General features: G+C 71.4%; 45 protein-coding genes, 1 tRNA gene and 1 pseudogene (1 of these 47 running past the window's edge). 36 read left to right on the top strand and 11 right to left on the bottom strand.

Features of this window, described 5'->3' with window-relative positions; translation table 11 throughout:
• Positions 1-2,057, bottom strand: the 5' portion of a protein-coding gene (locus AB0H82_RS30635) for a polysaccharide lyase 8 family protein (RefSeq protein ID WP_362998454.1). The gene continues 421 nt to the left of window position 1, outside the view; only the first 2,057 of its 2,478 coding nucleotides appear in the window; the start codon lies at positions 2,055-2,057; its stop codon lies off the left edge, out of view.
• 443 nt (positions 2,058-2,500) lie between these two features.
• Between AB0H82_RS30635 and tdh the strand changes: the two genes are divergently transcribed.
• The 3 genes from tdh (at position 2,501) to AB0H82_RS30620 (ending at position 6,068) form a co-directional block, all read left to right on the top strand.
• Positions 2,501-3,529: an L-threonine 3-dehydrogenase gene (gene tdh, locus AB0H82_RS30630; protein ID WP_362998490.1), complete on the top strand. Its 1,029-nt coding sequence runs from the start codon at positions 2,501-2,503 to the stop codon at positions 3,527-3,529.
• 68 nt (positions 3,530-3,597) lie between these two features.
• On the top strand, positions 3,598-4,797 hold the full coding sequence (locus AB0H82_RS30625; protein WP_362998452.1) for a glycine C-acetyltransferase: 1,200 nt from the start codon (positions 3,598-3,600) through the stop codon (positions 4,795-4,797).
• Positions 4,798-5,168: 371 nt separating this feature from the next.
• A complete protein-coding gene (locus AB0H82_RS30620; RefSeq protein WP_362998450.1) occupies positions 5,169-6,068 on the top strand; it encodes a LysR family transcriptional regulator in 900 nt (299 codons plus the stop codon).
• A gap of 82 nt (positions 6,069-6,150) precedes the next feature.
• On the opposite strand, the gene AB0H82_RS30615 is transcribed toward AB0H82_RS30620, so the two are convergent.
• Positions 6,151-6,942 (bottom strand): oxidoreductase, encoded by a 792-nt coding sequence (locus AB0H82_RS30615; protein ID WP_362998448.1) that lies wholly within the window; start codon positions 6,940-6,942, stop codon positions 6,151-6,153.
• 208 nt (positions 6,943-7,150) lie between these two features.
• On the opposite strand from AB0H82_RS30615, the gene AB0H82_RS30610 reads away from it, so the two are divergent.
• From AB0H82_RS30610 to AB0H82_RS30490, 25 genes and pseudogenes are all read left to right on the top strand, one after another.
• Positions 7,151-7,714: an XRE family transcriptional regulator gene (locus AB0H82_RS30610; protein ID WP_362998446.1), complete on the top strand. Its 564-nt coding sequence runs from the start codon at positions 7,151-7,153 to the stop codon at positions 7,712-7,714.
• Positions 7,711-8,343 (top strand): GNAT family N-acetyltransferase, encoded by a 633-nt coding sequence (locus tag AB0H82_RS30605; protein ID WP_362998443.1) that lies wholly within the window; start codon positions 7,711-7,713, stop codon positions 8,341-8,343. Before AB0H82_RS30610 ends, AB0H82_RS30605 begins: the two co-directional genes overlap by 4 nt.
• A gap of 193 nt (positions 8,344-8,536) precedes the next feature.
• The gene (locus AB0H82_RS30600; RefSeq protein ID WP_362998441.1) at positions 8,537-9,562 is read left to right on the top strand and encodes an alpha/beta hydrolase; all 1,026 of its coding nucleotides are present in this window, start codon (positions 8,537-8,539) and stop codon (positions 9,560-9,562) included.
• Between the two features lie 49 nt (positions 9,563-9,611).
• Positions 9,612-9,992, top strand: coding sequence for an MmcQ/YjbR family DNA-binding protein (locus tag AB0H82_RS30595; protein ID WP_362998439.1), 381 nt, complete (start codon positions 9,612-9,614; stop codon positions 9,990-9,992).
• 18 nt (positions 9,993-10,010) lie between these two features.
• Positions 10,011-10,196, top strand: a pseudogene (locus tag AB0H82_RS30590) (MFS transporter); the annotation flags it as partial.
• 315 nt (positions 10,197-10,511) lie between these two features.
• Positions 10,512-10,585, top strand: a tRNA-Pro gene (locus AB0H82_RS30585).
• Positions 10,586-10,703: 118 nt separating this feature from the next.
• Positions 10,704-11,021, top strand: coding sequence for a hypothetical protein (locus tag AB0H82_RS30580; protein ID WP_362998437.1), 318 nt, complete (start codon positions 10,704-10,706; stop codon positions 11,019-11,021).
• A 506-nt stretch (positions 11,022-11,527) separates the two neighbouring features.
• The gene (locus AB0H82_RS30575) at positions 11,528-15,973 is read left to right on the top strand and encodes an ATP-binding protein (RefSeq protein WP_362998435.1); all 4,446 of its coding nucleotides are present in this window, start codon (positions 11,528-11,530) and stop codon (positions 15,971-15,973) included.
• Between the two features lie 127 nt (positions 15,974-16,100).
• Entirely contained in the window at positions 16,101-16,802 is a 702-nt protein-coding gene (locus AB0H82_RS30570; protein ID WP_362998433.1) for a Crp/Fnr family transcriptional regulator, read from the top strand.
• 114 nt (positions 16,803-16,916) lie between these two features.
• Entirely contained in the window at positions 16,917-17,705 is a 789-nt protein-coding gene (locus tag AB0H82_RS30565; protein WP_362998431.1) for a hypothetical protein, read from the top strand.
• Entirely contained in the window at positions 17,705-17,989 is a 285-nt protein-coding gene (locus AB0H82_RS30560) for a hypothetical protein (RefSeq protein WP_362998429.1), read from the top strand. Before AB0H82_RS30565 ends, AB0H82_RS30560 begins: the two co-directional genes overlap by 1 nt.
• Positions 17,986-18,738 (top strand): hypothetical protein, encoded by a 753-nt coding sequence (locus AB0H82_RS30555; RefSeq protein ID WP_362998427.1) that lies wholly within the window; start codon positions 17,986-17,988, stop codon positions 18,736-18,738. The genes AB0H82_RS30560 and AB0H82_RS30555 overlap by 4 nt, the downstream gene beginning before the upstream one ends.
• Entirely contained in the window at positions 18,735-19,043 is a 309-nt protein-coding gene (locus AB0H82_RS30550; protein ID WP_362998425.1) for a helix-turn-helix domain-containing protein, read from the top strand. The genes AB0H82_RS30555 and AB0H82_RS30550 overlap by 4 nt, the downstream gene beginning before the upstream one ends.
• The gene (locus AB0H82_RS30545; protein ID WP_362998423.1) at positions 19,040-20,173 is read left to right on the top strand and encodes a hypothetical protein; all 1,134 of its coding nucleotides are present in this window, start codon (positions 19,040-19,042) and stop codon (positions 20,171-20,173) included. Before AB0H82_RS30550 ends, AB0H82_RS30545 begins: the two co-directional genes overlap by 4 nt.
• Positions 20,174-20,734: 561 nt before the next feature.
• Positions 20,735-21,154 carry a hypothetical protein gene (locus AB0H82_RS30540; protein WP_362998421.1) on the top strand — a complete coding sequence of 140 codons (420 nt, stop codon included), beginning with the start codon at positions 20,735-20,737 and terminating at the stop codon, positions 21,152-21,154.
• Between the two features lie 57 nt (positions 21,155-21,211).
• Positions 21,212-21,784 (top strand): phage tail protein, encoded by a 573-nt coding sequence (locus AB0H82_RS30535; protein WP_362998419.1) that lies wholly within the window; start codon positions 21,212-21,214, stop codon positions 21,782-21,784.
• A gap of 80 nt (positions 21,785-21,864) precedes the next feature.
• On the top strand, positions 21,865-22,158 hold the full coding sequence (locus tag AB0H82_RS30530; RefSeq protein ID WP_362998417.1) for a hypothetical protein: 294 nt from the start codon (positions 21,865-21,867) through the stop codon (positions 22,156-22,158).
• Positions 22,159-22,172: 14 nt separating this feature from the next.
• Complete coding sequence (locus AB0H82_RS30525) at positions 22,173-22,550, top strand: hypothetical protein (protein WP_362998415.1); 378 nt, start codon at positions 22,173-22,175, stop codon at positions 22,548-22,550.
• 44 nt (positions 22,551-22,594) lie between these two features.
• Positions 22,595-23,131, top strand: a complete 537-nt coding sequence (locus tag AB0H82_RS30520) for a hypothetical protein (protein ID WP_362998413.1) — start codon at positions 22,595-22,597, stop codon at positions 23,129-23,131.
• 20 nt (positions 23,132-23,151) lie between these two features.
• Positions 23,152-24,318, top strand: coding sequence for a hypothetical protein (locus AB0H82_RS30515; RefSeq protein ID WP_362998411.1), 1,167 nt, complete (start codon positions 23,152-23,154; stop codon positions 24,316-24,318).
• A 39-nt stretch (positions 24,319-24,357) separates the two neighbouring features.
• Entirely contained in the window at positions 24,358-25,293 is a 936-nt protein-coding gene (locus tag AB0H82_RS30510; RefSeq protein WP_362998409.1) for a phage tail protein, read from the top strand.
• Positions 25,294-25,381: 88 nt separating this feature from the next.
• Positions 25,382-26,416, top strand: coding sequence for a hypothetical protein (locus AB0H82_RS30505; RefSeq protein ID WP_362998407.1), 1,035 nt, complete (start codon positions 25,382-25,384; stop codon positions 26,414-26,416).
• Positions 26,417-26,419: 3 nt separating this feature from the next.
• The gene (locus AB0H82_RS30500) at positions 26,420-27,529 is read left to right on the top strand and encodes a hypothetical protein (protein ID WP_362998405.1); all 1,110 of its coding nucleotides are present in this window, start codon (positions 26,420-26,422) and stop codon (positions 27,527-27,529) included.
• Positions 27,529-27,696, top strand: coding sequence for a hypothetical protein (locus AB0H82_RS30495; RefSeq protein ID WP_362998403.1), 168 nt, complete (start codon positions 27,529-27,531; stop codon positions 27,694-27,696). The genes AB0H82_RS30500 and AB0H82_RS30495 overlap by 1 nt, the downstream gene beginning before the upstream one ends.
• A 207-nt stretch (positions 27,697-27,903) precedes the next feature.
• The gene (locus AB0H82_RS30490; protein ID WP_362998401.1) at positions 27,904-29,070 is read left to right on the top strand and encodes an alkaline phosphatase PhoX; all 1,167 of its coding nucleotides are present in this window, start codon (positions 27,904-27,906) and stop codon (positions 29,068-29,070) included.
• A gap of 20 nt (positions 29,071-29,090) precedes the next feature.
• Here AB0H82_RS30490 and AB0H82_RS30485 read toward each other — a convergent pair whose 3' ends face one another.
• The 3 genes from AB0H82_RS30485 to AB0H82_RS30475 form a co-directional block, all read right to left on the bottom strand.
• The gene (locus tag AB0H82_RS30485; protein ID WP_362998399.1) at positions 29,091-29,363 is read right to left on the bottom strand and encodes a DUF3253 domain-containing protein; all 273 of its coding nucleotides are present in this window, start codon (positions 29,361-29,363) and stop codon (positions 29,091-29,093) included.
• Between the two features lie 22 nt (positions 29,364-29,385).
• The gene (gdhA, locus tag AB0H82_RS30480) at positions 29,386-30,762 is read right to left on the bottom strand and encodes an NADP-specific glutamate dehydrogenase (protein ID WP_362998397.1); all 1,377 of its coding nucleotides are present in this window, start codon (positions 30,760-30,762) and stop codon (positions 29,386-29,388) included.
• A 161-nt stretch (positions 30,763-30,923) separates the two neighbouring features.
• The gene (locus tag AB0H82_RS30475) at positions 30,924-31,874 is read right to left on the bottom strand and encodes a dihydrodipicolinate synthase family protein (protein WP_362998395.1); all 951 of its coding nucleotides are present in this window, start codon (positions 31,872-31,874) and stop codon (positions 30,924-30,926) included.
• Positions 31,875-31,944: 70 nt separating this feature from the next.
• Here AB0H82_RS30475 and AB0H82_RS30470 point away from each other — a divergent pair, with 70 nt between their 5' ends.
• Positions 31,945-32,910, top strand: coding sequence for a LysR family transcriptional regulator (locus AB0H82_RS30470; protein ID WP_362998393.1), 966 nt, complete (start codon positions 31,945-31,947; stop codon positions 32,908-32,910).
• A gap of 91 nt (positions 32,911-33,001) precedes the next feature.
• Positions 33,002-33,424 (top strand): DUF6003 family protein, encoded by a 423-nt coding sequence (locus AB0H82_RS30465; RefSeq protein ID WP_362998391.1) that lies wholly within the window; start codon positions 33,002-33,004, stop codon positions 33,422-33,424.
• Between the two features lie 29 nt (positions 33,425-33,453).
• Here the strand turns inward: AB0H82_RS30465 and AB0H82_RS30460 are convergent, their stop codons facing one another.
• Positions 33,454-34,119 carry a DUF1345 domain-containing protein gene (locus AB0H82_RS30460; protein ID WP_362998389.1) on the bottom strand — a complete coding sequence of 222 codons (666 nt, stop codon included), beginning with the start codon at positions 34,117-34,119 and terminating at the stop codon, positions 33,454-33,456.
• A 186-nt stretch (positions 34,120-34,305) separates the two neighbouring features.
• Here AB0H82_RS30460 and AB0H82_RS30455 point away from each other — a divergent pair, with 186 nt between their 5' ends.
• Both AB0H82_RS30455 and AB0H82_RS30450 read left to right on the top strand, forming a co-directional pair.
• Entirely contained in the window at positions 34,306-34,494 is a 189-nt protein-coding gene (locus tag AB0H82_RS30455) for an antitoxin (protein ID WP_362998387.1), read from the top strand.
• 274 nt (positions 34,495-34,768) lie between these two features.
• Entirely contained in the window at positions 34,769-35,296 is a 528-nt protein-coding gene (locus AB0H82_RS30450; RefSeq protein ID WP_362998385.1) for a GtrA family protein, read from the top strand.
• 80 nt (positions 35,297-35,376) lie between these two features.
• Here the strand turns inward: AB0H82_RS30450 and AB0H82_RS30445 are convergent, their stop codons facing one another.
• The 4 genes from AB0H82_RS30445 to AB0H82_RS30430 form a co-directional block, all read right to left on the bottom strand.
• Entirely contained in the window at positions 35,377-35,694 is a 318-nt protein-coding gene (locus AB0H82_RS30445) for an acyl carrier protein (protein WP_362998383.1), read from the bottom strand.
• A 34-nt stretch (positions 35,695-35,728) separates the two neighbouring features.
• A complete protein-coding gene (locus AB0H82_RS30440) occupies positions 35,729-38,200 on the bottom strand; it encodes a type I polyketide synthase (protein WP_362998381.1) in 2,472 nt (823 codons plus the stop codon).
• Between the two features lie 112 nt (positions 38,201-38,312).
• Positions 38,313-39,191 carry an alpha/beta fold hydrolase gene (locus AB0H82_RS30435; RefSeq protein WP_362998379.1) on the bottom strand — a complete coding sequence of 293 codons (879 nt, stop codon included), beginning with the start codon at positions 39,189-39,191 and terminating at the stop codon, positions 38,313-38,315.
• A gap of 29 nt (positions 39,192-39,220) precedes the next feature.
• Positions 39,221-40,087: a methyltransferase domain-containing protein gene (locus AB0H82_RS30430; RefSeq protein ID WP_362998377.1), complete on the bottom strand. Its 867-nt coding sequence runs from the start codon at positions 40,085-40,087 to the stop codon at positions 39,221-39,223.
• A gap of 215 nt (positions 40,088-40,302) precedes the next feature.
• Between AB0H82_RS30430 and AB0H82_RS30425 the strand changes: the two genes are divergently transcribed.
• Together AB0H82_RS30425 and AB0H82_RS30420 are read left to right on the top strand one after the other, a co-directional pair.
• On the top strand, positions 40,303-41,838 hold the full coding sequence (locus AB0H82_RS30425) for a DHA2 family efflux MFS transporter permease subunit (RefSeq protein WP_362998375.1): 1,536 nt from the start codon (positions 40,303-40,305) through the stop codon (positions 41,836-41,838).
• Positions 41,839-41,851: 13 nt separating this feature from the next.
• On the top strand, positions 41,852-42,427 hold the full coding sequence (locus AB0H82_RS30420) for a TetR family transcriptional regulator (RefSeq protein WP_362998373.1): 576 nt from the start codon (positions 41,852-41,854) through the stop codon (positions 42,425-42,427).
• A gap of 245 nt (positions 42,428-42,672) precedes the next feature.
• Here AB0H82_RS30420 and AB0H82_RS30415 read toward each other — a convergent pair whose 3' ends face one another.
• On the bottom strand, positions 42,673-43,470 hold the full coding sequence (locus tag AB0H82_RS30415; RefSeq protein ID WP_362998371.1) for an alpha/beta fold hydrolase: 798 nt from the start codon (positions 43,468-43,470) through the stop codon (positions 42,673-42,675).
• 243 nt (positions 43,471-43,713) lie between these two features.
• On the opposite strand from AB0H82_RS30415, the gene AB0H82_RS30410 reads away from it, so the two are divergent.
• Together AB0H82_RS30410 and AB0H82_RS30405 are read left to right on the top strand one after the other, a co-directional pair.
• A complete protein-coding gene (locus tag AB0H82_RS30410; protein ID WP_362998488.1) occupies positions 43,714-52,734 on the top strand; it encodes a beta-ketoacyl synthase N-terminal-like domain-containing protein in 9,021 nt (3,006 codons plus the stop codon).
• A 6-nt stretch (positions 52,735-52,740) separates the two neighbouring features.
• On the top strand, positions 52,741-57,671 hold a 4,931-nt coding region (locus AB0H82_RS30405; protein ID WP_362998369.1), incomplete at its 3' end, for an acyltransferase domain-containing protein.

Below are 57,671 nucleotides of genomic sequence, written 5' to 3'. Positions count from 1 at the left end.
CCGTGGTCGAACCAGAGCGTCAGCCAGTGGCGCCGCACCGGTGAGGCGCTGCCGCCCGTGTCGGCGCCGGTGTTGATGTCCCGCCACGCCCCGACGCGCTCCTCGCGCAGCGCGCGCAGGCCCGGGTCGTCGGCGCGGCCGGGGAAGTCGGGGAAGACATAGCCGCCGGTGCCGTCCAGGTGCGCCCACTGGGCAGCGCCCAGCCGGGCGGACCAGCCGTCGTGGTCCGGCTGCCGGCGGCCGTCGACGGTCAGCCGCCGCACGGGCCCGTCGGCGTGCAGATTGCGGTTCTCGACGACCGTCTCGATCGTGCGCCCGTCGCTCGCGCCGATGCCGGCGCCGAGCGCGACGACGGCGTTGTCGAGGAAGAACCACGCCTTGCGGGCCCGCAGGCTGCTGCCGTCGGCGATCAGTTCCATGGCGGCGGCGCCGTGCCGGGCGTCCAGGACCGCGCCGCCCGCCACGGCGTTCTTCGGGCGGTACGTGCTCGTGCCGCCGCCCGAGCCGATGTCGGCGCGGGCCCGTGTGTCCACGGTCGTGCCCGGCAGACGGTACGGATCGACGGTCGCCCAGAAGGAGTCGCCGAACTGCCCGAGGTCGTCGCCGTCGTACAGATAGGTCATGCCGTCGCCGGTGTACCAGCCGTGCAGGTTCTCGCCGTTGCCCGCCTCGTACGCGGCGACGCGCTTCGAGGAGAGCGACAGGGTGAGCGCCCAGCCGGGCCGCCGCTGCACCACCCGGTCCATGCCGGCGAAGACGAAGTGCCCGGTGAGCCGGTCCGCGGCCGGGACCGACGCGTCGTCGAGGACGGCCTTGGCACGGGCCAGCGCGGGGATTCCGACGAGGCCGGGATAGGGCGTGGTTCTGTTGCGGTGGATCCAGCCCTTGGCGAGGGCCCGCCAGCGCCGCGCGTACGTGGCCGGGGCGCCGGACGCCAGCTGCAGGATGTGCGAGAGCGCCGCCGCCCCGTCGTTGTGATCCCGCGCCTTTTCCCTGGATATCGCCCGCCCACGGACCGCGTCCATCATCAGCCCGTCGAACACGACCGGCGCGAACGTCCGGTCCACCGCCTCGTACAGCACGGACGTCTTCGGATCGGTGACCGCCCACGGGGAGTCCGCGAGGAGCGCGATCAGCTGGCCCGCGGCGCCGAGCAGGACACTGCCGTACGTTCCCGTGTACGCGACGGAGCCGTGCTGCACGAACGACCCGTCCTCGTAGAAGCCGTCCCCCGAAGTGACGTACTGGAAAAGGCTGTTCCTGCCGCCGTCCCTGCGGTCGGAGAGGCCGTCGCGGGCCAGCGCCACCGTGGCGGCGTCCCGGGTGAGCAGGCCGCGCAGGGCGACGATGACGGCCTTGTCGGCGCGGTTGGCGCCGGTCTCGGCGAGCGAGGGGGAGTTGGTGCGGCGGTCCGGGTCCGGGCAGAACTTCGCGACCGTCGCCGTGTACGCGGCCAGGTCCTCGGCGGGCATGCGGGTCCGCAGCAGCACGCACGTGTCCATCAGCGCGCGGGGCGCGCCGATCTCCCAGAACCACCAGTTGCCGGACTCCGGGCGGTCGGGGCGGTAGCCGGTGGAGCGCAGGAAGCGCAGCGCGTCGAGCAGGGTGTCCACGGCCTCCGCGCTGCCGCTGAGCGAGGTGCCGGGGGTGGCCCAGGCCGTCGCGACGGTACGCAGACGGGTGTAGCTCTGGCCGAAGTTGCCGGGATCCGAGGCGGGGGAGAGGTCGGGCCACAGCGCGGTCCGGCCCGCCGACCGGTCCACCTGCCGCCACCAGCCGGACGCCTGGGTGTCCAGGGTTCTCAGGGCCGCGGCGAAGTCGGGGTCCGCGGCGTCGAAGTCACCGCCGGTGAGCTGCGCGGCGGCACGGGCGAGCAGCGCGTCGTACGCCTCTTCGGACGCGTCCGCGGCTTCGGCTGTGGCTCCGGGCATGCTCTCGGCCGCTGCGGCCCATGCCGGGCCGCCCGCGACCGGCGGTACGAGGGCGGACGCGGCGCCCGCGATTAGAAGTGTGCGACGGCGGGGCGCGGAGGAGGAGCGCGAGTCGGACGTGGGCATGCGAACTCCCAGAGGTGGTCGGGGCGTTCCGGTCGAGCCGATTCCGCGACAGCATGTAAGCGGTTGCTGTGACGCGCAAGAGGTGGGGAGGATTTCCGTTCCCCTTCTTCCCTGTGATCGCAAGGCACCTGGCGAAAGTCCAAAAGTGAGGTGCCGCGCAGCATGGACCCGAGGAGTAACCGATTACTACGTTCACGTCGCCGCCCGTGGCTGGGCGGGCACGACGCGGTCACTGCGGGACGGCGGAACGCCACGGCAGGTCCCGGGCCTCGACTCGACCCGGAGCTGATCGCCTACTTCGAGCGCGGCCGGACCCCCTGACCCACAGGTTTGAAGGAAAGCTGCGGCGGCGCTTAAGAAATCCTCGATGGACCAGGGCGCCGCCGTAAGGAAGATTCCTGTGCCGTCGGGGGAAGAAGCGACGTATGACGGGAGCCGTGGCCGTGAAGGCGCTGGTCAAGGAGAAGGCAGAGCCGGGTCTCAGCCTGAAGGACGTGCCGGAGCCGGTCATCGGCCACGGCGACGTCCTCATCAAGGTGCTGCGCACCGGGATCTGCGGTACCGACCTGCACATCCGGTCCTGGGACGGCTGGGCGCAGCAGACGATCACCGCGCCGCTGGTGGTCGGGCACGAGTTCGTCGGCGAGGTCGTGGAGACCGGCCGCGATGTCGCCGACATCAAGGCCGGCGACCTGGTCAGCGGCGAGGGTCACCTGGTGTGCGGCAAGTGCCGCAACTGTCTGGCCGGGCGGCGCCACCTGTGCCGCGCCACGGTCGGCCTCGGGGTCGGGCGGGACGGCGCCTTCGCGGAGTACGTCGCGCTGCCCGCGTCGAACGTGTGGGTGCACCGCGTCCCCGTCGACCTGGACGTGGCCGCGATCTTCGACCCGTTCGGCAACGCCGTGCACACGGCCCTGTCGTTCCCGCTGGTCGGCGAGGACGTGCTGATCACCGGGGCCGGTCCGATCGGCCTGATGGCGGCGGCCGTCGCCCGGCACGCGGGCGCCCGCAACGTCGTGATCACCGACGTCAGCGAGGAGCGCCTGGAACTGGCCCGCAAGATCGGCGCGAGCCTCGCGCTGAACGTGGCGGAGTCGACGATCGCCGACGGCCAGCGCTCGCTCGGCCTCCGCGAGGGCTTCGACGTCGGCCTTGAGATGTCCGGCAACCCGCGCGCGATGCGCGACATGGTCGCCAACATGACGCACGGCGGCAGGATCGCCATGCTCGGCCTGCCCGCCGAGGAGTTCGCCGTCGACTGGTCGCGGATCGTCACCTCGATGATCACCATCAAGGGCATCTACGGCCGCGAGATGTTCGAGACCTGGTACGCGATGTCGGTGCTGCTCGAAGGCGGCCTCGACCTGGCCCCCGTCATCACGGGACGGTACGGCCACCGTGACTTCGAGGCGGCCTTCGACGACGCGGCGAGCGGCCGCGGCGGCAAGGTCATCCTCGACTGGACCGCCTGACCGCCCCGACCGCCCCCACCCTTCGCACGGCCCCCGCCCTCCCCCCTGAACTCCCGAAGGAATCACGCATGTTCGACTCCGTACGCGAAGACCTCCAGGCCACCCTCGACGAGATCGTCGCCGCGGGGCTGCACAAGCCCGAGCGCGTCATCGGCACCCCGCAGTCCGCGACGGTCGCGGTCACCGCGGGGGGACGCCCCGGCGAGGTCCTGAACTTCTGCGCGAACAACTACCTCGGCCTCGCCGACCACCCCGACGTCGTCGCCGCCGCGCACGAGGCGCTCGACCGCTGGGGCTACGGCATGGCCTCCGTCCGCTTCATCTGCGGCACGCAGGAGGTCCACAAGGAGCTGGAAGCGCGCCTCTCCGCCTTCCTCGGCCAGGAGGACACGATCCTCTACTCCTCCTGCTTCGACGCCAACGGAGGCGTCTTCGAGACGCTGCTCGGCGCGGAGGACGCGGTCATCTCCGACGCGCTCAACCACGCGTCGATCATCGACGGCATCCGCCTGTCCAAGGCGCGCCGTTTCCGTTACGCCAACCGCGACATGGCGGACCTGGAGCAGCAGCTGAAGGAGGCGTCCGAGGGCGGCGCCCGCCGGAAGCTGATCGTCACCGACGGCGTCTTCTCCATGGACGGCTACGTCGCCCCGCTCCAGGAGATCTGCGACCTCGCCGACCGGTACGACGCGATGGTCATGGTCGACGACTCGCACGCCGTCGGCTTCGTGGGCCCCGGCGGCCGCGGCACCCCCGAGCTGCACGGCGTCATGGACCGCGTCGACATCATCACGGGCACCCTGGGCAAGGCGCTCGGCGGTGCGTCGGGCGGCTATGTCGCGGCCCGCGCCGAGATCGTCGCCCTGCTGCGCCAGCGCTCGCGCCCGTACCTCTTCTCGAACACCCTCGCCCCGGTGATCGCCGCGGCCTCCCTCAAGGTCCTCGACCTCCTGGAGTCGGCGGACGACCTGCGCGAACGCCTCGCCGCGAACACGGCGCTCTTCCGCTCCCGCATGACCGAGGAGGGCTTCGACGTCCTCCCCGGCGACCACGCGATCGCCCCCGTCATGATCGGCGACGCAGCCGTGGCGGCCCGCATGGCCGAACTCCTCCTGGACCGAGGCGTCTACGTAATCGGCTTCTCCTACCCCGTGGTCCCCCAGGGCGCGGCCCGCATCCGCGTCCAACTGTCCGCAGCACACTCCACGGAGGACGTGCACCGCGCGGTGCACGCGTTCGTCGCTGCGCGGGCTGAGCTGGAGGGATAGGGTCCCGGCCCCTGTCGGGGCCCACTGCGGGGGCCGGCTGAGATGCCCGGGCGGGGGGCGAAGCCCCCGCTCAAGGGGCGCGGGGAACTGCGCGCTCAGCCCTCACCGGCGGGTGGATGCCCCTGTGCCTTCGCCCCAGCGGCGAGGAGACCCCCCCGCGCCGGGCAGGCGAGACTCCGGGCGGCGCGGAGCCGCCGCTCAGGGGCGCAGGGAACTGCGCGCCAAGCCCCCACCGGCCGGTGGATGCCCCACGCCTCCGCCCCACCGGCGAGGGGGGACGCCCACCCACCCCGGCCCGGAAACGAGCCACCCGCCCGGCGAGGGGCCGCCCCCCAAGAACGGATGAGCCCCCCGTAGGGGAGAATCAGTGCATGATCGAAGCCCGGCGCCTGCACATCCTCCGTGCCGTCGCCGACCACCGCACGGTCACGGCCGCCGCCGCCGCGCTCTACCTCACCCCCTCCGCCGTCTCCCAGCAGCTCACCGCCCTGGAGCAGGAGACGGGCCACCGCCTGGTCGAGCGTTCCGCGCGCGGCGTACGGCTGACGGCGGCGGGTGAGATCCTGCTCACGCACACCAACGCGGTCCTGGCCCAGCTGGAGCGCGCCGAGGCGGAGCTCGCCGCGTACAGCTCCGGCGAGGCCGGGACCGTGACCGTCGCGGCCTTCGCCACCGGCATCGGCCTGGTCGTCGCCCCCGCCCTGGCCCGCCTCGCCGGCTCCGCGCCCGGCATCCGGGTCCGCGTACAGGACGCGGAGGGCGACGCGAGCCTGCCGATGGTCCTCGACCGGCAGGTGGACGTCGCCGTCGCCGTCGAATACCGGGGCGCGCCGGGCGCGGACGACCCGCGGCTCACCCGCGTCCCGCTCTACGCCGAACCCTTCGACGCGGTGCTCCCGCTGGGCCACCGCCTCGCGGACGCGGAACGGGTGGCCCTGGCCGAGCTCGCGAAGGACGCGTGGATCGGCCCCTTCGTGGGCAACCCCTGCCACGACGTGGTGGTCCTCGCCTGCGAACAGGCCGGCTTCCAGCCCTTGCTGGAGCACTGGTCGGACGACTTCCGTGCGGTGGTGGCCCTCGCGTCGGCGGGCGCGGGGGTCGCCCTCGTGCCCCGCTCGGCCCTGCGGGGCATGGACGTGTCGGGGGCGGTGGTGCGCCCGGTGGAGGGCGCGGCCCCCACGCGCCGCGTCTTCGCGGCGGTCCGTTGCGGCGCCGAGGACCACCCGCTGATCCGCCCCGTGCTTGACGCCCTGGGTGACGCGGCGTCCTGAGCACCGCCACGGCTCACGTCACACGGCCTGGACGTGACGCGGCCTTGCCCTCACACCGCCTTGCCCTCACACCACCCTGCCCTCACACCGTCTTGACGGAGTTCCCGTCGATGACGTAATCCGCCCCCGTGATGCCGGCGGCGACCGGCGACCCCAAGTAGGCGATGAGCGCGGCGACTTCGCGCGCCTCCGCGAGCCTGCCGGTGACCATTCCCGCGAGGTCCGGGAGGCCGTCGAGCAACTGCTCGTGGGCCACGCCCAGGGACGCGGCGAGTTGGGCGCCGTATCCGTCGGAGCTCTCCCACATGTCCGTCCGCACGGGGCCGGGCGAGACGGTGTTGACCCGTACGCCTAGCGGCCCGAACTCCTCGGCCAGCGCCTTGCCGAACGCGGTCAGCGCGGCCTTGGCGGTGCTGTACGCGATCGGACCGGCGTGCGGTGTCCGGGCGCTGGTGGAGGAGACGTTGACGATGGCGCCGCCGCCGTCGGCGGTGAGGCGGGGCAGCGCGGCCCGTGTGGTGCGTACCGAGGCGAAGAAGTTCAGGTCGAACGCGTTGCGCCACTGCTGCTCGGTGCAGGCGAGAAAGCCGCCCGACCAGGCCGCGTCCGCGTCGCCGCCGCCGACGTTGTTGACGAGGAGGTCGAGCCCGCCGAGTTCGGCCTCGGCGCGGGCCACGAGGCGGGCGGGGCCTTCGACCGTGGACAGGTCCACGGCGACGCCGACGGCGCCGGTGGCCCTGAGCTCCGGCGTGAGCGTGCGGGCCGCCGCCACGACGCGCATGCCCTCGCCGAGCAGCGCAGACACCGTGGCCAGTCCGATGCCCCGACTCGCCCCGGTCACGAGCGCGGATTTGCCGTTCAGCCGCAGATCCATGAATGCAAGTTCCCCTTCCTCTCCATGAGTTCCCCTTCCATCCGCTCCGTGAGCCGAGGATGCCTAGGTGTCCACAAGTGGCCCATGGTGCGCCAGTAACTCAGCTTCCATCTAGGTGGTGCGTGAGGCGCGTGATGTGCGTGATGTGCGTGTCCGAGATGTGGTCCACAGTTGTCCACCGTCCCAGATTCGGGATAACGTGCCAGATATGGAACACGATGGAGTCGACGCGCGCCTCGCCGCCCGACTGGCCGAGCTGCGTGCGGAACGCGGCTGGTCCCTGGGCGAGTTGGCGGAGCTGAGCGGGATCAGCCGCTCCACCCTGTCCCGCGCCGAGCGCGCGGAGATCAGCCCCACGGCGGCCCTCCTGAACCGCCTGTGTGCCGTCTACGAACGGACCATGTCGCAGCTCCTCAGCGAGGTCGAGGCGGAGCCCGCCCAGCTGGTCCGCGCCGTCGACCAGGCGGTCTGGGCCGACGACGAGGCGGGCTTCATGCGCTGGTCCGTCTCGCCGCCCAGCACCGGCATGCGCGCCGAACTGGTCGAGGGCCGACTGCAGCCGGGCGCCGACATCGCCTACGACCGGCCGCCCGTGCCCGGCCTGGAGCAGCACATCTGGGTGCTGGAAGGCTCCTTGGAAGTCACCTTGCAGGGCGAGGCGCACACCCTGCGCGTGGGGGACTGTCTGCGCTTCCGGCTGTGGGGCGCGTCGCGGTTCCGCTGCCGGGGCGAGGAGGCCGTGCGGTACGCCCTCGTGGTGGTGAAGCCATGACCGGAGCCCCTGCGACGACGATCACGGCCACGGCCACGGCCACGACCACGACCACGGAAACGCATCTTGTACGCCTCGACGCTGCCGCGCTCCTCGACGCCTCCGACGATCTGGCGGAGCTGCTGGTCGAGACGGTACGGGGCGGTTCCTCGGTCGGCTTCCTCGCGGACCTGGACCGGGCCACCGCGGCAGCCTGGTGGCGCGGGCTCGCGCCGTCGGTAGCGGACGGAACCCTGGCCGTCTGGGCGGTCCGCGCCGAGGAGCAGGGCGCCCGGCGTGTCGCGGGCACGGTCGGCGTCGCCTTCACCGACAAGCCCAACGGCCGCCACCGCGCCGAGATCACCAAACTGATGGTGCACCCCTCCGCGCGCGGCCAGGGCCTCGCCCGCGCCCTCCTGAACGCCGCGGAGACCGCGGCGGCGGAGGCGGGTGTGACCCTCCTCGTCCTGGACACCGAGACCGGCAGCCCCGCCGAGACCGTCTACGGGAAGGCCGGCTGGACCGTGGCCGGGACGATCCCCGACTACGCGGCGGACCCGACAGGAACCCTCCACCCGACGACCCTCTTCTACAAGCGGCTAGGCGCCGACCGCGTCGACACCGAGCCGGACCACGCGGCACGTCAGTAGCTAGCGCAACGCCGCCGGATACGCGTAACTGTTCCGCGTCGCGTTCCGTAGGGAGTCAATGGGTCTGGCGGTGCCGCGGGTCTGTACGGGGTACGGAGTCACATCGGGTCGCATGACGTGTCGCGCGCGGGGGAGGCTGCCCCGAAGAGAACAAGCGACGAGAACCAGCCGCACTCCCAGGGAGCCCGCCGCAATGCCCGACCGAGCCGAAGAAGCCACAGCCACAGCCCCCGCCGCGACGCCCGACCGGGCCGAGGGCGCCACCGCCCCCGCCGCGTACACCGCGGGACTGCTCAACGCGGCGGACGGCGTGCCCGTCGCCACGTACACCTGGCTGCCCGCCGACGGCAGGCCGCGCGCGTACGTGCAGATCGCGCACGGCGCCGCCGAACACGCCCTGCGCTACGACCGCTTCGCCCGCCATCTGACCGCGCACGGCTACGGCGTGGTCGCCTCCGACCACCGCGGCCACGGTGCCACCGCGCAGGCCACGGGCGGCTACGGAGTGACGTCCGCCGGAACGGCGGGCCCGGAGGGCGCCGACAGCTGGCGCGCGATCGTCGACGACCTCAAGGCCATCGGAGACCAGGTGCGCACGCTGCACCCCGGCACCCCGTTCTTCCTTCTGGGGCACAGCCTCGGCTCGCTCCTCGCGCGGGACTACGCCCAGGAGTACGCCGACGGGCTCGCAGGGGTGATCCTCTCGGGTACGTTCCGCTCGCTGCCCGGCGCGGATATCGAGGGCTCGATCACCCGCCTGGAACGGGAGATCGCCGAGCACGGCCGCGAGGCCACCTCGTCGTACGTCCCCGACCTCTTCGCCTCGTTCAACGATCCGTACACCCACCGCACCGGCTTCGAGTGGCTCTCACGGGACGAGGCCGAGGTCGACGCCTACGTGGCCGACGAGCGCTGCGGTTTCGCCTTCTCGGCGGGGCTCTCGCTGGACTGGGTGCGCGCCGTACGGAAGATCAACGATCCGCGCAACATCGCGCGCGTGCCCACCGATCTGCCGATCCACATCGCGGTCGGCGAACAGGACCCCTGCAACCAGCGGATGACGCTGGTCCACGAACTCCTGGAGGACTACCGCTACGCAGGCATCGAGGACCTGACGTGGAAGGGCTACCCCGACGCACGCCACGAGATCCTCAACGAGACCAATCGGGACGAGGTCCAGGAGGACCTGACGGCTTGGCTGGACAAGCGGGTCCTCTGAAGGTCACGGCCGAGAGGTGACTGTCAGTGGTGTTGGCTACGGTTCTGGCATGCCGAAGTCCAGATCCCGTGCCCGCGTCACCTCCGAGGACGTGCGCCGTATCGCTCTCGCCCTGCCGGAGACGGTGGAGAAGGTCGCGTGGAGCATGCCCACGTTCCGAGTGGCGGGAAAGATGTTCGTGACGGTTCCCGACGACGAGACGTCCTTCGCCGTGCGCTGCCCGAAGGTCGAGCGCGACGAACTGGTCCTCGCCGAGCCGGACAAGTTCTGGGTCGCCGCCCACGAGGCGAGCTCGGCCTGGGTCCGCGTGCGCCTCGCGGCCCTGGACGCCGACGAACTCAAAGACATCCTGGCCGACTCCTGGCGCCAGGCCGCCCCGCCCCGACTCCTGGAAGAGCACCCGGAGTTGGGGGTGGTGTCCACGGGGTGAGCGCGTGGAGAGCGGTGTCTGCGCGCTGTGGCCAAGCTCGGGGACACCATGTTGCCGGCCGCTCTCGCCGCCGGGCTGCTGCGGCACGGGCACGGCGCGGGGGCGGTCCGGCTCGCGACGGCCGTCTGCTTCGCGAGTCTGGTGATCTTCGGTGGGTTCTTCGCCGACCGGTTCAGCACCCGCCTGCTGATGATCGCTGCGGATTGCGACCATCCACGCCTACGGCCGCCCTCTTCTCCGCCGGCAATCCGAGGCCTGGCGTGCGCCGCCGGGCCCGCACTGAGACGGCCGCACCTGATCAATCGAACAAGCGAGCGAAAGCCGCCGCCCCACCCGGCCGCCCCCGTCAGGCCGTAGGGCGTGATCCGGGTCACGCCGCAGCCGCTCCAGCAGCGACGTCAAGCGTCGCCCACCTCCCAGGGAGGCCCACGCTCGGAAAGAGGTGAGCGATCACCGGTCGGAGTGCGGTATTGTTTCGTTGCACGTTCGGCCGGGGGAAACCCCAGGTCACACGGGCAACGGGACGTGGCGCAGCTTGGTAGCGCACTTGACTGGGGGTCAAGGGGTCGCAGGTTCAAATCCTGTCGTCCCGACTGTTCGATCGATCGAACGTCGCAGGTGAGAGGCCGCTCATTGAGCGGCCTCTTTCTGTCTCCCGCGCTCCGAGCTGGGGGCTCGGGAGGAGGAGGCACGTCGACGCCGGAGCGTTCCGTGGTGGACGAAGAGCTCGACCCGGGAGGCCTTGCGTCGGTTCAGGGCATCGGCCGCCGCATCGGTCTCGCGCTGGAGAGTGCGCGGCTTTACCGGCATCAGCGACAGGTGGCCGAGACAAGAGAGTGCTGTCCGCTGCCGCAGTTGGCGGACGCCCCGCACGTCTGCGGCGACTGGTACATCGCCTTTGCCATTCCCGGAGGCGAAACGGCCCTAGGCATCGGCGACGTCGTGGGCACGATTTCCAAGCCACGGTGGGATGGCGCAGCTCCGCATGGCGACCCTGCTCCTGGCCTATCGGGCGGCCGTGGTGGGTAGGAGCCTGGACCGACACCGACCACCCCTTCTCGTACAGCACAACGGTCCGACGCGCGGCGGCCTGCTGTTGGCCCTGCTGCCCGAGCTGGCGCGCACCGACGCCCCTACACCACTGCCCCCCTTTACGCCGCTGGCCTGAATTGAGGCGAACGGGCAGTCCATAAACGCCGGCATGAAGTGCATGCGCCGCCACGCGGCCTCCCTCGCCCACCGGTCCCCTGGGCTCCTTCACCGTCCTCCTAGAGCGAGCCCGTCCGCCCGGCAACGGCGGCAACGCCCCGCTCCTCACCGTCTGTCTGCCCGATTGAGCCACCGGGGAGTGCCTCATGAGGCGTGTGACAGCTCACCAAGTGAGAGAACTCCGACGCGAGCGAGCAGCGAGCAGCTACAGCAGACAAGTTGTATGGAGTCGGGATGTCGACGCCCCTAGGTGGGGTCGGCTGTGTGCGATAGCGTCGCGCACGCGCGCGACTGACGAGGTCACCTAGGGAACGGTGAGGCGCACTGTGGCACCGCGGCCGGGAGGCGAGACGGACAAGTTCGGCAACCGCTACGAGGGGGCCTGGGCGATCAGGCATGCGCTGTACGTACTCCTGGGCACAGGAACATCGATCACCCTGGAGCCGGCCGGCCCCTTGGGCGACGGCGTCGAGTTCGTCTACCGCCATGCCGGTGGAACCGAGGTGCACCAGGTCAAGCGGCAGAACCGCAACGCGAACAGCTGGAACGTGGCCTCCCTCCGCGACAAGGGGATCTGGAGGTGCATGCGGCCCCACGTCGACGCGGGCCGCGCATTCCACTTCGTTTCCCTGGTCCCCGCCCGCTCGCTCGACGAACTCGCCGACCGAGCCCGTCGCTCCGACGACTTCGCGGGCTTCGAAGCCCAGTGGCTGACAGACGAACTCCGAGGCCCCTTCGACGCTCTCGCCGCGGCGGACGTCTACGGCTCAGCCGCGATTGCCTGGCGCATGCTGAGGGGGCTTTGGATGGAGTGGCACAACGAGCGGGACATTGTGAATGTCAACGCGGTCCTGGCCGAACAAGTCCTTACCGGTGCTTCGGGCCGTCTCGCGGCTGTCGGACTCGGGGACCTCCTGCTCGATAGTCTGGGGACCACCCTCGACGCCTCGGCCATCGCTGACCGACTGGGCCGGTACGGGTTGCGGCGAGTCAGCCGGGTGGACAGTGACGAGGCAGCCGACGCCGTAGGCAAAGCGACGGGGCGGTGGGCGACGAGCGTCGAACGCGAGCTGTTGCGGCCCGTTATCCCCCGGGAAGAAGCCGACCACCTCGTGGAGCGGGCCATGGGAGAGGCCCGGCAGCTCATCCTGCTGACCGGTGCCGCAGGCAGCGGGAAGAGCGCGGTGCTGCACCAGGCTCACACCGCCCTCGCCGAGAGGGGCACTCCGGTGCTTGCTTTCCGTCTCGACCGGCTGCTGGACCGCTTCTCGTCGACCCAGGAGCTGGGTCGGCACATAGGTCTGCCCGTGTCTCCGGTCGGTGCCCTCGGAGCAGTGGCAGCCGGGCGGCCTTGTGCGCTGATCGTGGACCAGCTCGACGCGGTCAGTATGGCATCGGGCCGTATCCCGGAAGCCTTCGACGCGGTGGCGGAGTTGCTGGGCGAGGCGGCGGCGCACCCGGCCATGCGCATGGTGTTGGTATGCCGCACGTTCGACGCTCGGAATGATGCCCGCATCCGCCAGCTCACCTCTTCGGAAAACTGCATACGCGTCGAGGTCGGGCCACTGAAGGACGCCCAGGTTGACGCAGCGATCACGAGCATGGGCCTCGATACCTCGCAAGTGGCGCCGACGCAGCGGGAGCTACTGCGGTCACCGCTGCATCTGGCCCTCCTCGCTCAGATCTCTGACCAGGAGGAAGCTCTCTCCTTCCGTACCACCCGGCAGTTCTTCGACGCCTTCTGGGAGACCAAGCGGCAAGAGTGCGTACGTGGCAGGCACTCCGTGCGCTTTCACGAGGCGGTGTCCGCTGTCGTGACGGCCATGAGCGCGCGGCAACGGCTGTCCGTGCCACTCAGTGTGTTGGACGCGGATGCCCTCGCTGAGAGTGGGAATGTGCTGGTGTCGGAGCACGTGTGTGTACGCGATGGTCGGCAGCTGGCCTTCTTTCACGAAAGCTTCTTCGACTACGCTTTCGCGCGCGACTGGCTCCGGCGCGGCGAGACGTTGGTCGCCTTCCTCACGGCCGGGGAGCAGGAACTCTTCCGCCGCGGACAGGTGCGACAGGTTCTCGACCACCTGCGGGATCAGGACCCTGAGCGATTCGTCGAAGAGGTCCAGGCGTTGCTGACCAGCCCGGAGATTCGCTATCACCTCAAGGAGGTGGTCTTGGCCGTGCTGCGTGATCTGGAGGCTCCCACCGCCGGGGAGTGGGGCGCCGTCGCGTGTGTGCTGGCCACCCGCCCCGCATATCAGTCGCAGCTCGTGAACGCAGTCAGCAACGCCGAATGGTTCCGTTGCGCGGATGACGCGGCAGTCATTGATGACTGGCTGGTCAGCGCCGATGAAAGGGAACACGACTGGGCGGTGCGCATGATGGCCGCGGCTGCCAACGACTGTGCCGACCGGGTGGCCCGCCTCCTTGAACCGCACACCGCGGATCCCCGGTACGGGTCCTGGTTGGCTTGGATCGTTCGTTTCGCCCGTCTCGCCGGCAGCCGGGACCTCTTCGACCTCCTGCTCGATGGCGTGAGAGCTGGCCATTTCACGGACCGTATGCACAGCCTCTGGACCTCAGCGAGGGACTTGCCGGCTGAGAAGCCCGCATGGGGTGTCGAGTTGATCGGTGCGATGGTGGGAGAACCCCCGGACGCTCTCCGACTCGCTGACGACGGCAGGGTCGCCGTCCTGTTGGACCGGGATCACTCGGCACTCCAGGTCGTCGCGGCTGCCGCACAGGGAGCTCCTGAGGAGTTCTGCGCCCGGGTCCTGCCCATCCTGCTGGACGTCATGAACGCGACCGCTCACCCGCCGCGGGCAGGTTGTCCGGTCTATGACAAGCACTTCACCTTCCGGTATCCCGACGACGAACCCAGTGACCTGGGCGACGCCTTGTTCCAGGGAGCGGCTCGTGCACTGAGGACTGTGGCGGCCCGAGACGCCACTCGTGTGCGAGAGCTCGTGGAAGGACTCGCGAGCGTGCCGTACGAGGCGGCGCAGTGGCTTCTGTATCAAGCGCTGACCGAGGCGGGGCCCGCCCTCGCACCATGGTCCGCCGAGATCCTGCTGCAAGGCAGACACCGTCTCCTGTCCGGCTATGGGTGCGATGTGAGCTGGGGCGCGCGTGAACTCCTTCGCGCCGTTGGGGACGCCCTGCCTGACGACAGCTTTGCGCGGCTGGAGGAAGCGCTCCTCTACCTGCGCCTCCCACCGGACGAGGAATTCTCACCCTGGCACGAATTCGCGCTGCTGACAGCGCTTCCCGAAGAGCGACTCTCCGAACAGGCGACGCGTCGGATAGGTGAGCTCCGCAGACGTCACAACGGCATGCGGGAGCCGGATGAGCCACGCGGGATGACGAGCGGGTTCATCGGATCGCCCATCCCACCGGAAGCGACCCAGCACATGAACGACGATCAGTGGCTGGGTGCCATGAGGAAGCACCACCAGGACCGTACTGACTGGACGACCTTCACAGGCGGAGCCAGAGAGCTGTCCCACCTGCTGCAGAGCATGACGGCGACGGACCCCGGCCGGTTCGCGCGCCTCGCTTTGCGCATGGAGCGCAATACACATCCCGCCTACGGGGCCGCGCTGCTCCTCGGCCTCGGGGACGCGGAGCCGTACGACGATCCGGACACCGTCTTCAAGGCGGTTCGCCATGTCGCGGGACACAGCAGAACCGAGACCGACCGCTGGGTGGGGTGGGCGGTGCGAAAGTACCTCACTACTGTGCCTCTCGATCTGGTGGAGACATTGCTGAGCCTCGCTCTCGGCTCTGACGAAGCCGGTGATACGGCGTGCGAGGACGAAGGAGACGTGCAGCGTGATCTGCTCGCTGCAGGGATCAACACCGTGCGCGGCAGCGCGGCCGAGGTCCTGGGTGACCTGCTGATCCACGATGCGGACGGTTCCCGGGCCGCGCTGGTCACACCTCGCCTAAGCCGGCTGGCTGCCGATCCCTCCCTCGCTGTCCGGGCGTGTGTGGCGCACAAGCTGCACGCCGCGATGCGCCACGACCGACCTGCGGTGGGCCATGCCTTCACCGTGCTCATCGAGGCCCACGACCAACTTCTGGCCACGCCGTCCGTTCGCCGCCTGTTCGTGGCCCTGTGCCATGGGAACCCACAGGCCGGCAGACCGCTGATGGAAAGGATGCTGTACTCCCCGGTGGCAGCAGCACGTCGGGTCGGTGGGCAGGTCGCCGCACTGGCAGCCATGGAGTGGGAGATGACGGACCTGCTGGCCGAGGTGCTTGCCGGACATGATGGAGCACAGCGGCAGGGTGCTGCCGACGTGTGTGCGCAGCGCCTCACAAACACTGGCGACGCGGCCCTGGCCCATCACGCACTCGTCCGGTTCTTCCACGACCCGGAGGAGGGTGTGCGGGAAGCTGCCGCCGCTGTTGCCGTCGCGCTTAGAGGCCAGCGCCTAGGGCACGTCCGCGGAACGATTACCGCGCTGGTGGAGTCACGGGCCTTCGAGCCCGCCCTGCCCCAATTGCTGATCACTCTGGAACATGCCCCTGACCGGGTCGACGACCTAGTACTGACATGTGTACGGCGATTTCTCACGATATTCGGTGCAGCCTCCGCCGACGTGACGACCGGCGCGGCGGCCGATGCCTACCACATCGGGAACCTACTGGTCCGTGCCAATGCCCAAGCCGCATCGGCCGCGCGTCGCTCCGAGATCCTTGACGTGGTGGATCAGTTGCTGCTCGTGGGGGCCTACGGAGTGGCGGAGGCGATTAGAGGCGCCGACCGGCGCTGAGTTCTCCGCGACGAGAACAGTGTGTGCTCCGGCTGTGCGCCGTGGCGCGCCCTGGCGTGCGTTCGACGCACTGGTGGGCCGAACGGAAACGCGTACCGGCAGGGTTGCGAAGTGCTCTGCTGTGTACATGATGCACAGCTCGAGCAACGGTGATCGCTCACCGTTCGGCGACTCCCTCTCGGATGAGGCACGCACGGCCTTCGCACGCCTCGGCAGTCGGCGCCGGTATGCCGTGGGGGACGTACTGATCAATGAAGGCGATTACGCACAGGAGTTGCTGGTGCTCCACGAGGGGCTAGTGAAGGTGACGGCCCAGTTGGACAACGACTGTGAGTCGCTCATGGACATCAGAGTCGCCGGGGAGGTCGTGGGAGAGGTGGCGGCGATGGATCTCGGGCCGAGATCGGCCACGGTCACTGCCTGCGGCGACGTGGTCGCCACCGTCATCCCGAGGCACGAACTGATGCCCTTCCTCACCGCCAACCCCGAGACGGTATTGGCTCTCAACCGGATGCTATGCCGTCGACTGCGTCGGTCCGACCGCTGGCGCCTGGAGTTTGGCAGCTATCCGGTTCTGATCCGACTGGCCCGCGTACTCGTCGAACTGGCGGTGTCGTACGGGCAGCCAGACCGGAACGCAGTGCGCATCGGCGTGAACTTGTCCCAGTCCGAGTATGCGGCCCTAACAGGCTCCAGAACGAACACCGTACACAAGATGTTCACGCGACTCCGAAAGGACGAAATCGTCAGGACCGGCGAACGGTACACCTGCATACGGGACTTGGACCGTCTACGCCAGGTGGCCAAGTTGCACGCGCCGGACACCTAGGACCACGACTGTCAAGAAAGCCGCCTTAATGCGGAAAGTTGGACAGCTTCTTTCCCATCCGCGCAGAGTTGGCGTGCACCGCACCTAACAAGTCCCGGAAGGTGATGAGTTGTCGTGAACAAACCCACCTCTCCCCGTCCGCCAGAGGCCATTCCACAGCGTCGGCTGTGCCTCGCGGCAGACCTGGAGCAGTACAGCCGCCTCGACACCCGAACGCAGTCGATGGTTCAGTCCGACCTGGTGCGGCTTCTGGACGAGGCGGCGACACTGACCGGCCTCGACCGGACCGCCTGGGCCCGCCAACCGCAGGGTGATCAGGAGTTCGCGGTTCTCCCCGAAGCAACGCCGGAAGCCGCCGTTCTTGGTCCGTTCGTCCACCACCTGGCAGCCTGCCTCGGTGCCCGCAACACCCGCCCGCCCACCCCGCGGGTCAGGATACGGCTGGCCGTCGACACCGGCGTCGCCACTGATGCTGCTCTCGGCCACGCTGGTCCCGCGCCGGTCGCCGTGGCGCGCTACGTGAACGCACCGCAGCTCAAGGTTGTACTGTCCGCCATCCCCGCAGCAGATCTCGCCGTCATCGTGTCGGATCGGCTGTACCAGGACGTCGTGCGGTCCGGGCATCCCGGCCTCGACGCGGCGCAGTACGTCCGGGCCCATGTGCGGGTGAAGGAGTTCGGCGGTTACGGCTGGATCCTAGTGCCCGGCCACGCGCCGGACCAAGTGCGGCTGTCCATCGAGGACGTGCACAGGCCACTACCGTCGCCGGACGCCTCCGTCACCAGCCGTACGACGCTTTCCCAGCACGTCCGCCAGGGCGTCGCCATCGGTCGGGACGTCAGCGGCGGCCTGAATGTGGGACTGCCTGCGCCCCCTACGGTGGCCGGCCCCTGGCGCGTCTGATGACGGCCCTGTACAAGGCCGAGCTCCGGTTCAAAGGAAATGCCAGCCAGTGGTTGGACTACGGAGTAAACGTCGGCCACACCGTGAATGGTGACATCCACATCCATCCACCCGCCTCTGCGGACGGACCGCTCCGGTTCCGGCCCCGGGCGGCGAACCCGATCTCGGCGACGCGCTACATAGAGGTGCGCTCGGCGCTGGCCGCTCTGACGGGTGCCTGCGAGCGAGCTGCGGCGGCGCTGTCGTCAGCCCGCTGGACAGAGGCCGAAAAGGAGGAGCGATGACATGGACTGACCCCGAAGGCGCGTTCGCACTGATCGGTAAGAGCCTTGGCGCAGCGCCCGGCGGTGCGTGGCTGTCCCTTACGGCAGGCGTCGACTGTCCGGTACGACTGTCTCCCGAAGAGTGCAGGAACGCCCTGTACGGGCCGCGACGTGATGAGACGCTGCGGACAGCAATCTGGCAACAGGCGGTCACCGAGGCAAGGCGCGAGCCGCGGGACGGCGACGGCGCGGGACGGCTGCTCGTCGTCTGGTTGACGATTCCCGGCCTGTACCGGAACCTGCACCGGATCCAGCGGCGGTTGCGGGTCGAACGCGCCGACCTCGAGGCGGAAGCTGTCCTGGCTGTATTCACCGCCCTCGATAAGGAGGACCCGGACTGCCCGGACGCCGGTGGCCGCATGATCAAAGAGGCCGTAAACCAGATGTGGGCCTACGCCAACCGCGTCGCGCGGGAGGTGCCCGTCGCGGACATCACCGCCTTTGCCGAAGCCCGAAATGCCCTGGGCCCACCGGAAGGAAGGCCGCGGTCGGCCGACGGCTGGGAACTGCACCTCACGCCACCGCCCCGCCGCGACGGGCTGGCCGCGACGCTCCGCTTCACTGAGTCGCGCACCCAGAGGGAAGGGGAGCGGATCGGAGCGCTCGCGCACTGCGCGGGCCTGCCCGACGTGGTCTTTCGGGCCCGCCGCCACAAGGAGACCGAACTCGTCGGCACACTGGTGCTGCGCCCCGCGGGGGCCCGGCTGTGAGCGCGCGGTCCGGAGCGCCCCTGAGCTTCGCAGAGGCCTTCGACCTGCCCTTGAGCGTCGACCTGCGTACGGCTGCCCGTGCCTACGGAATCTGCCCTGGTACGGCGTACAAGCTGATCCGCCTTGGTACCTTCCCCTGCCCCGTGCTGCGTGTCGGAGGGTGCTACCGCATCCCGACCGCGTACCTGTTGCGCTCCCTCGGCATTGAGGAGCGGCCGGTGTACGCCGTCGACCTGGAAGCCGGTGCAGCGAACGCCGCCCGGTTCGATGACACCCATCCACGTGAGATGGAGGACCCCGCATGATCGCGCGACAAGTTCGGCCGGAGGCCGACAGGCCACAGAGGTGTTTCGTCGTCGGCCCCATCGGCGATCCGTATGCCGCGCACGGCAGCCCCGAGCGTGAGGCGTACGAGCACCATCTCGGGATCTTCGAGCAGGTGATCGCTCCGGCCTGCGAGAAGTACGAGATCACCGCCGTGCGCGCGGACGGCATCGCGCACGCCGGGGATATCAACGAACAGATCTGTCGGCACGTCATCGAGTCCGACCTGGTCATTGCGGACGTCAGCGGCGGCAACCCCAACGTGATGTACGAGCTGGGACTGCGTCATATTACGGGCAAGCCGACAATCCACATCGGGGAGGCCGGACGGCTGCCTTTCGACATTGCGTCGATCAGGACCATCCGCTACCAGCGGGCGCGCAGCCACCTGGTTGGCGCGCGTAGGGAGATCGAGGGCGCTCTGGAAGTGGGGCTTCGGGACGGATTCGAACTCCTCACACCCGCACGGGTCCTGCGGGGACTCCAGACCGTCACCGAACCGTCATCCTCCGCGCAGAGCGGGAATGTCGAGAACGTGAACGACGAGGACCCGCCCGGACTGCTCGACAACTTCGCCGCGATTGAAGACGGGCTGGGCGAGATGGACTCCGAAATCGAAGCGATCACGAAGACGATGGAGACGATCGGAGCGCTGACCGGACGAGCCAACGCCGAGGTGGCCGATCTCACCGAGGCGAACGCGCCCGCGAGCGCGCACCTCGCGGCTGTGCTCCGGTACGCGAAGTCGCTCAGTACGCCCGCTGGGGAGTTGGACAAGGTTGCCGCGGTGTTCGCGGAGCGGATGGCTACCCTGGACAGTGGGGTGAGAGCCGCGTTGGGTCTCGTCGAGGTGACTCCGCCGGATAAGCGTGGCGAGGGAGCGAAAGAGTTCCTGGAACAGCTTATGGACCTGGACGAGTCCGCTCAGACGTGCCTGTCGCAGATCACCTTCTTTGGTGAGTCCGCGGGCGGCATGCTTCGTGTGAGCCGACACCTACGCGAGCCCGTTAAGGACATCTCCGCCGCGGTGAAACGGATGGCCTCCGCCATCGCGTGCATGGGGGAGTGGGCGGGCAAGGCCCGCGTGCTGGCGCAGGGCACTGCCGAGTGAGGCGCCCCGACAGGAACCCGGGCCCTTGAGGCCCGGGTTCCTGTCTCGCGTCTAGAGGACACATGCAGCGGCTGGCGCCAGCGCACCATTGCAGGATGGTGTGCCGGTAGCCGGGTTGTCGCTCTTGGACGATCACTGCTCGATATCGTCGAAGAGGCTGCGATGTGCCCCCTGTACCGTCTGTACCGTTGGTCACTGGCTGTTGGTGGACGCATCGAGGTAACGACCGCTCAACGGCCATAGCCCTGCTCGAATTGATGAGGCGGACCGCACGGGTTTGGTACCAGTGAGGTAAATTCGAGCCCCCGCTGGCCTCTGTGTCCTCGTGTCGAGGAATCTGTGCGGCGCCACATCAGGGGTAGCTGACACGTGCAGAGGTGGCTCAGGCGCGCAGGCGGCTCGCGCATGCGGAGGCCTTTGCTCCTCAACTGGCCCGTATAACACCCCAGTTGACGGAGCATCACATTTACCTACACAGTCCCCGCGTTGGCTTGCAGGCGCATTGCACCCACCCCGCACGGGGGTCACAATGGCGGTCCCGGACCACGCAAGGAGTTGCGCGTGAGTGATCCGCCCATCGTGTTCCCGGATGTGGAACGCCTTGTCGTCGACCATCTCAAGAGCCGTCCCGAGCTGGCTGGAGTCATTGTCGACAACCGCACGCCGCCGGGTTTCGACGGCACCCAGAAGGCCGTCCTGGTGTCCCGGGCGGGCGGAGCGTGGGTCGACGATCAGCACCTCGACCAGCCCCTGATCGACCTGGAGGTCTACGGTCCCGACAAGCCGACCGCGCACACGGTGGCCACCGCGGCCCGTACGGCACTGCTGACCGTGCGCGGCACCACGTACGGCGGTGCCCGCGTCACCGATGTCGTCGAGGCGGACGGGCCGCGCTGGCTGCCCGACTACAACCGGCAGGCGGCCAGCCGCTATCTGTCCACCACCCGGCTCTCGATCCGCCCGGCCCTACCGAGCCCGTAGGCCGTAGCCCGTACGCGTGCGAGGTCGGCGCGCCCTGAGCAGTCCGAAGGAGTCCGCATGCCCGGAATGAACCCGAACGAGATCCGTGTCGCCGGCACGGGGCGCATCCTCACCGCCCCGCTCGGTACGCGGCCGCCCGTCGATCTGACCGGAGACTGGGTCGCCCCCTGGCGCGACCTGGGCTACACCAGCACCGACGGCATCCGCTTCAACAAGAAGGACAAGATCGACCCGGTGGACACCTGGCAGTCCGTCAGCCCGGCCCGGTTCGTGTACTCCGACCGGGACCTGACCGTGAAGTTCGCGCTGCTCCAGCTCAATGAGGACACTCTGCCGTTCTTCTTCGGTGGAGACGTGGTCAAGGAGACCGCGGAGGGGTCCAAGCTCTACATGTACCAGGTCGCGTCCGAGCCCAAGAAGGACGAGCGGATGCTCGGCGTGGAGTTCGCGGACGGCGATGCCATCAAGTACCGCTTCACCATCGCGCGCGGCCAGGTCACCGAGACCGAGGAGTTCCAGCTCACCCGTACCGCGTCGGTCAAGCTCGGCATCACCTTCACCGCCCTCTCGGTGGACAACGCCGCGCCTCTCGCGACCTGGCTCACGAACGACCCCGCGTTCGCGAAGTAGAAGCAGAAGTAGAGGTAGAGAAGGCAGAGGTGGCCGGGGCGGTCGCCCGCCAGCCCCTCACCCATCGACCCAGGAGTCCCATGTCCGCGCCTTTCAATGTCAACGCCGCCCGCGCCCAGCGGCTCGAATCGCTGGGGCTGAACTGGGAGTTCGAGGTGGACGGCGAGACGTTCTCGCTGCCCACCGAGATTCCGCGCCGCTCCGCCCAGGCTCTCTCCTCCCTGGATGACAACGACCTGGACGGGCTGCTCGCCCTGTTGCTCGGCGACGAGCAGTACAAGCGGTTCGCCGAGCACGAGGTCAGCGTCCAGGACGTGGCCGCCGTACTGAACGCCTACGGCGAGGCGACCGGGCTGAGCATGGGGGAAGGCTGAGCCTCGGCGCGCTCGTGGAGGAGCACGCCGAGGCGCTGGAGGCGGATCTGCTGCGCCACTACGGCGTCGACCTGCTCGGCTGGTACCGCGGTGAGCTGTCGTCGCGGCGGCTCGCCGTGCTCGTCCGGCACCTGCCGCGGGACAGTGCGTTCCGGCTCGCGCACGAGGGTGAGGGGGCGCAGTGGTCACTGACCGACCACCTGCTCGCCGCCGTGGTCGACCACCTGGCCATCGCCAACTGGATGTTCGCCTCGGTCAACCGGGACGAGGACGAGCCGGCGCCGGAGGCGCCGCAGCCGGTGCCCCGGCCGGGCGCGGGCGACGCCGTGCCCGACGGTATGGCTGCGGCCGACGCTCCCGGGGCCGCCGAACTGGCCCGCTTCTTCGGATGACGTGACCCGAGTGACGTGACCCGAGCGCCGCGAGAGGAGGAGACGTGACCTCGCACCAGGACAGGCAGCCCGACGGTGGCGGCGCCGTTCCGGCCACCAAGAAGGACTTCGAGGAACGGGTCAAGGCGCTGATCAAGGCCGCCAAGGAGGAGCAGGTCAAGCGCATTGGACCGCTTGAGGTGGAGACTGCCCGGCACAAGGAGGCGCTGGCCGGAGTCAATACAGAAGTCAACCTTCTCAAAGGGGAGATGACGTTCATGGCGGGCTCGTTCAAGGGGCTGGAGAGCAACGTCCGCGTGTGGGGCAAGGACTTCAACATCATCGGAGACTTCCTGGCCAGGCGCCGCGGGGAAGACCCCGCACAGTTGCGCGGGGACATCCGGAGTCTGCAGACCCGCGTCCAACGCGCGCAGACGACGGCGGACCACGCGCTCCAGCGCCAGCGGGACGCTGCCCAACGCGGCGCCCAGGGCAGCCGCTCCGGTCACCGAACCGCCGACGTACAGAACCTCACACAGGCCTCGCAGGCCATCGACCGCCTGGAAAGGCGCATCAACCGCCTTGTCAGCGAACTGGGCTGACGGCCCACTGGAGGTCTGCCATGTCACTCGTACAAGCCCTCAACCGCTCCGCCTCCGGATTCCGTGGTCTGCGGACGAGTGCGGGGCAGGCAGAGTCCGGGGTCGGCAAGGTGCGGGCGGCCGTGCAGCAGGCGGACCGGGCCGTCAGCCGGATCAAGGGCGGGCTCGACCGTACGTCGAGTTCCCTCCGTGGGGTCAAGACGCAGGCGGACGCCGCCGCCCGCAGCGTCCGGCAGGCCGACCGGGCCATGGACGGGGCCGGGAAGTCGGCCACGCGCGGCGGCGGGCTCATGGGGCGGATGAAGTCGGGACTCCAGGGGGTCACCACCGCGCAGCGCGGTCTGAACACCGCCATGAAGGCGAACGTCTTCGGCGCGATCATGGCGCTGCTGCTCCCGCTGATCACCAAGCTCATCGACATGGCGATGCAGTCCAAGACCGTGCAGCGCATCGTGCGGACGGCGTTCCGGGTCATCGGGCAGGTGATCGGCACGACGATGCGGGCGGCACGGCAGGTCGTGCAGGCCACCTGGAACGCCATCAAGGTCGCCTTCCAGGTCGTCCTGAGGGTGATCTGGACGGTCGTGAAGACGTACTTCACGATCTACAAGACCATCATCACGACCGTGATCCGCGCGGTCCTCGCGGTGATCAGACCGGCGCTGAACTTCCTCCGCGAACGCGTTCCGGCCGCCTTCCGTGCCGTACGCGACGGCCTGCACCGGGCCTGGAGCGGCCTGGCGAACTTCACGAAAGGCGTCTTCAACAGCGTGCTCGGCGCTGTGAAGGGGCCCATCAACGCGGTGATCGGCCTGGTCAACTCGGCGATCAGGGCGCTCAACAAGGTGAAGGTGTCCATCCCGGGCTGGGTGCCGGGCGTCGGTGGCAAGACCTTCGGCGTCAGTCTTCCGACCATCCCGACCCTCGCCCAGGGCGGCATCGTGCTGCCGCGCACCGGTGGCACGCTCGCCCTGCTCGGCGAGGCGGGGCAGGCCGAGGCCGTGCTGCCGTTGAACAGGCTGGAGGCGCTGCTCGCGCGGGGGCCCCGGCCGGGTGGGGGACCGGTGCGTGCGCTGGGGCCGCAGCAGCGCGGCGGTGTGGTGATCGAGAACTACTACGAGGCGCGCGGCGGCAGCGCCCGGCAGACCGCCGAGGACCTGATGTTTTTGATGAAGGCCAGGGGCTGAAGCCGTGATGCAGACCGGGGGTGGCGTGGTGGTGAGCGGATGAAGGCCAGGACAGCGGGGACAGCGGGGGCGCGGTACGGATCCGGCGCGCCCGGGGCGCTGATCGACACGGACGGGCAGGTGCAGTGGGCGGATCTCCTGATCGGTCCCGGCACCCCCTACTGGGTAGCGGCCGAGGGCCTCACCGGCTGGGAGGAACTGCCGGGCCTTGAGTCGTCCGACGCGAACCGCCCGGCAGGGCACGGCGGCTGGCCGGGCACGCAGTGGGCCCAGCCCCGCACCGTCACCGCTCAGCTGTGGCTCGCCCCGGACCCGGACGGCGGCCCCGAAGCGGCCCTGGCCGCCCTGCGTACGCTGCGCTCCGCCACCGGGATACGGGACGAGGAGGAGTGGCTCGCGGTGCGGCTGTACGGCGAGACGCTGGCCGTGAAGGCGCGCGTCACCCAGCGCGTCGTGCCCACGGACCGGCAGTTCCTCGCCGGCCGCCTGGCCAAGGTGACGCTCCAGTGGAAGGCCATGGACCCACGGCGGTACGAGAGCGTCGCGCGCCGGGTCGAGATCGGTCTGCCGCGCCGGGAGCCGGGCCTGACCTGGCCGCTGACGTGGCCCTTGAACTGGGGCACCCCGGGGTCCGTCGGCGAGGCGACGGTGGAGAACACGGGCAGCGCCCCCGCCCACCCGCTGATCACCTTCACCGGGCCGTGCGTCGGCCCGCGCCTGGCCAACCACGACAGCGGCACCTGGCTGGAGTACGACCTGCCCCTGCTGCTCGGCGACGTGCTGGAGGTCGACACCGCCGAAGGCTCCGTGCTGTTCAACGGGACGGCCTCGCGCCGCCACACCGCGGTCGTCGGCAGCGTCCCCGAGGAGCTGTTCACCCTGGCCCCCGGCGCGTCCCGGCTGTCCTTCCGGGCCGAGTCCGGCGACGCGGAGCGGGCGTCGGCCACCGTCGCCTGGCGGTCGGCCGAGTGGTGAGGCCGCACCGCGCGGTCCGGCCCGTGTCCGAGCGCGCGACGGCACCCACCCCCGACAACCGGCAGTCCCGGCGACTTTGGAGAGTTCCATGACGACACGTTCCGCATGGCATCTGCCCACCGGACAGACCCGGGAGGACACCCGGCTCGCCATGAGCCTCGGGATGGCGTCCTCCGGCCCGCTGACCGCCCGCGGCGGCTGCGCCGTGGGCGGTCTCCAGCTGACCGGCAGCGCGGCCAGCAGCATGCAGGCCCGGCTCTCGCCCGGCCGGCTGTGGGTGCCCGGCGGCTCCGCGGCGGCCCAGGGCGGCTACCCGGTCACCGTGGACGCCGACACGCAGGTCACCTTCGCCGACGGTCATGCCACCCTGCCGCGCATCGACGCGCTCGTGGTGCGGGTGTACGACGCGGACTACGACGCCTCGGGGCGCTACGAGGCCGTTCTGGAGATCGTCCAGGGCACCCCCGCGAGCGCGCCGGTGCCGCCCGCGCTGCCGAAGAGCGCCGAGCTGCTGTACGAGGTGTCGGTCGCTGCGGGCGCTTCGGCGACGCGCGGCATCACCTGGGCGACGGCGGTCGCCGACCGGCGCCGCTACACCGCCGCGCTCGGCGGCATCCTGCCCGCCGGCGGCGGACACGGCTCCCAGGGCGGCTACGCGGGGCAGTACCGGGACGCGGGCGGGCGTCTGGAGCGCTGGGACGGCAGCCAGTGGCAGCAGTACATCCCCGATGCCATGCTCAAACGCAGCTCGGTCCTGGGGCACACCGCTTCCACCACGTACACCGAGGCCCTCACCGACGCGGGCCCGCTCACCGCCGAATTCATCGCGCCGTCGTCGACCTGGGTGCACATATCGGTCGGGGCGCGCATCGCGGGTGACGGCGGAGGCGGCGGCTTCTTCTCGGTGAACGTCCGGCCGAAGGCGGGCGGGGCACCCCTCGTCACCGCGTCCGACGACGTGGCCGCCGTCTACACCGGGGCGGGCTCGGCCTCCGTGTTCACCAACTTCCCGCTGGGGCGCCTCACCCCGGGCGTCGGGTACATCGCGACCGCCGCCCACAAGGCCGGGTCCCCCAAGACCTGGTACGACAGCCGCTTCATCCGCATCGACCCGGTCGCCTAACCCGTGGACAGCCCCTACCTCGCGTACTTCACCGACCTGCGCACAGGCACCCCCATCGACGTCCTCCCCCTGCAGGGCCTGGAGTTCGACGACTACATCGGCAAGCCGGGATCGCTCAGCGCCACCCTGCCGGTGCCCAACCGGCGGATGGCGCGGCGGGTCAGGGAGATTCTGGAGGGCCGTACCGCCGTCTACCTCGAACGCGGCGACCAGGTGTGCTGGGGCGGCATCGTCTGGACGCTCACCCCGGCCATGGACGAGCAGGGCACGGTCACCGTCGCGCTCCAGGCCGCCACCTTCGACTCGTACGCGGCACACCGCCGCATCCGGCGGAACCTCACGTACACCGATACCGACGATCTCACCATCGTGCGCGGTCTCTGGGAGCACATCCAGAGCATGCCGGGCGGCGACATCGGCGTCGGCTTCGCCCCCGCGCCGGCGGGCACACCGCGCACGGTGACGTACCTCGACGGCGACGAGACGCCGGTGGAGGAGGCGATCGCGCAACTGGCGTCGATGGAACCGGGGTTCGAGTACCTGGTGAGCGTGTACCGCGACCCGGCGACCGGTCAGCGCGCCAAGCGGCTGCTGTTCGGCGTCCCGCGCATCCACGTCGGCGAGGGCACCACGGTCCTGGACCTGCCGGGCGACATCCTCACGTACTCCTTCCCGCGCGACGCCACCCGCGGCGGCACCACCGCCCGTGCCCGCGGGGGCACCCCCGAAGGCGCGGACCGCCCCGTCATCTCCGACGAACACGTGGCGCACGCGCTGATCGGCGCCGGATTCCCGCGCCTGGACACCACGTCCGACCACAGCAACGTCACCGCCAAAGCCACCCTCGACTCCCTGGCCCGCACCGAACTCGCCGCGCTCGGCGGCCCGGTCGTGATCCCCGCCGTCCGTGTCCGCCTCGACGCGGACACCACGCCGTCGCTCCTCGGAACGACCGTGCGGCTGCGCATCCATGACGTGTGGTTCAGCGAGGGCCTCGACGCGACGTACCGCGTCATCGGGGTCAAGGTCACCGCCCCCGAGCGGGGCCGCGCCGAAACGGCGGAACTCTACCTCGAAGGCGTCGCGGGCGCCGAAGGCATGGAGGGCAGCTGATGCCGAATCTTCCCGAGGACATCCTGGACCGCATCAAGAACTTGGAACGGCAGGTGCGGCAGCTGACCACCTACGTCAACACGCGTGCGGCGGCGGCTCCCGCGAGGTCGGCGGAGGGCGCCGCCGACGAGCCGCGTGAAGAGGGCGGGCCACCTCCCTCCCCGTGAACACCACGCGTCACTCGGGTCACAAAGGTTCCCGCCCCGTTCATTCGGTGCCGGAGCGGTGACCTCCGTGCCGCGATCGCGTACTCCTTCGCCGCGAAATGTTGGCTCACTCGTCCCTGCCCCTGCGCGGTCAGGACCCCTACGGTCCCTGTGACCAGTCGGCGACGCCCGTCAACTCATCGTTCGTCTCTCGGTGTAGGAGTATCTGTGGACCGTCGCAACTTCCTGCGTGGTGCGGTGTTCGGCACCTCGGCCGCTGTCTTCGGCGGCACCCTCATGCACGGCGCCGCCTACGCGGCCCCGGCCCAGAACGGCACCAGCCCCTACGGTGGTCTGCTGGCCGCCGACGCCAACGGCATCATGCTGCCGGCCGGCTTCACCAGCCGCGTCATAGCCCGCTCGGGCCGGACGGTCTCCGGCACCTCGTACACCTGGCACGGCGCCCCCGACGGCGGCGCCTGCTTCGCCGACGGCACGGGCTGGATCTACGTCTCCAACTCGGAGCTCGCCACCGGGGGCGGGGCGAGCGCCGTCAAGTTCAACTCCTCCGGTTCCGTCACGGGTGCCTACCGGGTCCTCTCCAACACCCGCAACAACTGCGCCGGCGGGGCCACCCCGTGGAACACCTGGCTGTCGTGCGAGGAAGTCAGCCGCGGATACGTCTACGAGACCGACCCGTGGGGCGCCAAGGCCGCCGTCCGCCGCACCGCGATGGGCCAGTTCAAGCACGAGGCCGCCGCCGCCGACCCGGTGCGCAAGGTGATCTACATGACCGAGGACGAGTCGGACGGCTGCTTCTACCGGTTCACCCCGGCCACCTGGGGCGACCTCTCCTCCGGGACCCTCCAGGTGCTCGTCGCGGGGACCGGCGCCACCGGCTCCTTCACCTGGGCGAACGTGCCCGACCCGGACGGCTCGCCCACCTACACCCGCGACCAGGTCTCCGGCGCCAAGATCTTCAACGGCGGCGAGGGCTGCCACTACGCCTCCGACACCGTCTGGTTCACCACCAAGGGCGACAACCGTGTTTGGCGGCTCAACCTGCGCGACAGCACCTACGAACTCGCCTACGACGACAGTCTCGTCACCAACGGCACCCCGCCCCTGACCGGTGTCGACAACGTCACCGGCAGCTCCTCGGGAGACCTGTTCGTCGCCGAGGACGGCGGCAACATGGAGATCTGCGTCATCACGCCCGCCGAAGTCGTGGCCCCCTTCCTGCGCGTCAACGGCCAGTCCGGCTCCGAGATCACCGGCCCGGCCTTCTCGCCCGACGGGAAGCGGCTGTACTTCTCCAGCCAGCGCGGTACGTCCGGCAGCTCGTCCGGCGGCATCACCTACGAGGTCACAGGACCCTTCCGCACCACCGCCTGAGCACACCCCCGGCGGGACGGTCAGCGGACGCGGCGGATCCGGATCGGGCCGCGGGCATCCGCCGGGTCCACGGGGCGGCCCCCCTGGGTGATCTCCACCTCGCCGGCCGTGACCAGCCGGCGGGCGGCGCGGCGCGCCGGTTCCATCAGGGCGCGCCAGCCGTCGTCGTCCCCTCCGTACACCGCCCGTGCGGCGTCGGAGGGGCAGATCGTCGAGGACGGGCTGCGACGATCGAGCAGTTCCAGGATGGCCCGTTCCAGGCGCCGGTCCGTCCGCCGTTCGTTGTCCGTCACATCCGCCAGTGTCGCACCGCGGTCAGATGACGCCCTGGGCGGACATCGCGTCCGCCACCCGCTCGAAGCCGGCGATGTTCGCGCCCGTCACGTAGTCCCCGGGGGCGCCGTAGCGCTCGGCGGTCTCGTGGCACGTGCGGTGGATGTTGTTCATGATGCGCGTCAGTTCCTCTTCGACGCGCTCCGCCGACCACGACGTGCGGGCGTGGTTCTGCGCCATCTCCAGCGCGCTGACCGCGACGCCGCCCGCGTTGGCCGCCTTGCCGGGCCCGAAGGAGACGCCCGCCTGCCGGAAGAGGCGTACGGCCTCGGGGGTCGTCGGCATGTTGGCGCCCTCCGAGACCGCCTTCACGCCGCCCCGGATCAGCGCGGTGGCGTCGTCGGCGTCCAGCTCGTTCTGCGTGGCGGACGGCAGCGCGATGTCGGCGGGCACCTCCCAGACACGTCGGCCCGGCACGAAGCGGGCCGAGGCGCCGCGGCGCTGGGCGTAGGTGTCCACGCGGGCGCGTTCGACCTCCTTGACCTGCTTGAGGAGGTCGAGGTCGATGCCCTTCTCGTCGACCACGTAGCCGGAGGAGTCCGAGCACGTCACGGCGTTGGCGCCCAGGGCGGCCAGCTTCTGGATGGTGTGGATGGCGACGTTCCCGGAGCCGGAGACGACGGCGGTGCGGCCTTCGATGGACTCTCCGCGTTCGCGCAGCATCGCCGCCGTGAAGAGGACGTTGCCGTAGCCGGTCGCCTCCGGGCGGATCAGGGAGCCGCCCCAGTTGCTGCCCTTGCCGGTGAGGACGCCCGCCTCCCAGCGGTTGGTGATGCGCCGGTACTGCCCGAACAGGTAGCCGATCTCCCGGCCGCCGACGCCGATGTCACCCGCGGGTACGTCCGTGTGCTCGCCGATGTGCCGGTACAGCTCCGTCATGAACGACTGGCAGAAACGCATGACTTCGGCGTCGCTGCGGCCGCGCGGGTCGAAGTCGCTGCCGCCCTTGCCGCCGCCGATGCCGAGGCCCGTCAGCGCGTTCTTGAAGATCTGCTCGAAGCCCAGGAACTTGATGACGCCGAGGTTCACCGACGGGTGGAAGCGCAGACCGCCCTTGTACGGGCCGAGGGCGCTGTTGAACTCCACGCGGAAGCCGCGGTTGACCCGCACGTGACCGTGGTCGTCCTGCCACGGCACCCGGAAGATGATCTGTCGCTCCGGTTCGCACAGTCGCTCGATCAGGCCGGCTTCGGCGTACTCGGGGCGGGCCGCGATGACCGGCGCCAGTGTTTCGAGGACCTCGCGGGCGGCCTGGTGGAACTCCGGCTGGGCCGGGTTGCGGTGTTCGATCTCGGTGAGCAGCTGGGAGAGCGCCGTCTTCTGCGAGAGCGCTGTCTTCGTGTCGGGTCGCGTGGTCAAAGGAGCCCTTTCTGGCACGGCCGGCGTCGGCGCTCGGCGCCGCTGCCGTGCGCAGGAAGACGCCTGGGCCGCAAGTATCACGCGCATGTAAACACGGCGACCAGCCCCCGGGTCCAGCCGGTGACCACCATGCGAGACCCGGCCCTGGTGGGCCACCGGTCCTACGAGCGGACCCGGTGCTGCTCCCGACTCACGGCCAGGGGTGCCGCCCGGCGGACCGAATCGGCGGACGCGGCCAGCAGCGGCAGGCGAACGGCGGGGCTCGGGATGCGGTTCTGGGCGTGCAGCACTCCCTTGATCACCGTCGGGTTCGGTTCGGTGAAGAGAGCGGCGGACAGCCGGGCCAGCTCGGCTCCCAGAGCGCGGGCGGGTGCGGCGGAGCCGCGCCGCCACAGCGCGATCATCTCGGCGTAGTCGGCGGTACGCAGATTGGCCGACGCGACGATTCCACCGTGGGCGCCCGCCGCGACGAGCGGCGAGAGGACGATGTCGTCACCGCCGAGCACGGCGAAACCGGGCAGGGGCGCGTCGAGCAACTCCATGGTGGTCGGGTCGATCGAGCCGGTCGCGTGCTTGATGCCGACGACCTCCGGCAGGCGGCCGAGCGCGGTGATCGTGCCGGCGCCGAGCGGCTGCGCGCTGCGGTAGGGGATGTCGTACACGATCAGAGGGAGGCCGCCGTGCTCGGCGAGGGCGGCGAAGTGCGCCAGGGTCCCCGCTTCGCCGGGGCGGATGTAGGGCGGCGCGGGAACCAGCGCGGCGGCGACATCGCCCTCGGACGCCAGCTCCCGCAGTGCCGTGATGGCGGCGGCGGTGTCGTTGGTGCCCACCCCGACGACGAGCGGCGCACCGTGCGCCCGGCAGGCGGCGGAGCAGACGCGGACCACCGTCTCTCTCTCCTCGGCGGTCAGCGTGGCGGCTTCGGCGGTCGTACCGAGGGCGACGAGCCCGGCGGCGCCGGCCGACAGGGCCTCGTCGGCGAGTCGGGCCAGCGCCTCGGGGGCCAGGCGCAGATCGTCGGTGAACGGGGTCACCAGGGGGACGTACAGGCCGTTGAAGAACGGTTCGAGGCCGGCTTCGGGGTTCGACACAGGGTTCGCTTCGGCGTTCATGCTCCTACCCTGGCCCACCGGACTCGGTAGATCCATTTCAGATTCCTGCCGTCACACCTAAGCTGAACTTATGCTCGATGTCCGTCGCCTCCATCTGCTCCGCGAACTCGACCGGCGGGGCACCATCGCCGCCGTGGCCGAAGCGCTGACCTTCACCGCGTCCGCCGTCTCCCAGCAGCTCGGCGTGCTGGAGAGGGAGGCGGGCGTGCCCCTCCTGGAGCGCAGCGGCAGACGCGTGATCCTCACCCCCGCGGGCCGCTCCCTCGTCGTGCACGCCGACGCGGTGCTGAACCGTCTCGAACAGGCGGTCGCCGAGCTGGCGGGCGCCCGGGACGGCATCGGCGGGCCGCTGCGCATCGGGACGTTCCCTTCCGGCGGCCACACCATCGTTCCCGGCGCGCTGGCCGAACTGGCGCTGCGGCACCCCGCGTTGGAGCCGATGGTGCGGGAGATCGACTCCGCGCGCGTCTCCGACGGCCTGCGGGCCGGCGAGCTGGACGTGGCCCTCGTCCACGACTACGACTTCGTACCCGCGACCCCGGACACGACCGTGGACGAGGTGCCCCTGCTCGAAGAGCCGATGTACCTCGTCACCCCTGCGGAGGGCGGGGCAGCGACCGCCGCCCCAGGCCCAGGCTCCGGCACCGGTCCCGGGAGCACGCTGGCGGCGCTGCTCGGGCCCTGCGCCGAGGTTCCGTGGATCACCGCACGGGAGGGTACGACCGGTCACGCGATGGCCGTACGCGCCTGCCAGGCCGCCGGGTTCCAGCCCAGGATCCGCCACCAGGTCAACGACTTCCGCACCGTGCTCGCTCTGGTGGCCGCCGGGCAAGGGGCCGGGTTCGTGCCGCGGATGGCCGCCGTGCCGAGCCCCGCGGGCGTGGTGCTCACGAGACTGCCGCTGTTCCGTCGCTCGAAGGTCGCGTTCCGCGCGGGCGGCGGCGCGCATCCGGCGATCGCCGCTTTCGTGGCCGCGGCGACGACGGCGGTCGATCACATGGAGGGTTCACACGGACCGGGCGGCAGCTCCGAGTGAACCGGCCGACCGCGGGCATGTGTTCGCCTGGGCCGCACCATCCGTGGCCTCCAGATGCCCAGACGTCCGAACGAGAAGGCGATTTCCCGCGATGGCCGATGACGCATACCTGTTCCTCCTCCCCGACCGGCACCCCCGACTGGGCGCGGCCCTCGCTGCCGTCGGCGCCTTGGAATGCACGGAAACCCCTGCGGTGCACGCCTGGTTGCAGGCCCACGAGGCCTCCCCGGCATCGGAACAGGTCAGGATCCTGCCCGCCGAGGCCGAGACGCTCATCCCGAAGGACGCCGAGCGGCTGCCGGTGCCGCTGAGCGAGGAGGAGGCGCTCAAGGTCCACCAGGAGTGCGCGCCCCAGGCCGTCACGGACATGGAGAGCGAACTGCTCGAATTCCGGGAGACGACCCAGGACCGGCAGGCCCTCGTGCACCGGGCCCTGACCGCGGGGATTCCCGCGGAGCGCATCGCCCGGCTGACCGGCCTCGACCCGGAGGAGATCGGCCGCCTGTCCGCCTGAACGGCTCGGGCTGATCCCCAAGACACGCCCTAGCGGCCGCCCAGTGCGGATACCAGGATCGCGACCGTGACGGTGTTGAAGACGAAGGCGATGACCGTGTTCGCCGCCACGGTCCGGCGCATGGCCCGTGAGGTCACATCGACGTCGGTGGTGCCGAACGTCGTCATCGCGGCCAGGGCGAAATAGACGTAGTCGGCCCAGGCGGGGGCCTGTTCTCCGGGGAAGTCGAGCGCCCGCTCGTTCTCCACGAGGTTGTCGGCCTGGAAGGTGACGGCGAAGGCCACGACCACGCAGATCCAGGCGACGACGACCAGGGCGAGCGCCACCAGCGTGCGGGGGACGGCGGAGAAGGTGGTGCTGAGGTGGCCGGGAAGCCACAGCACCGCCACGACCAGCGCGGCGGCCGCGATGAAGAGCGACCCTCCGGGCCCGGGCGCGGTTCCGAGGACATAGCGCTGCAGGAACGTGCCGCGAGCTTCGCGCCGCGCCCAGGAGCGGACCTCCTCCGGCCCGGCGCTCAGGAAGGCGGTCAAGGTGAGGGCGAGGTAGGGAAGCAGGTAGGCGAAGAAGACCAGTACGCCGACATCCGCTGCCGAGATGAGCGCCACGGCGTCGACGGGCAGGACCACTGCCGCGCACGCCGCGATGACCAGGCTCACGGCCGAGCGGCGCCGTTCGGAAAGCCAGCGGTGCACGGACGAGCCTCCTCCCTGGTCGGTCGTCGGGTGACGGAGTACCCCGGTGTCGTGGCCATGGTGACGGCGCGCATCCCGGTCGGCAGGTCGTGGCGGCCGGTCGGGTCAAGCGCGGTTGCGGATGCGGATGCCGCGCTGGGCCCTGACCCTGGATGGGGGGAGAAACGCAGAGAGGCAGGTGCGCCCATGACGGTCATGGACAAGCTCAAGCAGATGCTCAAGGGACACGAGGACAAGGCCGGCCAGGGAATCGACAAGGCGGGCGACTTCGTCGACGAGAAGACGCAGGGCAAGTACAGCAGTCAGGTCGACACGGCCCAGGACAAGCTCAGGGGCCAGTTCGGCTCGGACGGGCAAAACCCGCCGCAGAGTTAGGCAAGGTCAGGGCGGAAGCGGTCCGGCCGACCGCTGACGCGGATGCCGCAGACGTCGGCCCCGCACCCCTCCGTGTGACGCGGAGGATGTGCGGGGCCGACGTCTGTGCCATGCGTGTGCCATGCGTCCCCGCAGTCCCGGGACACCTTGGCGCAAAAAATGGCACCACGTGGTGCCATTCGTGTGCCATGATGGCGTCATCGTTAGCGCGCTGCCCCCGCCTCGCGGGCAGGAGGGTGCGTTTCGCGGAGCCGGCCGTCAGAGGGGTTGCATCATGGGGACAGCACAGAGCCAGGAGCAGGCCGCCGCACCCGGTGCCTGCGCCGCCTTCGTCCGCTTCGTGCTGTGCGGTGGCGGGGTGGGCCTCGCCTCCAGCTTCGCCGTGGTGGCCCTCGCCTCCCGGATCCCCTGGGCGCTGGCGAACGCCCTGGTCACCGTGGTCTCCACCCTCGTCGCCACCGAGCTCCACGCCCGCTTCACCTTCGGTGCGGGCGGGCGCGCGACCTGGCGGCAGCACGCGCAGTCGGCGGGGTCCGCGGCGGCCGCGTACGCGGTGACCTGCGTGGCGATGTTCGTCCTGCAGCAGCTGGTGGCGGCACCCGGCGCGGTGCTTGAGCAGGTCGTGTACCTGTCGGCATCCGCACTCGCCGGTGTCGCGCGGTTCGCGGTGCTGCGTCTCGTCGTCTTCGCCCGGAACCGTTCGCAGCCCGCCGCGGCCACCGTACGCACCGCGCGTCCCGTGCACGCGACCGTGGCCCGCGCGGCCTCGGCCGACCCCGCGGCGCTCTGCCCCGCCGCCTGACTTCGTGCCCGCGTGTTTGTGCCCCCGGGGCTCCGTGCGTCCGGGGGCGGGGTGGGCGTCGTGCCCGGGTGGTCCAGGGGTCACGCGGTGGTGTGGGCCAGCTCCTGGCCGAGGTGGCGGGCGAGCTGCGCGGGGGTGGGGTTCTCGACGATGGCGACCATCGCGATCTCCATGCCGGTCAGCGTCATCAGCGTCTTGGTGAGCTCAAGGGCGGTGAGGGAGTTGAGGCCGTTCTCAAGGAAGTTGCTGTCGTCGCCGAGGGTGGTGTTGAGGAGGGTGCCGGCCTGGGTGCGGATGGTGTCGGTCAGGAGCTTCTCGCGCTCCTCGGGGGTGGCCGCGGCGAGCTGCTTCTCCAGCTCGGTGGCGTCCTGGCCGGGGGTGTTGTCGGTGCTGGTCATGGTTGCTCCTGTGTGAGTGAGGTGTTGGCGGGGGTCACACCGCGGCGTGCGCGGTGTGGTCGTGCAGCCAGTAACGCTTGGCCTGGAAGGAGTACGTCGGGAGGTCGATGGTCCGGGGGCGGTCCGTGCGCTGGACGAGAGGGGTCCAGTCGACGGTGCCGCCCGTGGTGTGCAGCCGGGCGAGAGCGGTCAACAGGGCGCGTACGGCCGTGGTTTGCGATGTCTCCGTGGTGAGCGCGCCCAGGTGGAGAAGCGTGTGGGTCTCGGGGGTGAGGGGTGCGGCGGGGGCCGGCGAGGTGAGGTGGTGGTGCCAGTAGTCGGCGGAGGTGAGGGGGGTGTCGGCCGGGGCGGTGCTGGTGAGCGTGAGCGTGGGGCGTTGGAACGTCAGCTGCTTCAGCACGGGCTCGTAGGCGTCGGGCGAGGCCGGTTGCGCACTGTGGATGGCGTGGGCGGCGGCCAGGCGGCACGCGTCGTCGAGGGTGAGGACTCCCGCGGCGTACGCGGCGGCGATGTGGCCCACACCGTCGCCGGTGAGGCTGTGGGGGCGTACCCCGCTGTCGAGGAGCAGGCGCGCGAGCGCGGTGTGGACCGCGAAGCGCGAGAGCTCGGCGTGGACGGGGGAAGCGGGGAGGGGAGCCGGCAGGCGGGGGTCCAGGTGGGTGTCGAGGAGTGCGCGTGCTTCGTCGAAGGCGGTCGCGAAGAGCGGGAACGCCGAGCGGAACCCGGCACCTCCGAAAGCCGCGCCGGGCACGGCTCCGGGCGCCGTCCCCGTCGTATCCCCGTCGGCCGGGTGGCCGCCGAAGTGCCAGGCGATCTTCTTCGGGTCGGCCCCGGGCACGCTCCGGACCAGGTCGGGGTGGTCCTCTCCGGCGGCCAGCGCGCGGGCGGCGGCGAGCAGGTCGGCGTGGTCGGTGCCGGTGAGGACGGCGCGGTGTTCCAGGGGGCTGCGGGTGGCGGCGAGGGAGTGGGCGACCTCGGCGGGGGAGGGCGTGGGGTCGGCGGCCGCCAGGTGGGTGACGAGGGCCTTCGCCTGTGCCCGCAGGGCCTCGGGTGTACGGGCCGACAGGGGCCAGGCCACCGGGAGTTCGGGTGCCGGGACGGCCGTCAGGGTCCCGGCGAGGGCATCGTCCGGCTTCGGGGGCTCTTCCACCGGCGGCTCTTCGAGGATGAGGTGCGCGTTGGTGCCGGACGTGGCGAAGGCGGAGATGCCGACCCGGCGGGGCTCCTCGCGGCGGGGCCAGTCGACCGCCTCGGTGAGCAGCCGTACCGCGCCCTTCTTCCAGGCGGCGAGGGGCGTCGGACGGTCGACGTGGAGGGTCGGCGGCAGGGTGTCGTGCCGGAACGCCTGGACCATCTTGATGAGCGCGGCCGTACCGGCGGCCCCCTGCGTGTGTCCCGTGTTGGACTTGACGGAGCCGAGCCACAGGGGCCGGTCGGGGGAGCGGTCGGCGCCGTAGGTGGCGAGGAGGGCCTGGACCTCGATGGCGTCGCCGATGGGGGTGCCCGTCCCGTGTGCCTCGACGGCGTCGATCTGGTCCGGGGTGAGCCGGGCGTCGGCGAGTGCGGCGCGGATCACGTGCTGCTGGGAGGGGCCGTTGGGTGCGGCGAGGCCGTAGCCGGCGCCGTCCTGGTTCACCGCGGAGCCGCGGATGACGGCGAGGACCGGGTGGCCGTTCTTCCTGGCGTCGCCGAGCCGCTCCAGCAGGACGAGGCCGACGCCCTCGCCGAGGCCCATGCCGTCGGCCGCGGCGGCGAACGGTTTGCAACGGCCGTCCTGCGCGAGCGACTTCTGGTGGGCGAAGGCGTGGAAGGTGTGCGGCGTCGACATGACGGTGCCGCCGCCGGCGAGGGCGAGCCCGCACTCCCCGCGGCGCAGCGCCTGGCAGGCCAGGTGGAGGGCGACCAGGGAGGACGAGCACGCCGTGTCCACGCTGATGGCGGGGCCTTCGAGGCCGAGGGCGTAGGCGATGCGGCCGGAGACGAGGCTGCCGGACGTGCCGCCGCCCAGATAGGGCAGCAGTTCGTCGGGCGCGGTCTCCAGACGCGTCGCGTAGTCGTGCCCGGTGGCGCCGACGTAGACGCCGGTCAGTGTGGAGCGCAGGGTGTGCGGGGCGATGTGGCCGCGTTCGACGGTCTCCCACGCGAGGTGGAGCATGAGGCGCTGGAGGGGTTCGGTGGCCACGGCCTCGGTGTCGCCGATGTCGAAGAAGCCCGCGTCGAAGCCGGCCGCGTCGTCCAGGAAGCCGCCGAGCTCCGCGTACGGGCGTTCCTCGGGGAGCTCCCAGGCGCGGTCGTCGGGGAAACCGGTGACGGCGTCGCGGCCCTCGGACACCAGATCCCACAGGTCGTCCGGGGTGCGGGTCTTACCGGGCAGCCGGCAGGCCATGGAGACGACGGCGATCGGCTCGTGCTGTGCGGCCTTCAGTTCGCGCAGCTCTTGCTGGGCCTGGTGGAGCTCGGCGGTCGTCCACTTGAGGTATTCGACGAGCTTCTCTTCGTTCGCCACGGGAATGGTCAGCCTTCCTGTTCTCGCGCGTGAAGCCTCAGGTGGGACGAGGTCGGGGCAAGGTGGGCAGGCAGGAGCCGCACGCTGTCGGTGCCAGGGTCGCCGCGGCTGCTTAAGCGGGTCTAACTCCCGCCTTGCCGCCGGTCCTCGCCTCGCACGAACGGGCAAGGAGCAGGAGGTCGGCGGCGATCTCGTCGGGTGCGCCGGCGTGCAGATCGTGGTCGGAGCCCGGGTACCAGCGCACGCTCACCTGGTCCAGGGCCGCCTCGGCGGCGGCCACCCAGGCCCGCACCTGGTCGGACAGCTGGGGGATGGCGGGGATGAGGGGCAGCAGCCGCACGGGCACGGTGATCCTGGGGTACCAGTCGGCGGGCGCCTCCCGCTGCAGGCCCGCGACGATCGACATGACCTGCGTCGAGCTCAGGCGGGGGATGAGCAGGCCGTCCGGCCCGACGCGGTAGTCCGCCAGGCGTGCCTCGATGGACGTGGGCGACCAGTCGGGGTGCGTGGCCCGCAGATAGGCGCGCATGTCGGCGGCGCTGGTGGTGCCCTGCTGGGCGCGCCGGACCACGTCGGCCGTGCGCTCCCAGAAGGCGCGCATCACCGGTCCGTCGAACTCGTACCAGCCGCCGTCGATCAGGGCGAGACCGGACACCAGGTCCGGGTGTTCGGCCGCCAGGCGCAGCGCGAGGTGCGCGCCCCAGGAGTGCCCGGCGACCAGCGCGCCGGGCAGGTCGAGGGCGGTGACGGCCGCCACCAGGTCCGTGACGACCGTCGCGTTGTCGTACCCGTCGGGCGGGGCGTCCGACTCGCCGTGGCCGCGGTGGTCGACGGCGTACACCGGGTGTCCGGCGGCGGCGAGACGGGCGGCGACCTCGTCCCACATCCGGGCGTTCGAGAGCATGCCGTGCAGCAGCAGGAACGGACGGCCCGTGGCTCCCGGCCCGTCCGCGGGCCGGTGCCTGACATTGAGGGAGACGGTCTGCGACACGGGAACGCGGAGGTTCTTCACAGAGGGCCCTAGGGGCGCTGCGCGGTCGCGAAGATGTAGCCGAGTTCGGGCATCTTGCCGAGGGCCGCCTGGTTGTGCAGGAACAGCTCGTATCCCTCTACGCCGATGATGTCGACGTACTCGTCCCGGTGGGCGCGGATCCACTCGACGTAGCCGTCGTAGGTCTTGGCGGTCTCGCGGGTGATGTCGGTCAGTTCGAGGACCGTCCAGCCGGCGGCGCGGAAGATGTCGGGGTAGTCCCCGATGTCGGTGAGCGCGGCGTAGATCGTGGTGTCGCTGACAGTGGCGGTGCGGGGCCGGCTGGGGTCGGGGTTGAGGTAGACCATGTCGGCGATCGGCATCCGTGCGCCGGGCTTCACGACGCGGTGGGCCTCGGTGAGGACCTGCTGCTTGTCCGGCATGTGGAGCATGGATTCCAGGGCCCAGCAGTGGTCGAAGGAGCCGTCGTCGAACGGCAGGTTCATGGCGTCGACCTGCTCGAAGCGGACGCGGTCGGCGAGGCCGGCCTCGCGCGCCCGGCGGTTGCCGCGCTCGACCTGGCGGGCGCTGACGGAGATGCCGACCACCTCGATGTCGCGGGCGCGGGCCAGCTGCATGGCCGGGGTGCCGTTGCCGCAGCCGATGTCGAGGACGCGGTCGCCGGGGGCGGGGTCGAGGCGGCGGATCATCTCGTCGGTCATCTGGACCATGGCCTCGTCGAACGTGGCCTGCTGCTCGCCGCCGTCGAACCAGTAGCCGTAGTGCAGGTTGCCGTCTCCGAGCTGAGTCATCAGGTCGAAGACCTTGTGGTCGTAGTAGTGGCCGATGTCGCTGGGCTCGGGGGCGACGGTCTTGTTCACCGTCGGGGGCTTCTTGGTCGTCGCGTTCTTCGTCACGGCTTCAGCGTCATGGCGCGGCGGCGGGCGCCACAACCCCACCCCCGCCCCTCAAAAGCCCCTACGGGCGCGCCTGGACCGCCCCTAGGGGGAGCCCGCAGCCAGCGGCACGGGACCGTCTTGACGCGTTCCATACGGAACGGGTGGTACCCCTCCGAAAAAAATGAGAGTACGCTCCCACTAGATATTGAGCTCTCTTTAGGAGGTCGACTCCCGTGTCTGCTGATCTGGGTGCGCGGCGGTGGTGGGCCGTCGGGGCTCTCGTACTCGCCTCGATGGTCGTGGGCTTCGATGTGACGATCCTGAGCCTGGCCTTGCCGGCCATGGCCGACGACCTCGGCGCGAACAACGTCGAGCTGCAGTGGTTCGTGACGTCGTACACGCTGGTGTTCGCGGCCGGAATGATCCCGGCCGGCATGCTCGGCGACCGGTTCGGACGCAAGAAGGTCCTGCTCACCGCCCTGGTGATCTTCGGCATCGCCTCGCTGGCCTGTGCGTACGCAACGACGTCCGGCGCCTTCATCGGCGCGCGTGCCGTGCTCGGCCTCGGCGCCGCGCTGATCATGCCGACGACGCTGTCGCTGCTGCCGGTCATGTTCTCCGACGAGGAGCGGCCGAAGGCCATCGGAGCGGTGGCCGGTGCGGCGATGCTCGCCTATCCGCTCGGCCCGATCCTCGGCGGCTACCTGCTCAACCACTTCTGGTGGGGCTCCGTCTTCCTCATCAACGTGCCGGTGGTGATCCTCGCCTTCATGGCGGTGTCCGCCTGGCTGCCCGAGTCCAAGGCCAAGGAGGCCAAGCCGTTCGACATCGGCGGCCTGGTGTTCTCCAGCGTCGGTCTGGCCGCGCTGACGTACGGCGTGATCCAGGGCGGCGAGAAGGGCTGGACGGACGTCACCACGCTGGTGCCGTGCATCGGCGGTGTGCTCGCCCTCGTACTGTTCGTGATGTGGGAGAAGCGGGTGGCGGACCCGCTGGTCGACCTCTCGCTGTTCCGCTCGGCCCGGTTCACCTCGGGCACCATGCTCGGCACCGTCATCAACTTCACGATGTTCGGCGTGCTCTTCACGATGCCGCAGTACTACCAGGCAGTCCTCGGCACCGACGCGATGGGCAGCGGCTTCCGGCTGCTCCCGATGGTCGGCGGTCTGCTCGTGGGTGTGACGGTCGCCAACAAGGTCGCCAAGGCCCTCGGCCCGAAGACCGCGGTCGGCATCGGCTTCGCCCTCCTCGCCGCCGCCCTGTTCTACGGCGCCACCACGGACGTCAGCAGCGGCACCGGCCTGGCGGCCGCCTGGACCGCGGCCTACGGCCTCGGCCTCGGCATCGCCCTGCCCACCGCCATGGACGCCGCCCTCGGCGCGCTCTCCGAGGACTCCGCCGGCGTCGGATCGGGCGTCAACCAGTCCATCCGTACCCTCGGCGGCAGCTTCGGCGCGGCCATCCTCGGCTCCATCCTCAACTCCGGGTACCGCGGCAAGCTCGACCTCGACGGAGTGCCCGAGCAGGCGCACGGCGCGGTGAAGGACTCCGTCTTCGGCGGCCTCGCGGTGGCCAGGGCGATCAAGTCCAACGGACTGGCCGACTCGGTGCGTTCCGCGTACGTCCACGCCCTGGACGTGGTGCTCGTGGTCTCCGGCGGCCTGGGGCTGCTCGGCGTGCTCCTGGCGGTGGTGTGGCTGCCCCGCCATGTTGGTCAGAGCACCGCCAAGACCGCAGAATCTGAGCATGAAGCCGCAGACGCAGTCTGACCAGGGCAAAACAGTGCCTGGACTGAGAGAACGCAAGAAGGCCCGTACGAAGGCCGCGATTCAGCGGGAGGCGGTGCGCTTGTTCAGGGAACAGGGCTACACCGCGACGACCATCGAGCAGATCGCCGAAGCCGCCGAGGTCGCTCCGAGCACCGTCTTCCGCTACTTCGCGACCAAGCAGGACCTGGTCTTCTCGCACGACTACGATCTGCCCTTCGCGATGATGGTCCAGGCCCAGTCGCCCGACCTGACGCCGATCCAGGCCGAACGGCAGGCCATCCGCTCGATGCTGCAGGACATCAGCGAGCAGGAACTGGCCCTGCAGCGCGAACGGTTCGTGCTCATTCTCTCGGAGCCGGAGCTCTGGGGCGCCAGCCTCGGCAACATCGGCCAGACCATGCAGGTCATGAGCGAACAGGTGGCCAAACGGGCGGGCCGCGACCCGCGGGACCCCGCGGTCCGCGCCTACACCGGAGCGGTGTTCGGAGTGATGCTCCAGGTCTCGATGGACTGGGCCAACGATCCGGACATGGACTTCGCGACCACGCTGGACGAGGCGCTCCGCTACCTGGAAGACCTGCGGCCCTGACCGCGGGGGCGGGCACCCGGCAACCGACGGAGCCCGCCGCACCAGACGTCGTACGCGGCGCCCCAGGCCGTCGCGTACGACCCCCGCGCCCCGGATTCCCCCGCGGGGCGCGGGGTCAACGGAAGAGAGACGACCGCACGCGGCCACTGTTCCCCCGGCTGCCGCGTCCGGTCCAACCTGGCGTGCTCCGGCTTCCCTCGACGGAGCACGCCAGGGGTCCGTCCGCCCCCTTTCGGTGGCTCCCGTCAGGCGCCCGGCCCCGCCGTGAGTGCCTCGGATATGACGGCCGCCACCCGCTCCTGGCAGCTGTCGAGGTAGAAGTGCCCGCCGGGCAGCACCCGCAGATCGAAGGCCGCGCCGGTCCGCTCCCGCCACGTGGCGGCCTGCTCCGGCGACGTCCGTTCGTCGGCGTCCCCGATCAGCGCGGTGATCGGACAGTCCAGACGGCCGGGGCCCGGCGCCTCGTACGAGGCCACGGCCCGGTAGTCGGCCCGCAGCGCGGGCAGGATCAGGTCCTGCAGCTCGGGACTGCGGAAGAACCGCTCGTCGGTGCCGCCCATCGCCCGCAGATGGGCCAGGATGTCCGCGTCCCCGATCGCCCCCGCACGTCCCGCGGGACGGTAGGGCCGCGCGAGCCCCCCGGAAGCGAACAGGTGCACCGGCAGACCGGGACCGGTGGCCGGCTCCCGCAGCCGCCGCGCCACCTCGAACGCCACGATGGCGCCCAGGCTGTGCCCGAACAGCGCGAACGGCTTCCCGTCGCACGGCAGGTGGCGCACGACGCCGTCGGCGAGCTCGGCCACCGACTCCAGGCACGGCTCCGCGTGCCGGTCCTGCCGCCCCGGATACTGCACGGCGAGCACCTCGACGCCGGGCGCGAGCAGGCCGGAGAGCCCGAAGTAGTAGCTGGCCGAACCGCCCGCGAACGGAAAGCAGACCAGCCGCACCGGCGCCCCGGCGGCATCGTGGTACCGCCGCAACCACACCCCGTTCCCCGTCGCCGCATCGAACCGTGGTGCCCGCGCCGCCGTGCCCCTGTCCATCGCTCTCCCTCTCCTCGCGTCGCTCCGCGGGCGCCGTCGTGCCCGCTGCCCCGACAGCCTCGATGCTGGCCGCGGCCCATAGCGCCCGGCTAAAGCGGCGGACGGCTAGCCGGGGTTTGGTTCGCCTTTAGACGGCCCGCCCACGATGAGCCCGGTACTCGTAGCGATCTCCGATTTCGGACCGGGAGCGCCGTTGATGTTTTGTGGCAGCCAGTCGTCCATCGCCCGACCGCAGCTGACGTGATGGCCGCGTCCGCGTCCGCGTCCCCCTCGGGACCGAGCGCCGGCCCCGACCCGGTCGCCGTCGTCGGGATGGCCTGCCGCCTGCCCGGAGCACCTGACCCCGCCGCGTTCTGGCGGCTACTGAGCGAGGGGCGCAGCGCGGTGAGCACCGCACCGCCCGAACGACGGCGAGCCGATTCGGGACTCCACGGGCCGGGCGGCTACCTGGACCGGATCGACGGCTTCGACGCGGACTTCTTCCACATCAGCCCGCGCGAGGCCGTGGCGATGGACCCCCAGCAGCGGCTGCTCCTCGAACTGAGCTGGGAGGCGCTGGAGGACGCGGGCATCCGGCCGCCCACCCTGGCCCGCAGCCGCACCGGCGTCTTCGTCGGCGCGTTCTGGGACGACTACACCGACGTCCTGAACCTGCGGGCGCCGGGCGCCGTCACCCGGCACACCATGACCGGCGTGCACCGCAGCATCCTGGCCAACCGCATCTCGTACGCGTACCACCTGGCGGGACCGAGCCTCACCGTCGACACCGCGCAGTCCTCCTCGCTCGTCGCCGTGCACCTGGCCTGCGAGAGCATCCGGAGCGGCGACTCCGACATCGCCTTCGCGGGCGGCGTCAACCTCATCTGCTCGCCGCGCACCACCGAGCTGGCCGCGGCCCGCTTCGGCGGTCTCTCGGCCGCCGGCCGCTGCCACACCTTCGACGCCCGCGCCGACGGTTTCGTCCGCGGCGAGGGCGGCGGCCTCGTGGTGCTCAAGCCCCTCGCGGCGGCACGGCGCGACGGCGACACGGTGTACTGCGTGATCCGGGGGAGCGCCGTCAACAGCGACGGTACGACCGACGGGATCACCCTGCCCAGCGGGCAGGCGCAGCAGGACGTGGTGCGCCTCGCCTGCCGCCGCGCCCGGGTCACGCCGGACCAGGTGCAGTACGTCGAACTGCACGGCACCGGCACGCCCGTCGGGGACCCGGTCGAGGCCGCCGCGCTCGGCGCCGCCCTCGGGCAGGACGCCGCGCGCACCGGGCCGCTGGCCGTCGGCTCCGCCAAGACCAACGTCGGCCACCTCGAAGCCGCCGCCGGGATCGTCGGACTGCTCAAGACCGCCCTGAGCATCCACCACCGGCGGCTTGCACCGAGCCTGAACTTCACCACCCCCAACCCGGCCATCCCGCTCGACGACCTCGGCCTGACCGTCCAGCAGGACCTGGCCGACTGGCCGCGCCCCGAACAGCCCCTGATCGCCGGGGTGTCGTCCTTCGGCATGGGCGGCACGAACGGTCACCTGGTCGTGGCGGCGGCGCCGGATCCGGTTGCGGTGTCCGAGCCGGGTGAGGTGTCTGAACCGGGTGCGGTGCCTCAGTCGGTGATGATGCCTGAGCCGGTTGCCGTGCCTGCGCCGGTGGTGGTGCCGACGCCGTGGCCCGTCAGCGCTCACAGCGCTGCCGCGCTGCGCGCACAGGCCGACCGCCTGCGGACCCACCTCACCGACCACCGCCCCGCCCCCGACGCCGCGCGGGTCGGCCACGCGCTGGCCACCACCCGTGCGCCCCTCGCCCACCGCGCGGTCCTGCTCGGCGGCGACACCGCCGAACTACTCGGCTCCCTGACCGCGCTGGCCGAGGGCTCGGAAACCGCGTCCGTGGTGCGCGGCGAGGCGTACACCGAGGGCGGGACGGCCTTTCTCTTCAGCGGGCAGGGCGCCCAACGCCCTGGAATGGGCCGGGAGTTGTACGCCGCGTTCCCCGTCTTCGCCGACGCCCTCGACGAGGCGTTCGCCGCCCTTGACGTGCATCTGGACCGCCCGCTGCGCGAGATCGTCCTTGGCGAGGACGCCGAACAGCCGGCACTCCTCGACCGGACCGCCTACACGCAGCCCGCGCTCTTCGCGTTCGAGACGAGCCTGTACCGCCTTGCGGTCTCCTTCGGCCTGGAACCGGATTACGTCCTAGGCCACTCGGTCGGCGAGATCACCGCCGCGCACGTCGCCGGTGTCCTCTCGCTGCCGGACGCGAGCGCTCTGGTGGCCGCGCGGGGACGGCTCATGCAGGCGGTCCGTGCGCCCGGCGCGATGGCGGCGTGGCAGGCCACGGCGGACGAGGCGGCCGAACAGCTCGCCGGGCACGAGCGGCACGCGACCGTGGCCGCCGTGAACGGCCCCGACTCCGTGGTCGTCTCCGGCGACCGCGCCACCGTCGACGAACTGACCGCCGCCTGGCGGGCACGCGGCCGCAAGGCCCACCGCCTGAAGGTCAGCCACGCCTTCCACTCACCGCACATGGACTCCATCCTCGACGAGCTGTGCACGGTCGCCGCCGGCCTGACCTTCCACGAGCCGGCCATCCCCGTCGTCTCCAACGTCACCGGCGAACTCGTGACCACGACCGGGAGCGGCGCCGGCCATGGCGACCCCGAGTACTGGGCGCGGCACGCGCGCGAGCCCGTGCGGTTCCTGTCCGGGGTGCGGGGGCTGTGCGAGCGCGGGGTGACCACGTTCGTCGAACTCGGCCCGGACGCACCGCTGTCCGCGATGGCCCGCGAGTGCTTCCCCGCGCCCGGGGCCCCCTCCGCGGACGGGAGCCGACCGCGTCCCGCCGCCGTCGCCACGTGCCGCCGCGGCCGCGACGAGGTGACCACGTTCCTGACGTCCCTGGCCCAGGCGTACGTCCGCGGCGCCGACGTCGACTTCACCCCGGCCTACGGTGCCCGCGACAACGCCACGCGCCGCCTCCCTCTCCCCACGTACCCCTTCCAGCGCGAACGCCACTGGCCTGCCGTCACCGAACAGCACCCCGTTGCGCGAGAGGACGCGGCGGCCGCGCCCGAGACGCCGGACGCCGGGCAGCCGGAGCCCCCGGAGCGGACACGGCATGAGCGGGAGGAGGGGACGCACGAGTGGGGCGGGCCCGAAGGGCGGCTCGCCGGGCGGTCCGTGCATGACCAGGAGCGGGTCCTCATCGGGCTGGTCGCCAAGCACGCGGCCGTGGTGCTCGGCGCCGAATCGGGCACGATCCGAGCCGCCCGCACCTTCAAACAGCTGGGCTTCGACTCGATGGCCGCCGCCGAGCTGAGCGAACGGCTCGGTACGGAGACGGGCCTGCCGTTGCCCGCCACCCTCACCTTCGACCACCCCACCCCCCTGGCCGTCGCCGCGCACCTGCGCGCGGAGCTCACCGGTACGGCCGCCCCGGCCGCCTCCGCGTCCGCCACGGGCGACCTGGGCACGGGCGGCGACCTCGGCACGGACGGGGACCCGATCGCCATCGTGGCCATGAGCTGCCGGTACCCCGGCGGCGCGGGCTCGCCGGAGGACCTGTGGCGGCTGGTCGCGGACGGCGCCGACGCGATCGGCGACTTTCCCGCCGACCGCGGCTGGGACCTGGCGCGCCTGTTCCACCCCGACACCGACCGGTCGGGCACCAGCTGCACCCGGCAGGGCGGATTCCTCTACGACGCCGCCGACTTCGACGCCGAGTTCTTCGACATCAGCCCGCGCGAGGCCCTGGCCGTCGACCCGCAGCAGCGGCTGCTCCTCGAATGCGCCTGGGAGGCCTTCGAACGCGCGGGCCTGGACCCGCGGGCGCTCAAGGGCAGCCCCACCGGCGTGTTCGTCGGCATGACGGGGCAGGACTACGGCCCCCGCCTGCACGAGCCGTCCCAGGCCACCGACGGCTATCTGCTGACCGGCAGCACGCCGAGCGTGGCCTCGGGCCGCCTGTCGTTCAACTTCGGCCTGGAGGGGCCCGCCCTGACGGTCGACACGGCCTGCTCGTCGTCGCTGGTCACGCTCCACCTCGCGGCGCAGGCGCTGCGGCGCGGCGAGTGCGACCTGGCCCTCGCCGGAGGCGCCACGGTCCTGGCCACGCCGGGCATGTTCACCGAGTTCTCGCGCCAGCGGGGCCTGGCCCCCGACGGCCGCTGCAAGCCGTTCGCGGCGGGCGCCGACGGCACGGGCTGGGCCGAGGGCGTGGGCCTTGTCCTCCTCGAACGGCTCTCGGAGGCGCGGCGCAAGGGCCACGAAGTCCTCGCGGTGATCCGGGGTTCGGCGATCAACCAGGACGGTGCGAGCAACGGTCTCACTGCACCCAACGGCCCCTCGCAGCAACGCGTCATCCGTGCCGCGCTCGCGGCCGCCCGGCTCGCCGCGGACGAGGTCGACGTGGTGGAGGCGCACGGTACCGGCACCACGCTCGGCGACCCGATCGAGGCGCAGGCCCTGCTCGCCACGTACGGCCAAGGGCGCTCCGACGAACGGCCGTTGTGGCTCGGCTCGGTGAAGTCGAACATCGGTCACACGCAGGCCGCCGCGGGTGTCGCGGGCGTCATCAAGATGGTGATGGCGATGCGCCACGACCTGCTCCCCGCCACCCTGCACGTCGACGAGCCGAGCGGCCACGTGGACTGGTCCACCGGCGCGGTACGGCTGCTCACCGAGCCGGTCGTCTGGCCGCGCGGCGACCGTCCGCGCCGCGCCGCGGTGTCGTCCTTCGGCATCTCCGGCACGAACGCGCACCTGGTGCTCGAAGAGGCGGGGCAGGAAGAGGTGCGGCAGGACGGGGACGTGACGGGAGCCGCCGACGCCGGGCACGTGGACGGTGCGGTGCTGCCCTGGGTGGTCTCCGGGCGGACCGGAGCGGCGCTGCGCGAACAGGCCCGCCGCTTGCACGAGTTGGTGACTGGCAACCCGGCCGCCGCCTCTGTGGCCGGGGTGGGCCGGTCGCTGGTCACCACGCGGGCGGTGTTCGAGCACCGGGCCGTGGTCGTGGGCCGTGACCGCGACGAGCTCATCGCCGGCCTCGACGCCCTGGCCGCGGGCGAGGCGTCGCCGGACGTCGTGAGCGGGGTCGCGGGCGATGTCGGTCCCGGGCCGGTACTGGTGTTTCCCGGGCAGGGCTCGCAGTGGGTCGGCATGGGCGCCCAACTGCTCACCGAATCGGCGGTGTTCGCGGCGCGGATCGCGGAGTGCGAGCGGGCGCTGTCGGCGTACGTGGACTGGTCGCTGACGGAGGTCCTGCGCGGGGACGGACGGGAACTGTCGCGGGTCGACGTCGTCCAGCCCGCGCTGTGGGCGGTGATGGTCTCGCTCGCAGCTGAGTGGGCGGACCACGGCGTCACCCCGGCCGCCGTCGTCGGGCACTCCCAGGGAGAGATCGCCGCGGCGGTCGTCGCCGGCGCGCTCACCCTGGAGGACGGCGCCAAGATCGTGGCCCTGCGCAGCCGGGCGCTGCGTCAGCTCTCGGGCGGGGGCGCCATGGCTTCCCTCGGGGTGGGCCAGGAGCAGGCCGCCGAACTCGTCGCAGGACACCCCGGAGTGGGCATCGCCGCCGTCAACGGCCCGTCCTCGACCGTCATTTCGGGCCCGCCCGAGCAAGTCGCCGCCGTCGTCGCCGACGCCGAGGCGCGCGAGCTGCGCGGCCGCGTCATCGACGTGGACTACGCCTCGCACAGCCCCCAGGTCGACGCCATCACCGACGAACTGACCCACACCCTGGCGGGCGTCCGCCCCGTCCCGGCCCCGGTGGCGTTCTACTCGGCCGTGACCGGAACCCGCGTCGACACGGCGGGCCTCGACACCGACTACTGGGTCACCAACCTGCGCCGCCCGGTCCGGTTCGCCGACGCCGTCACCGCGCTCCTCGCCGACGGCCACCGGGTCTTCATCGAGGCCAGCAGCCACCCCGTCCTCACCCTCGGCCTCCAGGAAACCTTCGAGGAAGCCGGGGCCGACGCCGTCACCGTCCCCACGCTGCGGCGCGAGGACGGCGGCCGGGAACGCCTGGCCCGCTCGCTGGCACAGGCCTTCGGCGCCGGGTGCGCCGTCAGGTGGGAGAACTGGTTCCCGGCCACCGGTACGTCCACCGTGGAGCTGCCCACGTACGCCTTCCAGCGTCGCAGGTACTGGCTGGAGGCCCCCGCCGGCACCCAGGACGCGGCCGGCCTGGGCCTCACCGCGGCGGGGCACCCCCTCCTCGGAGCGGCCACCGAGATCGCGGACGGCGACATCCGCCTGCTCACCGGCCGCATCAGCAGGCACAGCCACCCCTGGCTCGCCCAGCACACCCTCTTCGACGCCGCGGTCGTACCCGCATCCGTCCTCGCGGAATGGGCGCTGCGCGCCGCCGACGAGGCCGGCTGCCCGCGCGTCGACGACCTCACGCTGCGCGCCCCGCTGGTGCTGCCCGAGACCGCGGGCGTGCAGGTGCAGATCGTGGTCGGACCGGCCGACGCGCAGGACGGACACCGCGACTTCCACGTCTACGCCCGCCCTGACGGCGAGGGCGCTTCCGAGGACGAGGGCGCCCCCGACGGCGCCGACGTGCCTTGGACCTGCCACGCCGACGGCCGCCTGGTCGCCGAGCCCACCGGCACGGCCGCGCCGGACTCCCCGGACACGGTCTGGCCGCCGCCCGGCGCCGAGCCCGTCGACCTCGGCGACTTCTACGAACGGGCCGCCGCGACCGGCGTCGGCTACGGACCGGTCTTCACGGGGCTGCGCGCCCTGTGGCGGCGGGGCGGTGAACTGTTCGCCGAGGCGGTGCTGCCGCAAGAAGCCCCGGAACCGGCCGGGTTCGGCATCCACCCGGCGCTCCTCGACGCCGCACTGCACCCCGCACTCCTCGGCGAGCGGCCGGCTGAGGAGGACGGGAAGGGCCATGACAAGGACCAGGACCAGAACCAGGACCAGGACAAGGTGTGGCTGCCGTTCACACTGACCGGAGTGACCCTGTGGGCCACCGGTGCCACGTCTGTACGCGTCCGTCTCACTCCGCTGGACGACGGCTCCGGCGCGTCCCCGGACGGGCGGGCATGGCGGGTCGGCGTGAGCGACCCGACCGGCGCGGAGGTACTGACCTGCGAGGCCCTGGTCGCCGTGGCGGCGGGACGCCGCGAGCTGCGGACCCCGGGGGAGCGGGGGTCCGGTCTGTACGCGCTGGAGTGGGTGCCGGTGCCCGTGCCGGTGTCGACGGGGGAGAGCGTCGAGCCCTCGGGCTGGGTCGGTCTGGGAGAGCGCAGGGAACGCGCGGAGCGCACGGAACGCGTGGAGCGCACTGAGCGGGTGGAGCGCTGGTACGAGGATCTGGATGCTCTGGGTGTGGCCGTGCAGGGTGGGGCTTCGGTGCCGCCTGTCGTTCTCGCCACCCTGGCTGCCGCCCCTACTGGGGCGGGCGACGGGGCCGTCGACGGCGCCGCCGACGCGTTGAGCGCGGTTCGGCGGACCGATGCGCTCCTCGAACGGTGGCTCGCGGACACGCGCTTCGCCGACGCTCGTCTGGTGGTGATCACGTCCGGCGCGGTCGCCACGGGTGACGGGCTCCTTCCTGCCCCGGCCGCCGCGGCGGTACGGGGACTGGTCCAGCAGGCGCAGGTCAGGCACCCCGGCCGCATCCTCCTCGTCGACACGGACACAGGGGACGGGGCCGGAGCCGGAGCCGGTGACAGGCTTCTCGAACAGGCCGTGGTTACGGCTCTCGGCGCTGACGAACCACAACTCGCCCTGCGCGCGGGCCGCGTCCTGGTGCCCCGCCTCACCGCGCTCCGGGACGCGACCCCCACCGACGAGGCGCGACCGCTCGAAGTGCGGCAGCTCGACCCGGACGGCACCGTACTGCTCACAGGGTCGGCCGGCGCCCCGGTGGCGGACCTCGCCGAACACCTCGTACGCACCGGGCAGTGCAGGCATCTGCTCCTCCTGTCCAGAGACGGTGAACTGGCCGAAGTGGGGGAGGAGTTGCGGGGTCTCGGCGCCACCGTGGACCTGAGCACCGTCGATCCGGCGGACTCGACGGCCCTCGCCGAAGCGGTCGCCGCCATCGACGGGGACCATCCCCTTACGGGAGTCATCCACGCCACCGGAGCCGTAGACACGAACGATCCCGGCGATTCGACGAACGACTCGACGAACGACTCGGCGAACGGCTCGACGAGCGACTCGTTCGCCGAGGCATGGTCGTCGAGTGCGGGTGTCACCGCCGCCCTGCACGCCGCGACCGCCCACCTTCCCCTGGACCTGTTCGCCGTCCTGTCCCCGGCGGGCGCCGACCTGGGCATCGCGCGGTCGGCGGTCGCCGCGGGCGCCGACGCCTTCGGCGCGGCACTCGCGTCGTCGCGCCCGACGGGCATGGCCCTCACCTACGGGCCGCCCACCGCGCCGAGGCCCGGCATCAAGGAGACGGCGCCCGGCCGGATCCCCGCGCTGCTCGACGCCGCTCGCGCCCACGGGGGCGGCTCGCCCCTGCTCGCGGCCCGCCTGGCCGTGCGTACCCTGGCCGCCGAGGGCGCCGCCGGCCTGCCCGCGCCGCTGCGCGCGCTGGCCGTCGCCGCAGCAGCGGCCGGCGCACCGGCCCGGCGCACCGCCGCCGACCGCAAGCCCCCCACGGACTGGCCGGCCCGGCTCGCCGTCCTGTCCGCCCCCGAACAACTCCGCCTGCTCATCGACGCCGTACGCACCCACGCCGCCGCGGTCCTCGGCCGCACCGACCCGGAAGCGCTGCGCGGGAACGCCACCTTCAAGCAGCTCGGCCTGGACTCGCTGACCGCCGTGGAGCTGCGCAATCGGCTCGTGGAGGACACCGGTCTGCGCCTGCCCACCGCCCTCGTCTTCCGCTACCCGACCCCCGCGGCGATCGCCGCACACCTCCGCGAGCGGCTGACCAGCCGGGGCGGGACGGCCCCGGGACAGCCGCCTACGGCGGGACAGGTACCGGAGGCGGTGTCGTCCGCACTCACCCCCGCCGCGGACACCGTGCTGAGCGACCTGGCCCGCATGGAGAACACCCTCTCCGTGCTCGCCGCCCAGCTGCCCCACGGAGAGACGGATGGGATCACCACCCGGCTCGAAGCACTCCTCACACGGTGGAAGACCACGAGCGCCACGGCGAACGACGGCAACGGCGACAGCGACGGCAACGACGACGCCGCCGACCGGCTGAAGGCCGCGTCCGCCGATCAGATCTTCGACTTCATCGACAACGAGCTTGGTGTCGGGCACGGCACCTCGCGCGTGACCCCCACTCCGAAGGCCGGGTGACCGCACATGGCGAGTGAAGAGCAACTGGTCGAATATCTGCGCAGGGTGACCACCGAGCTCCATGACACGCGTCGGCGCCTGGTGCAGGAGGAGGACCGCAGGCAGGAACCGGTGGCCCTGGTCGGCATGGCCTGCCGCTTCCCGGGCGGCGTGGCCTCTCCGGAGGACCTCTGGGACCTGGTCGCCGCAGGCAAGGACGCCATCGAGGACTTTCCCACTGACCGGGGCTGGGACCTGGAGGCGCTCTACCACCCGGACCCGGCCGCCTACGGCACCAGCTATGTCCGCCACGGCGGGTTCGTGGACGACGCGGGCTCCTTCGACGCCGACTTCTTCGGCATCAGCCCGCGAGAAGCACTGGCGATGGACCCGCAGCAGCGGCTGATGCTGGAGACGTCCTGGGAGCTGTTCGAGCGTGCAGGCATCGACCCCGTCTCCCTCAAGGGCAGCCGTACCGGCGTCTACGCCGGGGTGTCCAGCGAGGACTACATGTCCCAACTGCCCCGCATCCCCGAGGGGTTCGAGGGGCATGCCACCACCGGCAGCCTGACCAGCGTCATCTCGGGCCGGGTCGCGTACAACTACGGCCTCGAAGGCCCGGCCGTCACCGTCGACACGGCCTGCTCCGCCTCTCTCGTCGCCATCCACCTGGCAAGTCAGGCGCTGCGCCAGCGCGAGTGCGACCTCGCCCTGGCGGGCGGGGTGCTCGTCCTGTCGAGCCCGTTGATGTTCACGGAGTTCTGCCGCCAGCGTGGCCTCGCTCCCGACGGCCGCTGCAAGCCGTTCGCCGCCGCGGCCGACGGCACCGGCTTCTCCGAGGGCATCGGCCTGCTCCTCCTGGAGCGTCTCTCCGACGCGCGCCGCAACGGCCACAAGGTCCTCGCGGTGATCCGCGGCTCGGCCGTCAACCAGGACGGCGCGAGCAACGGCCTGACCGCCCCCAACGACGCCGCGCAGGAACAGGTCATCCGCGCCGCCCTCGACAACGCCCGCCTCACCCCCGCCGAGGTGGACGCCGTAGAGGCGCACGGCACGGGCACGAAACTGGGCGACCCCATCGAGGCCGGAGCCCTGCTCGCCACCTACGGGCAGCACCGCGCCCGACCCCTCCTCCTCGGCTCCCTCAAGTCCAACATCGGCCACACCCACGCCACCGCGGGCGTCGCCGGCGTCATCAAGACCGTCATGGCGATCCGCAACGGCCTGGTCCCCGCCACCCTCCACGTCGAGGAACTGAGCCCGCACGTCGACTGGGACGCGGGCGCGGTCGAGGTCGTCACGGAACCCACCCCGTGGCCCGAGACCGGCCACCCGCGGCGCGCGGGCGTCTCGGCGTTCGGCATCTCGGGGACGAACGCGCATCTGATCCTGGAGGAGGCACCTCCCGAGGACACCGTGCCCGACCCCGTGGTCACGGAGTCGGGTGGGGTGGTGCCCTGGGTGGTGTCCGGGCGGACGCCGGAAGCGTTGCGTGAACAGGCGCGTCGATTGGGTGAGTTCGTGGCGGGTGACACGGACGCACTGCCGAACGAGGTGGGCTGGTCGTTGACCACGACGCGGTCGGTGTTCGAGCACCGGGCTGTGGTGGTGGGGTGTGACCGGGATGCGCTGACTGCTGGTCTGGGGGCGTTGGCTGCGGGTGAGGCTTCGGCGGGTGTGGTGGCCGGGGTGGCAGGTGATGTGGGTCCTGGGCCGGTGTTGGTGTTTCCGGGGCAGGGGTCGCAGTGGGTGGGCATGGGTGCCCAGCTGCTGGACGAGTCGGCGGTGTTCGCGGCGCGGATCGGCGAGTGTGAGCGCGCGCTGTCAGCGTATGTGGACTGGTCGCTGACGGATGTGCTGCGCGGGGACGGGGCGGAGCTGTCCCGCGTTGAGGTTGTGCAGCCGGTGCTGTGGGCGGTGATGGTGTCGCTGGCCGCCGTGTGGGCGGATTACGGCATCACTCCGGCCGCCGTGATCGGGCACTCGCAGGGCGAGATGGCCGCCGCGTGCGTCGCGGGCGCGCTGTCGTTGGAGGATGCCGCGCGGATCGTGGCGGTACGCAGTGACGCGCTCCGCCAGCTGCAAGGACACGGCGACATGGCATCCCTCAGCGCCGGGCCCGAGCTGGCCGCTGAACTCATCGGCGACGACCGGCCGGGGGTGGTCGTCGCGGCCGTCAACGGGCCATCCTCGACGGTCATTTCGGGGCCGCCGAAGGATGTCGCCGCTGTGGTCGCCGATGCGGAGGCCCGAGGGCTCAGGGCCCGCGTCATCGATGTCGGGTACGCCTCCCACGGTCCCCAGATCGACCAGCTCCATGATCTGTTGACGGACCGCCTGGCCGACATCCAGCCGACGAACACAGATGTGGCGTTCTACTCGACGGTGACCGCCGAGCGCCTGACGGACACGACCGCCCTCGACACGGAGTACTGGGTCACGAACCTCCGCCAGCAGGTCCGTTTCGCCGACACCATCGAGGCGCTGCTGTCGGACGGCTACCGTCTGTTTATCGAGGCCAGCGCCCATCCGGTGCTGGGTCTGGGCATGGAGGAGACCATCGAGCAGGCGGACATCTCCGCCACCGTCGTCCCCACCCTGCGCCGCGATCACGGCGACACCGCTCAGCTGACCCGCGCCGCCGCCCAGGCCTTCGCGGCGGGCGCGGAGGTCGACTGGCGACGCTGGTTCCCGGCCGCCCCCACCCCCCGCACCATCGACCTGCCCACCTACGCCTTCCAGCGCCGCCGCTACTGGCTGGCCGACACCGTGAAGCGGGACAGCGGCTGGGACTTGGCCGGGTCGGGGCACGCGCAGTTGCCGACCGCGGTCGCCCTCGCCGACGGGGGAGTGGTGCTGAACGGCCGGGTGTCCGCCGAGCGCGGTGGCTGGCTGGGTGGGCACGTGGTGGCGGGGACGGTTCTGGTGCCGGGTGCGGCGTTGGTGGAGTGGGTGTTGCGGGCCGCTGATGAGGCGGGCTGTTCCTCGCTTGGGGAGTTGACGCTGCAGGCGCCGTTGGTGCTGCCGGAGTCGGGTGGGGTGCAGGTTCAGGTGGTCGTGGGGGCGGCCGATGGTGAGAGCGGTCGTCGCGACGTACATGTGTATTCGAGGTCTGAGCAGGACGCCTCGGCGGTGTGGGTGTGCCATGCCGTCGGTGAGCTCGGGCGCGAGTCCGTGGCGCGTCCGGCGCGGCAGGCCGGGCAGTGGCCTCCGGCGGGGGCCGAGCCGGTGGAGGTGGGCGGCTTCTACGAGGGTGTCGCGGCCGCCGGTTACGAGTACGGTCCGGCGTTCCGTGGGCTGCGCGCGATGTGGCGGCACGGCCAGGAGCTGCTGGCGGAGGTCGAGCTGCCGGAGGAGGCCGGGTCGCCGGCCGGTTTCGGCATCCACCCGGCGCTGCTGGATGCCGCCCTGCACCCGTTGCTCGCGCAGCGGAGCCGGGAAGGGGCAGGGTCCGGCGCCGGTGCGGAGGCGCTCGGCGGCCAGGTGCTGCTGCCCTTCTGCTGGAGCGGTGTTTCGCTGTGGGCCAGTGAGGCCACCACCGTGCGCGTGCGGCTCGCCGGGCTGCGCGGGGGCGACGACGAGACGGTGTCCCTGACGGTGACCGACCCCGCCGGTGGCCCGGTGGTGGACGTGGCGGAGCTGCGGTTGCGGTCGACGAGCGCCCGGCAGGTGCGGGGCGCGGCGGGCGCCGGTGCGGACGGGCTCTACGAGCTGCGGTGGACGCCGCTGCCCGAACCACCGCCCGAACCCCGTCCCGTACCGGTCCCCGCGGACGGTCGCGGTGCGGCCGACGACCTCTCCGGATGTGCGGTGCTCGGCGAACTGGCCGCGGCACCGGGCGGCCCGGGCATCGACCTGGAGGGCTACCCGTGCCACCCGGGCGTCGGAGCGCTCGCCGACACCGCCGCCCCGCCCTCCGTGCTCCTCGCCCCCGTGCACAGCGACATCACGGACGGCGATGGACTCGCCCTGACCGGGCGGGTGTTGCGCGTCATCCAGGACTTCCTGGCCGCGCCGAGTCTGGAACAGACGCGCCTGGCCTTCGTGACCCGGGGCGCGGTGGACACGGGCAGCACGACAGGAGGCCCGGCGGCTGCCCCGGCAGCGACAGTCGACCGAGCAGCGACAGTCGACCCGGCAGAAACGGTTGATCCGGCCGTCGCGGCCGTATGGGGCCTGGTACGCAGCGCACAGTCGGAGAACCCCGGCCGGTTCGTACTCCTCGACACCGACGCCCCCCTCGACACCGACGCCCCCCTCGACACCGACGCCCCCCTCGACACCGACGCCCCCCTCGACACCGACGCCCCCCTCGACACCGACGCGCCGCCCCTCGACCAAGCCTCCGTATCCGCCCTCATGGACGCGGTCCGGTCCGCCGCCGAGGCGGACGAGCCCCAACTCGCCCTGCGCGGCGGGCGGCTGCTCGTCCCCAGGTGGGCGCGGGCCGACGAGCCCGTCGAGCTGGCCGGGCCGGCCGGAGCGCGGGCGTGGCGGCTCGTGGGCGGCGAGTCCGGGGCGCTGGACGCCGTCGCGGCGGAAGCCTGCGACGACGAAGCGCTGCGCCCGTTGGAGCCGGGCCAGGTCCGCATCGCCGTCCACACGGCCGGGGTCAATTTCCGTGACGTCCTGATCGCCCTGGGCATGTACCCGGACCCGGGTGCGCTGCCGGGCACCGAGGCGGCCGGCGTGGTGACGGAGGTCGGCCCGGGCGTCACCCGCCTGTCGGTGGGTGACCGCGTGATGGGCATGCTGGACGGCGCCTTCGGTCCGTGGGCCGTCGCCGACGCGCGCATGCTGGCGCCGGTCCCGGCAGGCTGGGACACCCGGCAGGCGGCCGCCGCCCCCGCCGCGTTCCTGACCGCTTGGTACGGGTTGGTGGAGCTGGCCGGTCTGAGGGCGGGCGAGCGGGTGTTGATCCATGCCGCTACGGGTGGTGTGGGGATGGCGGCGGTGCA

Source organism: Streptomyces sp. NPDC050732, assembly GCF_040654255.1.
GTDB lineage: Bacteria > Actinomycetota > Actinomycetes > Streptomycetales > Streptomycetaceae > Streptomyces.
This window is presented reverse-complemented; position numbering and strand designations above follow the sequence as displayed.

Excerpts from the sequence above, each read along its gene's own strand:
- AB0H82_RS30625 (WP_362998452.1), top strand. The coding sequence starts at position 3,598 with ATGTTCGACTCCGTACGCGAAGACCTCCAGGCCACCCTCGACGAGATC.
- AB0H82_RS30620 (WP_362998450.1), top strand. The coding sequence starts at position 5,169 with ATGATCGAAGCCCGGCGCCTGCACATCCTCCGTGCCGTCGCCGACCAC.
- AB0H82_RS30615 (WP_362998448.1), bottom strand. The coding sequence starts at position 6,942 with ATGGATCTGCGGCTGAACGGCAAATCCGCGCTCGTGACCGGGGCGAGT.
- AB0H82_RS30610 (WP_362998446.1), top strand. The coding sequence starts at position 7,151 with ATGGAACACGATGGAGTCGACGCGCGCCTCGCCGCCCGACTGGCCGAG.
- AB0H82_RS30605 (WP_362998443.1), top strand. The coding sequence starts at position 7,711 with ATGACCGGAGCCCCTGCGACGACGATCACGGCCACGGCCACGGCCACG.
- AB0H82_RS30600 (WP_362998441.1), top strand. The coding sequence starts at position 8,537 with ATGCCCGACCGAGCCGAAGAAGCCACAGCCACAGCCCCCGCCGCGACG.
- AB0H82_RS30595 (WP_362998439.1), top strand. The coding sequence starts at position 9,612 with ATGCCGAAGTCCAGATCCCGTGCCCGCGTCACCTCCGAGGACGTGCGC.
- AB0H82_RS30570 (WP_362998433.1), top strand. The coding sequence starts at position 16,101 with ATGATGCACAGCTCGAGCAACGGTGATCGCTCACCGTTCGGCGACTCC.
- AB0H82_RS30560 (WP_362998429.1), top strand. The coding sequence starts at position 17,705 with ATGACGGCCCTGTACAAGGCCGAGCTCCGGTTCAAAGGAAATGCCAGC.
- AB0H82_RS30555 (WP_362998427.1), top strand. The coding sequence starts at position 17,986 with ATGACATGGACTGACCCCGAAGGCGCGTTCGCACTGATCGGTAAGAGC.
- AB0H82_RS30545 (WP_362998423.1), top strand. The coding sequence starts at position 19,040 with ATGATCGCGCGACAAGTTCGGCCGGAGGCCGACAGGCCACAGAGGTGT.
- AB0H82_RS30535 (WP_362998419.1), top strand. The coding sequence starts at position 21,212 with ATGCCCGGAATGAACCCGAACGAGATCCGTGTCGCCGGCACGGGGCGC.
- AB0H82_RS30530 (WP_362998417.1), top strand. The coding sequence starts at position 21,865 with ATGTCCGCGCCTTTCAATGTCAACGCCGCCCGCGCCCAGCGGCTCGAA.
- AB0H82_RS30515 (WP_362998411.1), top strand. The coding sequence starts at position 23,152 with ATGTCACTCGTACAAGCCCTCAACCGCTCCGCCTCCGGATTCCGTGGT.
- AB0H82_RS30510 (WP_362998409.1), top strand. The coding sequence starts at position 24,358 with ATGAAGGCCAGGACAGCGGGGACAGCGGGGGCGCGGTACGGATCCGGC.
- AB0H82_RS30505 (WP_362998407.1), top strand. The coding sequence starts at position 25,382 with ATGACGACACGTTCCGCATGGCATCTGCCCACCGGACAGACCCGGGAG.
- AB0H82_RS30495 (WP_362998403.1), top strand. The coding sequence starts at position 27,529 with ATGCCGAATCTTCCCGAGGACATCCTGGACCGCATCAAGAACTTGGAA.
- AB0H82_RS30475 (WP_362998395.1), bottom strand. The coding sequence starts at position 31,874 with ATGAACGCCGAAGCGAACCCTGTGTCGAACCCCGAAGCCGGCCTCGAA.
- AB0H82_RS30470 (WP_362998393.1), top strand. The coding sequence starts at position 31,945 with ATGCTCGATGTCCGTCGCCTCCATCTGCTCCGCGAACTCGACCGGCGG.
- AB0H82_RS30465 (WP_362998391.1), top strand. The coding sequence starts at position 33,002 with ATGGCCGATGACGCATACCTGTTCCTCCTCCCCGACCGGCACCCCCGA.
- AB0H82_RS30455 (WP_362998387.1), top strand. The coding sequence starts at position 34,306 with ATGACGGTCATGGACAAGCTCAAGCAGATGCTCAAGGGACACGAGGAC.
- AB0H82_RS30450 (WP_362998385.1), top strand. The coding sequence starts at position 34,769 with ATGGGGACAGCACAGAGCCAGGAGCAGGCCGCCGCACCCGGTGCCTGC.
- AB0H82_RS30445 (WP_362998383.1), bottom strand. The coding sequence starts at position 35,694 with ATGACCAGCACCGACAACACCCCCGGCCAGGACGCCACCGAGCTGGAG.
- AB0H82_RS30415 (WP_362998371.1), bottom strand. The coding sequence starts at position 43,470 with ATGGACAGGGGCACGGCGGCGCGGGCACCACGGTTCGATGCGGCGACG.
- AB0H82_RS30410 (WP_362998488.1), top strand. The coding sequence starts at position 43,714 with ATGGCCGCGTCCGCGTCCGCGTCCCCCTCGGGACCGAGCGCCGGCCCC.